This window comes from Pandoraea sp. NE5, from assembly GCF_024363545.1.
Taxonomy (GTDB): Bacteria; Pseudomonadota; Gammaproteobacteria; order Burkholderiales; family Burkholderiaceae; genus Pandoraea; species Pandoraea cepalis.
The window spans coordinates 3,256,211-3,310,415 of record NZ_AP025517.1; the positions used below are offsets into that span (position 1 = coordinate 3,256,211).

At 62.3% G+C, this 54,205-nt stretch carries 63 protein-coding genes and 1 tRNA gene (2 of these 64 cut by a window edge); 41 read left to right on the forward strand and 23 right to left on the reverse strand.

The genetic code is table 11. The features are described from left to right. The 4 genes from pstB to phoR all read left to right on the forward strand — a co-directional run. On the forward strand, positions 1–290 hold the 3' portion of the coding sequence (gene pstB, locus PanNE5_RS14820) for a phosphate ABC transporter ATP-binding protein PstB (RefSeq protein WP_017231897.1). Its footprint begins 493 nt before the window's first position; 290 of the gene's 783 nt are visible here — the last part of the coding sequence; its start codon lies off the left edge, out of view; its stop codon occupies positions 288–290. Positions 291–310: 20 nt separating this feature from the next. Then, positions 311–1,018, forward strand: coding sequence for a phosphate signaling complex protein PhoU (gene phoU / locus PanNE5_RS14825; RefSeq protein ID WP_017231896.1), 708 nt, complete (start codon positions 311–313; stop codon positions 1,016–1,018). A 36-nt stretch (positions 1,019–1,054) separates the two neighbouring features. Beyond that, positions 1,055–1,756 carry a phosphate regulon transcriptional regulator PhoB gene (phoB, locus tag PanNE5_RS14830; RefSeq protein ID WP_017231895.1) on the forward strand — a complete coding sequence of 234 codons (702 nt, stop codon included), beginning with the start codon at positions 1,055–1,057 and terminating at the stop codon, positions 1,754–1,756. Positions 1,757–1,847: 91 nt separating this feature from the next. After that, on the forward strand, positions 1,848–3,191 hold the full coding sequence (gene phoR, locus PanNE5_RS14835; RefSeq protein ID WP_017231894.1) for a phosphate regulon sensor histidine kinase PhoR: 1,344 nt from the start codon (positions 1,848–1,850) through the stop codon (positions 3,189–3,191). Between the two features lie 64 nt (positions 3,192–3,255). On the opposite strand, the gene ppk1 is transcribed toward phoR, so the two are convergent. Beyond that, positions 3,256–5,376 carry a polyphosphate kinase 1 gene (gene ppk1, locus PanNE5_RS14840; RefSeq protein ID WP_261938235.1) on the reverse strand — a complete coding sequence of 707 codons (2,121 nt, stop codon included), beginning with the start codon at positions 5,374–5,376 and terminating at the stop codon, positions 3,256–3,258. 152 nt (positions 5,377–5,528) lie between these two features. Between ppk1 and ppx the strand changes: the two genes are divergently transcribed. Beyond that, positions 5,529–7,073, forward strand: coding sequence for an exopolyphosphatase (gene ppx, locus PanNE5_RS14845; RefSeq protein WP_261938236.1), 1,545 nt, complete (start codon positions 5,529–5,531; stop codon positions 7,071–7,073). A gap of 120 nt (positions 7,074–7,193) precedes the next feature. Here the strand turns inward: ppx and PanNE5_RS14850 are convergent, their stop codons facing one another. Both PanNE5_RS14850 and PanNE5_RS14855 read right to left on the reverse strand, forming a co-directional pair. Next, entirely contained in the window at positions 7,194–8,021 is an 828-nt protein-coding gene (locus PanNE5_RS14850; RefSeq protein ID WP_261938237.1) for a GNAT family N-acetyltransferase, read from the reverse strand. 186 nt (positions 8,022–8,207) lie between these two features. Next, entirely contained in the window at positions 8,208–8,684 is a 477-nt protein-coding gene (locus tag PanNE5_RS14855; RefSeq protein ID WP_026131589.1) for a SixA phosphatase family protein, read from the reverse strand. Between the two features lie 177 nt (positions 8,685–8,861). Here PanNE5_RS14855 and PanNE5_RS14860 point away from each other — a divergent pair. From PanNE5_RS14860 to PanNE5_RS14880, 5 genes are all read left to right on the forward strand, one after another. After that, a tRNA-Pro gene (locus tag PanNE5_RS14860) sits at positions 8,862–8,938 on the forward strand. Positions 8,939–9,431: 493 nt separating this feature from the next. After that, positions 9,432–11,261, forward strand: a complete 1,830-nt coding sequence (locus PanNE5_RS14865; RefSeq protein ID WP_261938238.1) for a DEAD/DEAH box helicase — start codon at positions 9,432–9,434, stop codon at positions 11,259–11,261. Between the two features lie 197 nt (positions 11,262–11,458). Next, a complete protein-coding gene (locus tag PanNE5_RS14870; RefSeq protein WP_017231888.1) occupies positions 11,459–11,815 on the forward strand; it encodes a hypothetical protein in 357 nt (118 codons plus the stop codon). Positions 11,816–12,182: 367 nt separating this feature from the next. After that, the gene (rpsU, locus tag PanNE5_RS14875; protein WP_017231887.1) at positions 12,183–12,395 is read left to right on the forward strand and encodes a 30S ribosomal protein S21; all 213 of its coding nucleotides are present in this window, start codon (positions 12,183–12,185) and stop codon (positions 12,393–12,395) included. A gap of 161 nt (positions 12,396–12,556) precedes the next feature. Further along, positions 12,557–13,030, forward strand: a complete 474-nt coding sequence (locus PanNE5_RS14880) for a WbuC family cupin fold metalloprotein (RefSeq protein ID WP_261938239.1) — start codon at positions 12,557–12,559, stop codon at positions 13,028–13,030. A gap of 48 nt (positions 13,031–13,078) precedes the next feature. On the opposite strand, the gene PanNE5_RS14885 is transcribed toward PanNE5_RS14880, so the two are convergent. From PanNE5_RS14885 to PanNE5_RS14900, 4 genes are all read right to left on the reverse strand, one after another. After that, positions 13,079–14,080 carry a hypothetical protein gene (locus PanNE5_RS14885; protein ID WP_017231885.1) on the reverse strand — a complete coding sequence of 334 codons (1,002 nt, stop codon included), beginning with the start codon at positions 14,078–14,080 and terminating at the stop codon, positions 13,079–13,081. A 505-nt stretch (positions 14,081–14,585) separates the two neighbouring features. After that, positions 14,586–15,755 (reverse strand): site-specific integrase, encoded by a 1,170-nt coding sequence (locus PanNE5_RS14890; protein WP_261938240.1) that lies wholly within the window; start codon positions 15,753–15,755, stop codon positions 14,586–14,588. Between the two features lie 420 nt (positions 15,756–16,175). Continuing rightward, the gene (locus tag PanNE5_RS14895) at positions 16,176–17,267 is read right to left on the reverse strand and encodes a DNA-methyltransferase (protein ID WP_261938241.1); all 1,092 of its coding nucleotides are present in this window, start codon (positions 17,265–17,267) and stop codon (positions 16,176–16,178) included. Positions 17,268–17,311: 44 nt separating this feature from the next. Beyond that, the gene (locus tag PanNE5_RS14900) at positions 17,312–19,123 is read right to left on the reverse strand and encodes a DNA cytosine methyltransferase (protein ID WP_261938242.1); all 1,812 of its coding nucleotides are present in this window, start codon (positions 19,121–19,123) and stop codon (positions 17,312–17,314) included. A 23-nt stretch (positions 19,124–19,146) separates the two neighbouring features. On the opposite strand from PanNE5_RS14900, the gene PanNE5_RS14905 reads away from it, so the two are divergent. Next, positions 19,147–19,527 carry a hypothetical protein gene (locus PanNE5_RS14905; protein WP_261938243.1) on the forward strand — a complete coding sequence of 127 codons (381 nt, stop codon included), beginning with the start codon at positions 19,147–19,149 and terminating at the stop codon, positions 19,525–19,527. Between the two features lie 2 nt (positions 19,528–19,529). On the opposite strand, the gene PanNE5_RS14910 is transcribed toward PanNE5_RS14905, so the two are convergent. The 14 genes from PanNE5_RS14910 to PanNE5_RS14970 form a co-directional block, all read right to left on the reverse strand. Then, entirely contained in the window at positions 19,530–20,216 is a 687-nt protein-coding gene (locus tag PanNE5_RS14910) for a hypothetical protein (RefSeq protein ID WP_261938244.1), read from the reverse strand. Next, positions 20,213–21,952 carry an AAA family ATPase gene (locus tag PanNE5_RS14915; RefSeq protein ID WP_261938245.1) on the reverse strand — a complete coding sequence of 580 codons (1,740 nt, stop codon included), beginning with the start codon at positions 21,950–21,952 and terminating at the stop codon, positions 20,213–20,215. Before PanNE5_RS14915 ends, PanNE5_RS14910 begins: the two co-directional genes overlap by 4 nt. Before the next feature lie 4 nt (positions 21,953–21,956). Next, a complete protein-coding gene (locus PanNE5_RS14920) occupies positions 21,957–22,817 on the reverse strand; it encodes an Rmf/CrpP family protein (protein ID WP_261938246.1) in 861 nt (286 codons plus the stop codon). A 115-nt stretch (positions 22,818–22,932) separates the two neighbouring features. Further along, positions 22,933–24,093: a hypothetical protein gene (locus PanNE5_RS14925; RefSeq protein WP_261938247.1), complete on the reverse strand. Its 1,161-nt coding sequence runs from the start codon at positions 24,091–24,093 to the stop codon at positions 22,933–22,935. A gap of 5 nt (positions 24,094–24,098) precedes the next feature. Next, on the reverse strand, positions 24,099–24,305 hold the full coding sequence (locus tag PanNE5_RS14930) for a hypothetical protein (RefSeq protein ID WP_261938248.1): 207 nt from the start codon (positions 24,303–24,305) through the stop codon (positions 24,099–24,101). A 9-nt stretch (positions 24,306–24,314) separates the two neighbouring features. After that, on the reverse strand, positions 24,315–25,121 hold the full coding sequence (locus PanNE5_RS14935; protein ID WP_261938249.1) for a RecB family exonuclease: 807 nt from the start codon (positions 25,119–25,121) through the stop codon (positions 24,315–24,317). A 117-nt stretch (positions 25,122–25,238) separates the two neighbouring features. Next, positions 25,239–25,391: a hypothetical protein gene (locus tag PanNE5_RS14940; protein ID WP_261938250.1), complete on the reverse strand. Its 153-nt coding sequence runs from the start codon at positions 25,389–25,391 to the stop codon at positions 25,239–25,241. Further along, positions 25,388–25,597, reverse strand: coding sequence for a hypothetical protein (locus tag PanNE5_RS14945; RefSeq protein WP_261938251.1), 210 nt, complete (start codon positions 25,595–25,597; stop codon positions 25,388–25,390). Before PanNE5_RS14945 ends, PanNE5_RS14940 begins: the two co-directional genes overlap by 4 nt. Before the next feature lie 17 nt (positions 25,598–25,614). Beyond that, a complete protein-coding gene (locus PanNE5_RS14950; protein WP_261938252.1) occupies positions 25,615–25,809 on the reverse strand; it encodes a hypothetical protein in 195 nt (64 codons plus the stop codon). Positions 25,810–26,136: 327 nt separating this feature from the next. After that, positions 26,137–26,526, reverse strand: a complete 390-nt coding sequence (locus PanNE5_RS14955) for a hypothetical protein (RefSeq protein WP_261938253.1) — start codon at positions 26,524–26,526, stop codon at positions 26,137–26,139. A 38-nt stretch (positions 26,527–26,564) separates the two neighbouring features. Beyond that, positions 26,565–27,068, reverse strand: coding sequence for a helix-turn-helix domain-containing protein (locus PanNE5_RS23070; RefSeq protein WP_410007532.1), 504 nt, complete (start codon positions 27,066–27,068; stop codon positions 26,565–26,567). After that, positions 26,995–27,438 carry a hypothetical protein gene (locus PanNE5_RS14960; RefSeq protein ID WP_261938254.1) on the reverse strand — a complete coding sequence of 148 codons (444 nt, stop codon included), beginning with the start codon at positions 27,436–27,438 and terminating at the stop codon, positions 26,995–26,997. Before PanNE5_RS14960 ends, PanNE5_RS23070 begins: the two co-directional genes overlap by 74 nt. Before the next feature lie 190 nt (positions 27,439–27,628). After that, positions 27,629–28,216, reverse strand: coding sequence for a hypothetical protein (locus PanNE5_RS14965; RefSeq protein WP_261938255.1), 588 nt, complete (start codon positions 28,214–28,216; stop codon positions 27,629–27,631). After that, a complete protein-coding gene (locus tag PanNE5_RS14970) occupies positions 28,188–29,375 on the reverse strand; it encodes a LexA family transcriptional regulator (RefSeq protein WP_261938256.1) in 1,188 nt (395 codons plus the stop codon). Before PanNE5_RS14970 ends, PanNE5_RS14965 begins: the two co-directional genes overlap by 29 nt. Positions 29,376–29,459: 84 nt before the next feature. Here PanNE5_RS14970 and PanNE5_RS14975 point away from each other — a divergent pair, with 84 nt between their 5' ends. Next, positions 29,460–29,774 (forward strand): transcriptional regulator, encoded by a 315-nt coding sequence (locus PanNE5_RS14975; protein WP_261938257.1) that lies wholly within the window; start codon positions 29,460–29,462, stop codon positions 29,772–29,774. A gap of 151 nt (positions 29,775–29,925) precedes the next feature. Here PanNE5_RS14975 and PanNE5_RS14980 read toward each other — a convergent pair whose 3' ends face one another. Next, positions 29,926–30,567: a hypothetical protein gene (locus PanNE5_RS14980; RefSeq protein WP_261938258.1), complete on the reverse strand. Its 642-nt coding sequence runs from the start codon at positions 30,565–30,567 to the stop codon at positions 29,926–29,928. Between the two features lie 22 nt (positions 30,568–30,589). On the opposite strand from PanNE5_RS14980, the gene PanNE5_RS14985 reads away from it, so the two are divergent. The 7 genes from PanNE5_RS14985 (at position 30,590) to PanNE5_RS15015 (ending at position 34,517) form a co-directional block, all read left to right on the forward strand. Next, positions 30,590–30,904 (forward strand): hypothetical protein, encoded by a 315-nt coding sequence (locus PanNE5_RS14985; RefSeq protein ID WP_261938259.1) that lies wholly within the window; start codon positions 30,590–30,592, stop codon positions 30,902–30,904. A gap of 67 nt (positions 30,905–30,971) precedes the next feature. Then, positions 30,972–31,481: a hypothetical protein gene (locus PanNE5_RS14990; RefSeq protein ID WP_261938260.1), complete on the forward strand. Its 510-nt coding sequence runs from the start codon at positions 30,972–30,974 to the stop codon at positions 31,479–31,481. A gap of 206 nt (positions 31,482–31,687) precedes the next feature. Then, positions 31,688–32,455 carry a hypothetical protein gene (locus tag PanNE5_RS14995; protein ID WP_261938261.1) on the forward strand — a complete coding sequence of 256 codons (768 nt, stop codon included), beginning with the start codon at positions 31,688–31,690 and terminating at the stop codon, positions 32,453–32,455. Continuing rightward, a complete protein-coding gene (locus PanNE5_RS15000; protein WP_261938262.1) occupies positions 32,406–33,182 on the forward strand; it encodes a hypothetical protein in 777 nt (258 codons plus the stop codon). The genes PanNE5_RS14995 and PanNE5_RS15000 overlap by 50 nt, the downstream gene beginning before the upstream one ends. Positions 33,183–33,184: 2 nt before the next feature. Further along, positions 33,185–33,388 carry a hypothetical protein gene (locus PanNE5_RS15005; protein WP_261938263.1) on the forward strand — a complete coding sequence of 68 codons (204 nt, stop codon included), beginning with the start codon at positions 33,185–33,187 and terminating at the stop codon, positions 33,386–33,388. Next, the gene (locus tag PanNE5_RS15010) at positions 33,385–33,858 is read left to right on the forward strand and encodes a RusA family crossover junction endodeoxyribonuclease (protein ID WP_261938264.1); all 474 of its coding nucleotides are present in this window, start codon (positions 33,385–33,387) and stop codon (positions 33,856–33,858) included. The genes PanNE5_RS15005 and PanNE5_RS15010 overlap by 4 nt, the downstream gene beginning before the upstream one ends. Positions 33,859–33,890: 32 nt before the next feature. After that, a complete protein-coding gene (locus PanNE5_RS15015) occupies positions 33,891–34,517 on the forward strand; it encodes a hypothetical protein (protein WP_261938265.1) in 627 nt (208 codons plus the stop codon). A gap of 394 nt (positions 34,518–34,911) precedes the next feature. On the opposite strand, the gene PanNE5_RS15020 is transcribed toward PanNE5_RS15015, so the two are convergent. Beyond that, the gene (locus PanNE5_RS15020) at positions 34,912–35,100 is read right to left on the reverse strand and encodes a hypothetical protein (protein ID WP_261938266.1); all 189 of its coding nucleotides are present in this window, start codon (positions 35,098–35,100) and stop codon (positions 34,912–34,914) included. A 55-nt stretch (positions 35,101–35,155) separates the two neighbouring features. On the opposite strand from PanNE5_RS15020, the gene PanNE5_RS15025 reads away from it, so the two are divergent. From PanNE5_RS15025 to PanNE5_RS15130, 22 genes are all read left to right on the forward strand, one after another. Continuing rightward, positions 35,156–36,559 (forward strand): site-specific DNA-methyltransferase, encoded by a 1,404-nt coding sequence (locus PanNE5_RS15025; protein ID WP_261938267.1) that lies wholly within the window; start codon positions 35,156–35,158, stop codon positions 36,557–36,559. 76 nt (positions 36,560–36,635) lie between these two features. Further along, positions 36,636–37,202, forward strand: a complete 567-nt coding sequence (locus tag PanNE5_RS15030; RefSeq protein ID WP_261938268.1) for an HGGxSTG domain-containing protein — start codon at positions 36,636–36,638, stop codon at positions 37,200–37,202. Then, on the forward strand, positions 37,189–38,475 hold the full coding sequence (locus PanNE5_RS15035; protein ID WP_261938269.1) for a terminase large subunit: 1,287 nt from the start codon (positions 37,189–37,191) through the stop codon (positions 38,473–38,475). Before PanNE5_RS15030 ends, PanNE5_RS15035 begins: the two co-directional genes overlap by 14 nt. A 13-nt stretch (positions 38,476–38,488) precedes the next feature. Further along, positions 38,489–39,877, forward strand: coding sequence for a DUF4055 domain-containing protein (locus PanNE5_RS15040; RefSeq protein WP_261938270.1), 1,389 nt, complete (start codon positions 38,489–38,491; stop codon positions 39,875–39,877). Between the two features lie 142 nt (positions 39,878–40,019). Continuing rightward, the gene (locus PanNE5_RS15045) at positions 40,020–40,793 is read left to right on the forward strand and encodes a DUF6651 domain-containing protein (RefSeq protein WP_261938271.1); all 774 of its coding nucleotides are present in this window, start codon (positions 40,020–40,022) and stop codon (positions 40,791–40,793) included. Positions 40,794–40,857: 64 nt separating this feature from the next. Continuing rightward, on the forward strand, positions 40,858–42,147 hold the full coding sequence (locus PanNE5_RS15050; RefSeq protein WP_261938272.1) for a P22 phage major capsid protein family protein: 1,290 nt from the start codon (positions 40,858–40,860) through the stop codon (positions 42,145–42,147). Between the two features lie 67 nt (positions 42,148–42,214). Further along, positions 42,215–42,505: a hypothetical protein gene (locus PanNE5_RS15055; RefSeq protein WP_261938273.1), complete on the forward strand. Its 291-nt coding sequence runs from the start codon at positions 42,215–42,217 to the stop codon at positions 42,503–42,505. After that, positions 42,506–42,907, forward strand: a complete 402-nt coding sequence (locus PanNE5_RS15060; protein ID WP_261938274.1) for a hypothetical protein — start codon at positions 42,506–42,508, stop codon at positions 42,905–42,907. Between the two features lie 91 nt (positions 42,908–42,998). Further along, complete coding sequence (locus PanNE5_RS15065) at positions 42,999–43,367, forward strand: hypothetical protein (protein ID WP_261938275.1); 369 nt, start codon at positions 42,999–43,001, stop codon at positions 43,365–43,367. Further along, positions 43,367–44,038 (forward strand): hypothetical protein, encoded by a 672-nt coding sequence (locus PanNE5_RS15070; RefSeq protein ID WP_261938276.1) that lies wholly within the window; start codon positions 43,367–43,369, stop codon positions 44,036–44,038. The genes PanNE5_RS15065 and PanNE5_RS15070 overlap by 1 nt, the downstream gene beginning before the upstream one ends. After that, positions 44,038–44,868, forward strand: a complete 831-nt coding sequence (locus tag PanNE5_RS15075) for a hypothetical protein (RefSeq protein ID WP_261938277.1) — start codon at positions 44,038–44,040, stop codon at positions 44,866–44,868. Before PanNE5_RS15070 ends, PanNE5_RS15075 begins: the two co-directional genes overlap by 1 nt. 7 nt (positions 44,869–44,875) lie before the next feature. After that, complete coding sequence (locus PanNE5_RS15080) at positions 44,876–45,040, forward strand: hypothetical protein (RefSeq protein WP_261938278.1); 165 nt, start codon at positions 44,876–44,878, stop codon at positions 45,038–45,040. Positions 45,041–45,102: 62 nt separating this feature from the next. Continuing rightward, on the forward strand, positions 45,103–46,644 hold the full coding sequence (locus PanNE5_RS15085; protein WP_261938279.1) for a phage tail protein: 1,542 nt from the start codon (positions 45,103–45,105) through the stop codon (positions 46,642–46,644). Positions 46,645–46,784: 140 nt separating this feature from the next. Continuing rightward, on the forward strand, positions 46,785–47,216 hold the full coding sequence (locus tag PanNE5_RS15090) for a hypothetical protein (protein ID WP_261938280.1): 432 nt from the start codon (positions 46,785–46,787) through the stop codon (positions 47,214–47,216). 1 nt (position 47,217) lies between these two features. Next, the gene (locus tag PanNE5_RS15095; RefSeq protein ID WP_261938281.1) at positions 47,218–47,589 is read left to right on the forward strand and encodes a hypothetical protein; all 372 of its coding nucleotides are present in this window, start codon (positions 47,218–47,220) and stop codon (positions 47,587–47,589) included. 172 nt (positions 47,590–47,761) lie between these two features. Then, positions 47,762–48,250, forward strand: a complete 489-nt coding sequence (locus PanNE5_RS15100; protein WP_261938282.1) for a hypothetical protein — start codon at positions 47,762–47,764, stop codon at positions 48,248–48,250. Between the two features lie 210 nt (positions 48,251–48,460). Beyond that, a complete protein-coding gene (locus PanNE5_RS15105; protein ID WP_261938283.1) occupies positions 48,461–50,392 on the forward strand; it encodes a hypothetical protein in 1,932 nt (643 codons plus the stop codon). Further along, entirely contained in the window at positions 50,389–51,348 is a 960-nt protein-coding gene (locus PanNE5_RS15110; protein WP_261938284.1) for a hypothetical protein, read from the forward strand. The genes PanNE5_RS15105 and PanNE5_RS15110 overlap by 4 nt, the downstream gene beginning before the upstream one ends. Beyond that, entirely contained in the window at positions 51,341–52,471 is a 1,131-nt protein-coding gene (locus tag PanNE5_RS15115; protein WP_261938285.1) for a hypothetical protein, read from the forward strand. Before PanNE5_RS15110 ends, PanNE5_RS15115 begins: the two co-directional genes overlap by 8 nt. Then, a complete protein-coding gene (locus PanNE5_RS15120) occupies positions 52,468–53,121 on the forward strand; it encodes a phage baseplate assembly protein V (RefSeq protein WP_261938286.1) in 654 nt (217 codons plus the stop codon). Before PanNE5_RS15115 ends, PanNE5_RS15120 begins: the two co-directional genes overlap by 4 nt. Beyond that, on the forward strand, positions 53,121–53,522 hold the full coding sequence (locus PanNE5_RS15125; RefSeq protein ID WP_261938287.1) for a phage tail protein: 402 nt from the start codon (positions 53,121–53,123) through the stop codon (positions 53,520–53,522). The genes PanNE5_RS15120 and PanNE5_RS15125 overlap by 1 nt, the downstream gene beginning before the upstream one ends. Continuing rightward, positions 53,519–54,205 carry the 5' portion of a baseplate J/gp47 family protein gene (locus tag PanNE5_RS15130; RefSeq protein ID WP_261938288.1) on the forward strand. It continues 438 nt past the right edge of the window, so the window shows 687 of its 1,125 coding nt (coding positions 1–687); the start codon lies at positions 53,519–53,521; its stop codon lies beyond the right edge, outside the window. Before PanNE5_RS15125 ends, PanNE5_RS15130 begins: the two co-directional genes overlap by 4 nt.

A 54,205-nucleotide genomic window follows, 5' to 3' on the forward strand; every position in this document is an offset into this window, starting at 1 on the left:
TGTGCATTGCGCGCGGCATTGCGATCCGCCCGGAAGTGCTGCTGCTCGACGAGCCGTGCTCGGCGCTCGACCCGATCTCCACGGGCCGTATCGAAGAGCTGATCGCCGAACTCAAGGACGACTACACCGTGGTGATCGTCACGCACAACATGCAGCAGGCGGCACGTTGCTCGGACTTCACCGCCTATATGTATCTGGGCGAATTGATCGAATTCGGGGAAACGGAGAAGATCTTCATCAAGCCGGACCGTAAAGAGACCGAAGACTACATCACCGGCCGTTTCGGTTGATGCCCACGAGGAATTTCGATATGAACGACAAACACCTTTCCAGCCAGTTCGACTCGGACCTGAATCAGCTTTGCTCGCGCGTTCTTGAAATGGGCGGCCTGGTCGAATCGCAGCTCGTGACGGCCATGCGGGGGCTCAACACGTTCGACCGTGCTCTGGTCGACGAAGTGATCGCCACCGAGCAGCGCCTGAACACCATGGAAGTCGAGATCGACGAAGAGTGCAGCAAGATCATTGCCCGTCGCCAGCCGACCGCGCGCGATCTTCGCCTGCTGCTCTCGATCTCGAAGTCGATCACCAACCTCGAGCGCGCAGGCGACGAGGCCGAGAAGATCGCCAAGCGTACCCGTCACCTCCTGGAAGACGGCGCGGCGCAAACCGTGAACTTCGCCGAGATCAAACTCTCGGGCGACATGGCCGCTCAGTTGCTGCGCCGCACGCTCGACGCGTTTGCGCGTCTCGACATCGTGGCCGCGGCCGAGATCGTGCGCGACGATAAGGCCATCGACAACGAATTCCGTGGCTTCGTGCGCAAACTGGTGACCTACATGATGGAAGATCCGCGCACCATCTCGGCGGGCCTGGAATTCCTGTTCATCGCCAAGGCGATCGAGCGCATCGGCGATCACGCGAAGAACATTGCGGAATTCATCATTTACATTGTCAAGGGCACCGACGTCCGGCACATTTCGCGCGAAGACCTGCAGCGCCAAGTGCAAGGCGAATGAACGGCCCGACATCATTGAAGGTTTGAGAGGAAACCGATGCCCAGCAGCATTCTGATCGTGGAAGACGAGCCAGCGATTTCCGAGCTGATCTCCGTTAATCTGCAACACGCGGGTCACTATCCGATTCGGGCCTACAACGCCGAGCAGGCACTCACGCTGATCAGTGACGTGCTGCCCGACCTGGTGCTGCTTGACTGGATGCTGCCAGGCAAGTCAGGCGTGACGTTCGCACGAGAGCTTCGGGCAAACGAGCGCACCAAGCACGTGCCGATCATCATGCTCACCGCCCGCAGCGAAGAGCAGGACAAGGTGATGGGCCTGGAGATCGGCGCGGACGATTACGTCACCAAGCCGTTCTCGCCGAAGGAACTGATGGCGCGGATCAAGGCCGTGCTGCGACGCCGTGCGCCGCAGTTGACCGAAGACGCGGTGAGCGTGAACGGCCTGAAGCTCGATCCGGCGACGCATCGCGTTACGAGCCATCAGTCGAGCGGCGACATCAAGGTGGATTTGGGACCGACGGAATTCCGCCTGCTGCACTTCTTCATGACGCATCCGGAGCGCGTGCACAGCCGCTCGCAGTTGCTCGACCAGGTGTGGGGCGATCACGTGTTCGTGGAAGAGCGCACGGTGGACGTGCACATCAAGCGTCTGCGCGCCGCGCTCAAGCCGGCCGGCCACGATGCTATGATCGAGACCGTACGCGGCAGCGGCTACCGTTTGACGAAGTCGGCTTGAGGCATCGCGCCTCGCCTTCGGGCGAGGCCTGCCGTGCCAATGCCGCCCTTGTCCCATGGGGCGTGGGCGGCAAAACCCCTGTGCATCGTCTATGAATATCATCTGGGCCCGTGCGCTGACGCTCCTGATCCTGCAAGCCTTCATCTCGACGGCCATCGGCTGGTTCTTTGGCGCGAGCGTGGGCTATATCGCGGCCATCTTTCTGCTGGTCACACAAGTCCTCTTCAACGTCTATCACGCCCAGCGCCTCTGGCGTTTGCTTGACGCCCCAGTCTATGGTGAGGTGCCGAGTGCACTCGGGTTGTGGGGGGAAATCTATTACCGGCTGCACAAGCTGGCCAAGCGCTGGCATAACCAGGTCAAGCAGGTGGAACAACAGCACGCTCGCTTCATCCAGGCGATCCAGGCATCGCCCAACGGCGTGATCATGCTCGACGAGCACAACCAGATCGAGTGGTGCAATGCGATTGCCGAGTCGCATTTCGGTATCGACGCCAAGCGCGATCTGCGTCAGCAAATCACGCATCTCCTGCGCACACCGGCCTTTGTGCACTACCTGTCGTCGGAGCGCTACGACGAGGCGCTGCTCATGCACCACATGGGCGAGAAGCGCAACAACGTGCTGTCCATGCAGGTGTTCCCGTATGGCGACCATCGCAAGCTCATGATTTCGCTCGACGTCACCGATCTCGAACGCACCGACTCGATGCGCCGTGACTTCGTGGCCAACGTCTCGCATGAACTCAAGACGCCACTGACCGTGCTCTCCGGATTTCTGGAGACGGTCGGCGAGCTGCCGCTCTCGCCCGAGGAGATCCAGCGCTATGTCGAGATCATGCGCCAGCAGGCCTCGCGTATGCAGAACATTGTGAACGATCTGCTCACGCTGGCGAAGCTCGAAGGCAGCGGCAAGCCGCCGCCGGACGAGCGCATCGATATGGGCATGCAGATGCGCTCGCTACGCAGCGACGCCGAAGGGCTCTCGCAGGGGCAACATGTGATCGAAGTCACGCAGGCCGACGGACTCGATTTGCGTGGCGCCGAAGGCGAGCTGCACAGCGCGTTCAGCAATCTGGTGAGCAATGCGGTGCGCTACACGCCGCCGGGCGGCAAAATCCGCATCGAGTGGGGGCCGACGGACGACGGCGGTGCCCGCTTCGCGGTGACCGACTCCGGGCTGGGGATTCCGGCGGAACATATTCCTCGGCTCACAGAACGCTTCTACCGTATCGACCGCAGCCGATCGCGCGATACGGGCGGTACCGGCCTCGGCCTCGCGATCGTCAAGCACGTGCTGACGCGCCATCAGGCCGATCTGAAGGTGACGAGCGAGGTGGGGCGCGGCAGCACGTTCGCCATTCAGTTTCCGCCCACGCGCGTGACGCAGCGCGCGCCGGTCGACGCCGCTGCGCCACGTTTGACCGTAGACGGCTAAACCTGGGCGACTTGGCGCGCACGGTACACGCGCACGGCTGACCGATGACCGATGACCGGTCAGGTCAGCCGCGCGTACCGGTCTGCACGTGCTGGGCGAGTTCCTGCATCAAAGCCATCTGGCTGTTGAACGGCCTTTTGCCCGGCTTGCGACGCACGTAGGTGCCGTCCGGACGCATCAGCCACGCGGCGGTGTTGTCACGCAGGGGCACCATCAGACCCTCGCGAATCACGCGGGCCTTCAGGCGCTTGTCTCGTACCGGAAAGGCCACCTCCACGCGACGGAAGAAGTTGCGCTCCATCCAGTCGGCGCTTGAAAGCATGACTTTCTCGTCGCCGTTCGCGTAGAAGTAATAGATGCGATGGTGTTCGAGAAAGCGCCCGACGATCGAGCGCACGGTAATGTTCTCGGAAAGGCCCGGTACACCGGCGCGCAGCGAGCACACGCCGCGCACGATCAAATCGATTTTCACCCCCGCGCGCGCCGCTTTGTACAGTTCGGCAATGATCGTCGGTTCGAGCAGCGCATTCATTTTCGCGATGATGCGGGCTTTCTTGCCGGCCGCGGCCGCTTCCGTCTCGTGCCGGATCGCCTCGAGCAGATGCGTGTGCATCGTGAACGGCGATTGCCACAGGCCCTGCAACTGGGTCTGCCGGCCGATGCCTGTCAGTTGCTGGAAGACGATGTGGACGTCGGCGCACAGCGCCTCGTCGGCGGTCATCAGGCCGAAGTCCGTGTACAAACGGGCCGTGCGCGGGTGATAGTTGCCGGTGCCGAGGTGGACGTAGCGTTTGAGGAACGTCTTCTTGCCCTGACGCGTGCGGCGCACGACGAGCAGCATCTTCGCGTGACACTTATGACCGACCACGCCGTAGACCACGTGAGCGCCGACCGCTTCGAGCTGTGCTGCCCAGTTGATGTTGGTCTCTTCGTCGAAGCGCGCAAGCAGCTCCACCACGACCGTGACTTCCTTGCCGTTGCGGGCCGCCTCCATCAGGGCATCCATCAGCGCGGATTCGTTGCCGGTACGGTAGATCGTTTGCTTGATGGCCACCACGTCAGGGTCGCGAGCGGCTTGCAGCAGCAGCTCCAGCACCGGCTGGAAGCTGTCATACGGGTGATGCAGCAGCAGGTCGCCCTGGTCGATGAGGTCGAATATCGCGGGCGACGCGCTCATGCGTTTGGGCAGCGCCGGCACGAACGGCGCGAACTTGAGGTCCGGGCGGTCGACCATCTCGGGCAGCGGCATCAGGCGCACGAGGTTGACGGGGCCCTTGACGCGGTAGCAGTCCGAGTCAGTCAGGCCGCATTCCGTTTGGAGGCGTCGCACGAGGCGCGACGGCGTGCCGGCATCGACTTCGAGACGTACGGCGTCGCCGAGATGGCGGGCCGGGAGTTCGCCTTGCAGCGCGGTGCGCAGGTTGGTGATTTCGTCCTCGTCGACGAACAGATCGCTGTTGCGCGTGACGCGGAACTGATGGCAGCCTTTGGCCGTGAGTCCTGGGAACAGTTCACTGGCGAAGCGCAGCATGAGCGAGCTGAGCAGCACGAAGCTGTTCGGCAAGGGGGCGAGCCCTGGCGGCATGGGAACCAGCCGGGGCAGGGCGCGCGGGGCCTGGACGATGGCGAGTTCGGCGTCGCGTCCGAAGGCGTCTTTGCCTTCGAGTTCGACGGCGAAGTTCAGGCTCTTGTTGAGCACGCGTGGGAACGGGTGTGCGGGATCGAGCCCGATCGGCGTGAGGACCGGCACGAGTTCGCGCAGGAAGTAGTCGCGGGCCCATTCGACCTGGGCGTCGTTCCACTGGCCGGACGGGTGAAACGCGATGCCTTCGGCTTCGAGGCAGGGCAGCAGGCTATCGAACATCGCGTACTGCTTTTCCACCAGCGCTTGCGCCCGGGCGCAAACTTGCGTGTAAACTTGCTGGAACGTCATGCCGTCGGGTGTGAGCATGCCCGGATTTTCGCGCATCTGCTCCTTCAGCCCGGCGACGCGGATTTCGAAGAACTCATCCAGATTGCTACTCACGATACAGACGAAGCGAAGGCGTTCCAGCAGCGGCGTTGCGGGGTCGGCTGCCTGGGCGAGTACGCGTTCATTGAACGCCAGAATGCCCAGCTCGCGGTTGAGCAGCGGATAATTCATGGTGACCGTGCGAAAGACATGGGATTGGCGTGAATTCTTCATCCGTATTGTTACAGTTATATGACGTTCACATTTGTCAACGACGTGTCATATTCGATTTGTAGCGTATTCGTCATTTATTTGTCGAGTGCGCGTCATGCTTTTCGTGTGATACGTCCTCCACTCCGGCACCCTTCGCTCAGGCGCATCCCGACATGAGTACTCCCTCGCCCTTGTTAGCGGCCGTCGATCTCGGCTCGAACAGTTTTCGCCTGATCATCGGCCGCGTGGAGGAAACGTCCGCCGGCACGCAGATCTATCAGGTCGATGCGCTGCGCGAGCCGGTTCGGCTGGCGGCGGGCCTGAACGACGAGAAGTACCTCGATCATCCGTCGCAGCAACGCGGCTGGGACGTCCTCAAGCGCTTTGGCGAGCGGCTGCGGGGCTTTCATCCCGACAAGGTCCGCGCGGTGGCCACGAACACGCTGCGTGTCGCCAAGAACGCCGACGATTTTCTTGGTGAGGCACAGCACGCGCTCGGGTTTCCCATCGAAGTCATTGCCGGGCGGGAAGAGGCGCGCCTGATCTATGCGGGTGCCGCACACTCGGTGCCGACGTGCCAGGGTAACCGACTTGTCGTGGATATTGGGGGGGGCTCCACCGAATTCATTATCGGGCAGGATTACGAGCCGCTCATCATGGAGAGCCTGTATATCGGCTGCGTGAGTCATAGCCGGCAGTTCTTTCCCAGCGGCAACGTCGACGAATACGCGATGAAGCAGGCCGAACTGGCCGCTCGTCGCGAGATTCAGATCATTGCGGCGACTTATCGTGACGCCGCCTGGTCGCAGGCGATCGGCTCGTCGGGAACGGCACGTGCGCTGGCCGAATTGCTCGAAGCCAATGGGTTCAACGACGGCGGTTTGCACGGCCTCACGCGCGGTGGGCTCGAGCGCCTCAAGCGCGCGCTTATCAAGGCGGAGAACGCCAACCGCCTAAAGCTGGCGGGGCTCAAGCAAGATCGAATTCCGGTGCTGCCGGGCGGCCTGTCCATCATGTTGTCCGTCTTCAATGAACTCGAGGTCGAGCATATGGAGACGACCGACGCCGCGCTGCGGCTCGGCGTGATGTACGACTTGCTGGGGCGTACCCAGCATCAGGATATGCGGGCGGTGACCGTCGAGCAGTTCGTGCGTCGGTATGGCGTGGACCGTGCACAGGCCGAGCGTGTAGGACGCCTGGCGATTCGGCTGTATCGCCAGTTGCCGGTCGAGGCGGTCGAGGTGCTCGAGGACGACGGCGCGGCGGGGGAACTGGACGACGGTCGCGGGGAAGGCGAGGCGTTGCTCAACTGGGCGTCGTCGTTGCACGAGATGGGATTGTCGATCTCGCACAGCGCGTACCACAAGCATTCGGCGTATATCGGCAGCAATGCGGATATGCCGGGCTTTTCGCGCCCCGATCAGGCGCGATTGGCCGAGCTGTTGCTGGGGCATGTCGGCAAGCTGGGCAAGTTGGCCTCACAGGCGCAGCAGGTCGATTGGCAACTGTTGTTCTGTCTGCGCCTGGCGGTATTGTTCTGTCGCCGCCGCACGGATGCGTTGCCGGACGCCATCGAGGTCAAACGGCTTGGCGATGGCTTCATGGTGTCGGTGGCACGCGCGTGGATCGACGCCAATCCGCTGACCGACTATAGCCTGCAGCGTGAGGCGCAGGAGTGGGAGAAGATCGGCATGCGCTACAAGGTCGTGTACGCCTGACGCATGAGGGCCAGCCCGCCTGTTGAGGGCGAGGGGGGGGCAAACGACGAAGCCCGGCATCTGCCGGGCTTTTTTGTGTCCGTTGGCGGGACGGACGACTTGGGCGGAGGCGGCAGGCGTTCAGGCCTGTTTGAGCTTGTTCAGCAGTTCCGCGCCAAGAAAATGGCGTGCGTAGCGCGGGTTGATGTCGGACAGGCGGAACAACGTGAGGAAGTCGGCGGTGTTGAAATCGGGGTCCCAGGCCGGGGCGCCGCAAATACGGGCGCCTAGGCGCAGGTATCCCTTGACCAGGGCGGGCGGCTCGACCTCCAGCGTCGATTGCAGCTCGCTCACCGGCAGCGCGATGCGCGGCACGGCCTGGTACTCGGCCGGCGCCATGGCGGTGTCCTGCAGCTTGCGATAGAGGCTGGCGGCGTAGTGGCCGCCGTCGGCCATCGGCACGCTGGCGCAACCGAGCATCGTCTCCAGGCCGTTGCGCAGCATATACTCGGCCAGACCGCTCCAGAGCGCCATGATGACGGCGCCGTTGCGGTATTCGGCATGCACGCACGAGCGGCCGGTTTCGAGCATCTTCGGGCGCAGATGGTCCAGCCGGGAGAGATCGAATTCCCCTTCGGAGTACAAACGGCCAAGGCGCTTGGCCTGACCCGGGGGCAGTACGCGGTAGGTGCCGACCACCTTGAGCGAGTCCTGATCGCGTACGATCAAGTGGTCGCAGTATTGGTCGTACTCGTCGACATCCAGGCCTGCGGGGCCCTTGACCGACGCGCCCATTTCTTCGGCAAAGACGTGGTATCTCAGGCGTTGGGCTTCCCGAAGCTCGCTTTCGTCGCGTGCCCACGCCACACCCAGATTCGGCTTGAGAGGCGTTTCAGGGCGAGGAAGACGCCTCCGCGAGTTGGGGGTCAACGAAGAGAGCGGCATGGTGGGGTTCGGCAGGTCGCGCATAAAGGCCCTTTGTTTGACGGTCGCGTTGCGACGTACTTTAAAAAGCATCAATGTCGATTCCGTGAACGGTAGGTGACAATTCTATGGCAAAACTTCCGGTGTCATGATGTCAGGGCGCGTTTTGGGCGCCTTGCGCCAGCCAATTCACGGGGGGAAGGAGAGGGAGGCGCCGCCGTCGCCTTCGGTTTAGAGCAGGTCGGGATTGACGACGGCGCGCACGACCACCTGGCTCTCGTCTTCGCGGCGGCGTGAGGAGAGCCACCAGATGCCGGCCTTCTTGATCGTCCAGTAGGCTTCCTGGCCGGTCAGCAGCAGGGCGGCGAGTTGGCCGAGGGCGGGTTGGTGGCCGACGAGCACGACCGTCTGGACATTGCCGGGCCAGCCGATCGTCCCCAGCAGCGTCATGGCGTTCGCGCCGGGGGCGAGATCGTGCACGATGCGTGGTTTGGGGGTAAGCGCCTGAGCGGTCTGGACCGCCCGCAACGCAGGGCTGGAGAGGATAAGGGCGTCTTCTGGGAGACGCGGGCGCAGCCATTGGGCGGCCTTTTCGGCCTGTTTGCGGCCACGGTCGGTGAGCTCGCGGGCCAGATCGGCCTGGGCACTGAGGGCGAGGGAGGCAGGCAGGTTTTCGGCGTCGGCGTGACGCCAGAGAATCAGGTTCATCGACACAGGTTCGGACATGGTGAACCTCCCACTATGACGGGGTTTCGTGGCGACGGCATGACCGTCGGCGAGCCGCTGCGAGACGACTATTGTGCCAGCGGTGGATGGAAAAATGCCGACGCGGCGCACATTGATTTGACGCGGTGCGCCGAACCCACTAGAATGCGTGCTCTTCGTCGGAGCGTAGCGCAGCCTGGTAGCGCATCTGATTTGGGATCAGAGGGTCGTAGGTTCGAATCCTATCGCTCCGACCACTAAATTCAAGGGGTTGGGACAGGCAACATCTATTGTCCCTATTCTCTGCCCTTGCAATTTCCCAACGGCATTAACGACAACGTCTTGCGCGTGTGCATGCGCCGCGTGGTTCGTTATGCGTGTCCCTGCCGCGCGCTGGGCATGCCATTTGCGCGCCATGACGGTCTCTTGCCTCCATGTTGATTAGTAATCCAATGTAAATTCACGCGACGGTCGTGGACGCGCATCGCGTATCTCGCATTGTCGAATGACTTAACCGCCGAGCGAGGCTTCCGGTTGGGATGTATCCGATATTCATACGAGCGGGCTAATTGGCTCGGGGCGACTGCGCTAGCCGCGCAGCGGCCTTGAGCCGCCCCGTGACGTCGGTGTGCATACGTTCTGGCGGTTTGACGAAACGTGCTGGCCTTGCAAACGATAACGAAAGCTGGATAACTTCAAAGACGATACATCGATACTTTGACGGCCAATTTCGTTAAATCTTGGAGGCGCATGGCAACGATCATTCCCTCTCTGTCCTCGTGCGCGGGCAGAATGCAGCCCGGCGAACGCAGACTCGCCGAGCGGCTGGAGCAGAAACTCGAAAACGACTATCTGATCTGGTATGACGTTCCCGTCGCCACGATGCAGTCGTATCCGGACTTTGTGGTGCTTCACCCTCAGCGTGGGTTGCTCATCCTCGAAGTCAAGGACTGGAAGGTTTCGACCGTCCTGCGTGCCGATCGCGGCGACTGGCGAATTTTGGGGAGCAACGGCCCCAAAACCGTCATCAGTCCGCTTGAGCAGGCGCGTCGATATACGCTCGACATCGTCAATGCGCTTGAGCGGGATCCGCAACTGGTGAATCCTGCGGGGCATCCCTACGCGGGGAAATTGCGACTGCCCTGGACGTTCGGCGTCGTGTTGCCGAACATGACGCGCAAGCAGTTCACGGATGGCGGTTTGGGGCATGCGCTCGAGCCTTCGAGAGTCATTTGCGCCGACGAAATGACGGAGTCTGTCGACGCGGAAGCGTTTCAGACCCGGTTGTGGCAAATGTTCAAGTTCCAGTTCCGCGAAAAACTGACGCTGCCGCAGATCGATCGATTTCGATGGATTCTTTTCCCGGAAGTGCGCGTGCAGGCGACTCAGCTCGACCTGCTGTCGGATCAGATCGAACTGCCCGACATCATGGCCGTCATGGACGTGCAGCAGGAGCAGTTGGCACGAAGCCTGGGCGATGGTCACCGCGTCATTCACGGCGTGGCAGGGTCGGGAAAGACGATGATCCTCGGTTATCGCGCCGAATACCTGGCCACGCAATCGGACAAGCCCGTGTTGGTGCTTTGTTTCAGCGAGCCACTTTCCCGAAAGATCCAATCGGTCATGGAGGCCAAGGGCTTGTCGGCCAAGGTCATCGTCCGACATTTTCACGGTTGGTGTTCGGATCAATTGAATGCCTATCACGTCACGCGCCCGAAAGGGGCGGGTGAACGGTTTTTTGCGGAACTGGTTCAGTGCGTGATCAACGCCGTTGATCGAGGCAGTATTCCTGCGGCGCAGTACGCCGCCGTGCTGATCGACGAGGGCCACGACTTCGAGCCGTCCTGGTTCAAGCTTGTCGTACAAATGGTTTCGCCGGAATGCCGTCATTTGCTCGTGCTGTATGACGATGCGCAATCGATCTTCAATCGTTCCGAGCGGCAGGGATTCAGCTTCAAGAGCGTTGGCGTGCAGGCGCAGGGACGCACGACGATTCTCAAGATCAACTATCGGAATACGCGGCAAATACTCGCGCTTGCCGCGAGCGTGGCCGAGGACATTCTGGACGCGAAGGCCACTGACGACGATGGGGTGCCTTTGATTCGTCCGATCGGCTGTGGGCGAGAGGGGCCGCAACCCATGCTGATCAAACTTCCGTCGATTGCCGATGAGGCCGAAGCCATTTCGAAGCAAATGGGACAGGCACATCAGCAAGGCACGGCGTGGCAGGACATGGCGATCGTTTATCGGACATGGAGTGTCGGCCAGGCGTGCGTTGACGCGCTGGCGAAGGCGCGAATCCCCTACCAGTGGCAGCAGCGAGATCGCAAGCGGTTTTCCCCCAGTGCGGACGCGGTCACCGTATTGACCATGCACGCCAGCAAAGGCCTGGAGTATCCGTTTGTAGCCGTGCCCGGCGTCGGAGCGATGTCGCTGGATGAAGCCGATCTGAAGCAAGAGGCTCGCCTCTTTTACATTGCGGCGACACGCGCGACTCATCGGCTCCTTGTCACCGGTAGCGGGGATTCTTTATTCATGCGCAAACTGTTTCCGGAGGATTCATTGCACGTTGCCTCCTGAGCGAGGGGCGGGCGTGTAGTGAATGGGCGGCGGGGCGAGGTCCGTCGCCGCCGTCGCCCGCGCGAACTTCCCGCATCGATCGCCTGCCTGCGCGCACGCAGATTGCGTCGTGGTACGATCAGATTCATCCACGTCACTCAGATCGTGGCTTCGATCCGGTCCATGCCCGTCGCGAGGCGGGTACATCAGGGGGCAATATGTCTGCCGAGCAAAAGACGCCTTATCGCGGGTTCATCATCGTTACCGTTCTCGAACGTCTGCCCAAAGGGCGCGCGCGACTCTCGGCCAAGGTGCTTGCCGACGATGCGGATCACAAGCGGCGTCTTGGCGGAAAGAAGCTCCTGCAGGCCAAGCGTTGGTTCGATCATTTTGCCGACGATCTGGCCGCGCCCATCATCGAAGGGCTCAAGCGCACGATCGACCTCGAATTGGCGACGGCGGCGAAGGCGGCCAAGTCTCTCAAACCTGCAAAGGCGGCGATGGGTGTGAAGTCCGTCAGGACGGCAAAGCCCAGGGCCGTGAAAGTGCCGGCGGTCGCGGCTGTCGATCGCTGACAATCCAGTCATGTACATTTTCCGCGATTTGTGTGTATAATCCCGACCTTGTCCAAAATCTGGGCATCGAGGGAGGCGGTTCTCATTGACGAACGATGAGCGTGCCGCTTTGCCATCAATCAACCGTTCAGCCAGTCTGGAAGGCGCGATGCAGGGTTCGCGGTAAGCGAGCCGGGCGTTGAAAGCCAATCGGGAGATCGCAGAGGAGGTGATTCGCGGTCCCGCCGGATGTGGTGTAGTGCAGTCCGTGGCAAATCCGTTCGTCGTGCCTGGCAGGAGAGGTCTCTTGCAGGGCGGGGAAGGGTGTTTTTGCCCGGTAAGTTAAATTTGCGGCTCTCGCGAGCCAATTCACTATACGAGCTATTGCATGACCAAGATTCTGATTAAAGACGGTGAACCCGTTGAAGTCGCACTGCGTCGTTTCCGCCGCGCCATCGATGGCACGGGCCTGATCAAGGAAGTCAAGGCACGTGCGGCTTACGAAAAGCCGACGGCCGAGCGCAAGCGCAAGAAGGCTGCTGCCGTGGCCCGTCTGCGTAAGCGTCTGCGCAGCCAGACCCTGAAAAAGAAGATGTACTAAGCACGGCGTTGCACCCTTCGGGTGCAGTGAAGTGCGAAGTGAGAAACCCGCCGCGAGGCGGGTTTTTTTATGGACGGGCGGCGGCCATCGATTTGCTACACTCGTGGCCGTCGCCGCGATGCCGCGAAGGCTTCATCCCCCAGACTCCCCACGATTCCCCTATGAAAACGTTGACTTTTGCTGCGCTCGACGCGCTGACCCAGCAAGCCGAGCAATCGCCGCGTGCGCGCATGAACCAGAACCTGCATGAATCGCTGGGCGATCCGATTCAGCGCCTGGCCATTGCGATGGAGCCGGCGACGTACATTCGCCCGCACTTGCATCGTGACACGTGGGAACTGCTCACGGCGCTGCGCGGACGCTTTGTCGTGCTGACATTCGACGAGGCAGGCGTGGTGACGGACCGCAAGCTGCTGGGCGAGGACACGAGCGTAACGGAGACGGCGCAGGGCGTCTTCCACACGGTGCTTTCGCTGGACCCGGGGGCCGTGATTTTCGAGGTAAAGCACGGCCCTTATCGGCCGTTCGTCGAATCAGACTACGCGAGTTGGTCGGCGCCGGCAGATACGCCCGAGGCGGCAGCGTTCATGGCGTGGGTCAAGACGGCACAGGTGGGCGACCGCTGGGCCGCCTGACGCACGGAGGTGCCGCTGCGGCGGACTTTCGGCGGTAGCGCGCGGCGGTTAGCGCGTCCAGCCTTGAAACCCGGTGGCCATGGCGAGCAGTGCCTGGGTCGCCGCGTCGATGACGCTGTGCCAATCATCCCCGACGAAGCGTGGGTGAGGGGCGCGCGCATCGGCGACGCCCTCGGGGCTGTCCGATGGCTCGCGTCGGGCTTCGTTGCCGCAGGACATGGTCGCCGCGGCATGCAACCGCCAGACCGGCACGCCCAATCCTGTGGCCAAGTCCGCGTGTGTGGCGTCTAAAGAAATCACCAGATCCAGGTTGTCGATGAGCGAGGCCTCGTCGGCGAGATCATCACAGTCGGCGCGCCAGTCGATCCAGTCGACGGTTTCGGGCGGAATGGCGTGGGACGTGTCACCGGCGGGGCGACCCAGTGGTACCCAGGAAACGCCCGGTACGCAGAGCAGCGGTGCAAGCGCAGTGAATCGGGCGGTGCCACATGCCACGGGCGCTTGGGCTTCGGCGTCGAAGACATGCAATCCCGCGAGGCCGACGCAGAGTCCGTGCTGTGCGGCCGCTGCAAGCCGATCGCGCCAGTGCCGTGCCGGGGTAGCGGGAACGCGTAGAAAGGGCCGTCCGGCGTGTGCCGAGGCGGCCTGCGGCCCCAGCACGCGCGCAAGCGTGCCAAGCGGGCAGCGCAAATCCCAGTCCGATACATCGCGCGGCATTCGTGAGAGCACAACCACGCGCTCCCCGATCGACCATTCCACCAGTCGGCGCAAACTCGCGGGGCCGACAAATCCGACCTTGCCAAAGCGAGCGGCGGCGATTTCCAGATGGCGGAGCTGACTGAGCAGTTCTGCGTCGTCTCCCGCGCCGACGATCAAGAGATGTTGATGCAACGTTTGGCCACCGCCGGTCCAGGCGGGAAGCGGGCAATTCGGATGCGGGCTGAGTGCCGCGCCGACCTGGGCCCAGGCATGGGCGATGGCATTGGCGGCAGGGGTGTCCCCGGCGTAAGGGGTTGGGGAGTGAGCGGCGCGCTGCGAAGGCTTCGTCATGCGAATCTTGGCATCGAAAAGGGGGCAAGGACAGGCGAAATCACGGCGCCGGGCAGATGGCGCGGCAACGCAGCGCCTACGACATCTGCGACATACTAGGGAGCTGGCACGCCGGACATGATAGAGGAGGCGGGCCATTGCATTTCGACGCCACTTTTGCCAACGGGGCAGATGCTTTTGCCGGACGGCAAAATATTTGAAGTGCCCGATGCTGGCGCGGTGTGAGAAGGGGGGGGAGGCGGTCTGCAGTGAGTCGCTGCGAAGCGCGGCGCCATAGCGGAACGCCGGCACGGTCATCGCATTGGGCGGAGGCAACAAAAATGCCCCGTCGAGCCCCGCTACGCGGGGCATTTCGGCCATTCTTGCGATGCGCCAAATGCGTATTTGGTCCCCCCGACAGGAATCGAATCTGTTGCAGGGGTAATTAGCCTGAATTCTTTACGGTCTTATAAGGGTTTCGGGCCGGTAAACTCAGGCTAATTCAGTATGTTTGTCACAAAATTTGTCACATAGCATCCCGCTTGCCTGTGGCGAAAAGTGCATCCAACTTCGCCTTCTCGCGTTCGCTGGCGTCGCCGTCTATCCACTTCGAGTAGACCTCAAAAAACATGCGCGGGTTGGTATGACCCATCTGGCGAGCGATGTAGGCCGGGTTCATACCTGCATGCAGACACATCGTGGCGAAGCTATGGCGCGTCTGGCGGGCGTCTCGGTCGCGGATCCCTACCGCCTTGAGCGTAGGGCGCCAGACGATACGGACCGGGGGCGCTGTATCGTGGAACCGTTCCCCCGAGTTCGGATTGATGAACACCTGCTCGCCCGCGAGATATGTGTGCTTCTTTTGCCGGGTCAGTGCCTGGAAGGCTCGCGTCTGCAAGTCGATATCCCGCCCCTTATGCGTCTTGGTGCCTTTGTCCAATGCTCGCACGCGTGATTCTTCGATGCGCACTTGCTGACGCCTGAAGTCGACGGACGGCCAGCGTAGCGCAATCAGTTCTGACGGCCGCAGCCCGGTAAAGAATGCGAACTCGAAATAGTTGAGCCAGACATCGCCGTATTTTTTCCCGATGTGCGCGAGGGCAGCATCGATCTCAGATACGTCCAAAGGGTCCGGCGCCGCCTTCTGGTTCTTGCGGCTCTTGATATCCCGCGTGATGTCGTGTTCGATCTTCCGAGCAGTAAGCGCGAAGGAGAAGACGCGTCGAACCGGCGTCATGACGTTGTTGAAGGTCTTCGCGCTCTTGAACGGCAGCCCGGCAACGTAGGTCGCGAGGTCTTCATACGTGATCGAACTGATCGGACGCATCCCGAACACGGGGCGAAAATACCGGTTCAAAGCGTTTTCATACTCGCGCACCGTCGTTTCTTCCAACTCAGCCCGCGCCAAGTCAAGCCACGAGTCAGCGACGGCGCTGAAATGACTGGCGACCGAATGAGCCGACTTGTCGAGCAGCCATTTCGATTTCGGGAAGTATCGAGCGAAGTCCTCGATCGTGAACTTCCCGATACGAATGGCCGATGTGATTTCGTCTCTCAGGCGTGCAGCGGCGCGAAGGTTGGCGGCTGTCGGGGCGAGTTCGAGTCGTTCTCGGAACCGTCTCTTTTCCCACTGGAAGCTGACGAGGATGGACGCCTCCCGCGCGTAGATCCCTTCGAATTGCTCGTTGCGACCCATTCGTCGTATGCCTCAAGGTTGATATGTTGGCGATTGTCAGGCGACCACTTCCAGTGCGTCCCTTCCACAAGCCTGCCGTCCTGAATCAGCCCGCGAAGGGATGGCACCGAACGGCCGGTGTACTCCGACGCCTTTTCCAGCGTCACCCAGACAACCGGTCGGAAATTGAGCTGCATATCTTACTCCCCAAAACTTCGCGGTCACCCGCAGAATCTCTTTCAGTGCTTCGGCCGTGGCCGGTGGTGCTTGCTGTATCACTCTTTCCTCAAACGCCTGTTTGGTTTGGCCGGGTATTCCTTAGTCATGGCCATTAAAAAGGTGCGTAGCCTGAATTAACCGCTAGCCAATCGTGCCCCCGGCGACCCGGATTCAAGCTCACGCAATGCCGTGGGCTTCTTTTTGCCGTGGCCGGGTGGGTGGTCATGCTGTTTCCAGTTGCAGCCCCGGCTGTCGCGTGCGATCACGTTGCAGGGCGAAGTACTCAGGATTCAGTTCGCAGCCGAGGTAATGCCGCCCCAGACGGCTGGCCACCTGCGCGACGGTACCGCTGCCCATGAATGGGTCGAAGACGATATCGCCGACTCGAGATCCAGCCAGTACGCATGGCTCGACCAACGTCTCCGGAAAGGTGGCGAAGTGCGCGCCTTTGTATGGGGTCGTGGCAATCGTCCAGACGCTTCTCTTGTTGCGCATTTCGGTGATGGCGCGGAAAGCTTCCCGGCCTTCCAGAGCATTCGTCTTGCCGTCGAAATCTCCACGCTTCACCGAATCGCGAACCTTATGCGCGTAGGCCTGAAGGCCTGCCTTCGTGCGGTGTCGATCATCGCCCGCTTCGTATGCGGCTTGCCCCTTCGGAGGGTTCACGTTGCCGGGGACTCGAATACGCCCGCGCTGCTCAACGCGCTCGTCGCTGTCGTACCCATGACCGAAGCCAACTCCGCTCGGTGTCGGACCGTATGTCGCTGGCTCTTTGATCGCATCCGCGTCGAAGTAATAGCGCTCGCTCTTCGCCAGCAGGAACAGGTATTCGTGCGCCTTCGTGCAGCGATCGCGGATGCTCTCAGGCATTGGATTCGGCTTGTGCCAGATGATGTCCTGACGAAGCCACCAGCCGGCGTCTTGCAATGCAAACGCGAGGCGCCACGGCAGGCCCATCAGGTCTTTCGCCTTCAGGCCCAACTCCCGGCCGCGCGTGCCCGTACCGGAACCGAAGCGGGGGCTGGCGCCGATCTGGCGCGCGCTGGTTACACTGCGGCCGGTCATGTCGCCGTTGCCTTGAGGCCTGCCCTGGGCGCCCCACGAGCCAGCATAGGCATCCCCCATGTTCAGCCATAGCGTGCCATCGTCCGCGAGCAACTGGCGGCACAGATCGAACACCTCGACCATGTTCGCGAGGAACTCGGTCAACGTCGGCTCAAGCCCAAGCTGGCCAGCAACCCCGTAGTCGCGTAGACCCCAGTAGGGCGGGGACGTCACGATGCACTGCACCTTCACGCCTTCGGCGATCAGCATGCGCATGGTCGCGCGGCAGTCGCCCAGAATGATTTCGTTCTGTCTCACGCTGCCACCCCCACACGGCGTTCCTTAGCTGTCCAGGCCGCCATTTCCGGCACGTTCGCGCGCACGAGCGCGGCGGCCATTGGCGGGCTGACGCTGTTGCCGCACATGCGCACCTGGGCGTGCTTTGGCATGCGCTTCCCGTTGAACACGGGCGCGATGACGTAGGACGCGGGGAAGCCCTGCGCCGCGTACAACTCGTGCGGCTCGAGCATGCGCATGCCGATGTCGGCGATCTGGTATTGCTCGCCAGCGACGGTGACCAGGCCGAGACGATCTTTGGTCGGGATAGTGTGCATCGGGTCTCGGCAGTCCTGATCCTGACCGCCTTCGCTGTAGTACTTCACCAGGAAGGCGCGAACCTCGCCGATATGGTTGCCCTGCGCCGAGATCGTCGGCACGGGCTCTGCGGTAGCGCTTCCCGTGCACTCGCCGCGCAGCTTTACCATGTTCGATGACACCAGCGCGTGATGGTCGGTGGTCGTGACTGTGCTTGCCGGCTCATCGAGGTCGACGCCGGGTCCGTCGTAGTTCCCGCCGTAGTGCTTGGCAAGGAAAGCCGACACCAGCGCGTGCTTCGCGCCGCCGGCCACAACCGTACCGAGCGGCTTGTCGAGACCAGGTGCGCGCGGCGCCTGGCCGGCGATGAGCACCGGATCTTCAAGGGAACCGCACTTCACACACCCGCACACAGGGAGGTCCGCGCGATCGTAGATCGTCGCACACGCCGTGCATCGCCAGCGAGCGGGACGCTCGCCGTAGCCGGTCTGCACCAGCGTTGCGGACGCGAGCGCGAAGTGACCGCCCTTGACCTCGGCGCACTGGGTGCGCAGCGGCTCGTCTGCCGCCCACGATCGTTGCGCCGATGCGTTGGCGCACTCGGTCAGAATGGGCGTCACCACGGCATACGAACTGTTGGCCGTAACCGTCTGGAAGGGAGCATCGATACTGCGCGCGCCCGAACCCCAGCGCTTCGCGGCCCCGGGTTTGCCCTCGCCGTGCGAGAGCGTCACGATGTACGGTTTGGCCGACTCGATCACGTAGCGGCGGATGCCGCGCGCGATTCGACGCATGGTGGCCTCGGCAAGCGGCTTGGTGCGCTCGAAGATCGACGAGCACTTGATCGACCAGTCGATGCACTCGGCGGCCGTGCGCCACGGTTTGCGCAGACCTGCGAGCACAGCGGCGCTGTCCGGCGCCCCGTGCGTCGGCTCGGGCCAGACGACCGGCTTCCCATCGCAGCGGGCAATCAGGAACAGGCGCTTGCGGATCGTCGGCGCGCCGTAGTCGCACGCGCGCAGTTCGCGGTGCTCGACCGCGTATCCCATCGCCTCAAGCTGACGGACGAAGGAACGGAACGTGTCGCCCTTGCGGCGCGGGCACGGCGAACCATCTTCCAGCACCGGGCCCCACGTCCGGAATTCCTCGACGTTCTCCAGCATGATGACGCGCGGGCGCACCAGCGCGGCCCAGCGCATCGCCACCCATGCCAGGCCGCGAATCTTCTTGTCGCGCGGCTTGCCACCCTTGGCCTTGCTGAAGTGCTTGCAGTCCGGCGAGAACCAGGCGAGGCCGACGGTGCGACCTTGCGTCAGCGCGAGCGGATCGACGTCCCACACCGATTCGCAGTGGTGTTCCGTCTGCGGGTGGTTCATCGCGTGCATTGCCACGGCCTCGGGGTCGTGGTTGATGGCGTGGTCGACGTGACGGCCAAGCGCCAGCTCAATGCCGCAACTTGCGCCCCCGCCGCCGGCGAAGTTGTCGATGATCAGCTCGGGGGAGATGTCCAGCAGGAATTGGTCTCTTATCATGCTAGGATTCCTTTCCCACATTCATGTCGGAAATCGAAATGGTCACGGACGCACGTTGCGCTGCCCTCAAGTCGCTTGCAGAGTCCACTCTGAGTTTGTTTCCTGAAGGGGCGACGTTTCACGTAGCTCCAGGCGCCTACCGAAATTTTTTCGTCATCTGGCCGCTTCGCGATCAACCTGTAGGTCATGTGCAGCACTCCCGGCCATTTTCGGTCTACTTCGGCGAGTCGTTTCTCACGTTCTACGAGGGTCTTGAGGATGGTTTCCGATCGCCTTATAAGACGCTTCTTCGCGGCATCGTCAGTGGCAATTTGTCCGAATATGACGACTGGCGTGATGCCAAGGTCGGGGTGATTAGGAAGGAGTTCTTGCTCGATACGAGCGGTGTTTTGGTAATGCCTTAGCATCACGCCCCCTTAGCGCCGTCGACGCGTTCGAATCCGCCTACCCACACCCACGGGTTTTCGCTCCACGAACCGGTGCCGTAGATGCTTTCCCACAGGTCGCGGTACATCGCGCGCGGCAGGCTTTCCGGTAGATCGCCAGACAACAGCACGCCCTCCGCAGCGCCGTTTAGGCCGATCCCTTCCGCAATGCAGTCTTTGTCGCTGATGTCCTGAAGACGCTCGACGCGCACGCCGGTGACTTCGAGTGTGATGCGTGAGGCCCAGCGGGGCATGTGGATCGATGGCCGCCAGCGCATACGTTCCCATCCCCAATCGGATGTGTTCACGGCATATGCCGGATCGAAGTTATGCGCAGCCAAATTGGCTCGATAAGCGATAGTCCGCGGCGGTTCAGTGACGCATTCGTGTAACCATTCGTCAGCTACTCCCCACGTCTCGCGTACCCACAGGCGATCGCTGGGCATGCCAAACGGGCATAGCGCCAGATCGCCGATGGATTCGAAGTGCCAGCGGTGACGATCGGTCATGACGCGCCGCGTCTGAGTCTTCGAGCCGTCGAGGATTGCGCGCACCATCGGCGCGCTGAAAAGGATAGGGCGTTCACGTTTTGAGCGCGCTGCCTCCACCACAGACGGCGGCGCTGGCGTGGAATTCAGTCCTTCGGGGCGCGGATCCATGTAACTCATGCTGCCGCCTTCGATCCACCGACGCAGTGGTCGGCGATCCAGAACGTGGTGATAGATTCCGGCATCTGGCCGGGCGCTGCCTTCATGCTCATGAAGACCAGGGCGGTATCGATGTCGCCCGCGTGCGCCAAGTCATCGAGCCAATACAGCAGGTTGTCGCGCTCGGCGCCGACCAGCACGTCCGCACGATCGAGCATCAGCACGCGCACGCCGGACAGGTGGGCGATGGCCTCGGCGATCAGGGCGTCAGTGCGCCACTTCTCGGATTCGGACAGCAGGGCGTAATCGCGGCCCGCGGCCGTGATCGACATATCGGCACGGATGGCCACGCGCGACCAGCCTGCGGCATTCGATTGTTCCGCGGCCCGCGCATTGATCGGGCCAAGGGCTTCGGCCAGCAGGTCGGCCGGGATGCCGTCGGGGCCCAGCGCGCCGGCAAGCGCTTCCCAAGCGGCGACGTCGGTATGGTGCTGAGCGGCGCGCTTCGTCTTTTCGTCGGCCTCGGCGACGGCACGTTGCGAGGCTTCGATGCCGGCGATGATCTTGCGCGCCTGCTCGGCCTTGTCCTTCACTTCGGCGAGTGCCTCTTCCACGTCCTTTTGCGACGCGGCGTCGTCTGCGGCGTCGGTAGCGGATTCCTTTGCGATCAGATCCAGCTGCGCGACGGCATCACGCGCGCGGTCGAATTCCGCCTCACGGCTCTTCATCGCGTTCTGCAGCACGCCGAGGCTCTTCTCGTACTCGGGCAGGCTGGCGACTGCATCCTCGTTGCGCTCGACAGGGGCGTCGGCCGCCAGCTTTCCGGCAAGGTAGCGCAGCAGGGCGCCGCATTCGGGGCAGGTGCAAGGCATACCGTCGATCTTCCCGCCGGCGGCGGCGCGCAGCGCTTCGACCTTCGGCAGGAAGTCGGCCAACTCGGCGCGGGCGCGCTCGAGCGATTCCTCGGCCTTCGGCAGTTTGGCGGCAGACTCGCGCAGTTGCGTGGCGCGCGCGTCGCGCTGCTGGCGCTGGCGGTCTGCCGCGTCGATGGCGCCGAGCTGCTGCTGAAGGTCGGCGCACTCGCGGTCGAAGTTCTCGATCGTCTCGCGGCCTTCGGCCAGCGCGGCGGCGAGTTCGTCGGGATCCTCGCTACCTTCCGGCGCTGCCGCGCGCCAGTTGTTCGCCTTCACGCTGCCATACGTCTCGCCGGTGACTGCGCGCCACGCGCCCTTGGCAGCCGTGGCCTTCGTCTGCGCCTCGCTGGCGGCCGCGTCGAAGCCGGCGCGCACCAGCGGCAGGACCGCTTCGACCTTGTCGCCAGTGATGCTGCGGGCGGCGAGGCGCTTGCGCACGTCATCAGTGCCCACGGTCACGCCCATCAGGTCGAACAGGAACGTGCGACGTGCCTTGGCGTCGAGACTGGCGAAGCGCTGCGCATCGAGCACGAACGGCGTGCGCGGGTCGGCCGGGATTGTCTGGGTGATCTTGCCGCCGGGCAGCGCGACGTTGTTCGCGCGCCCGCCGTCGGCCACGACGACGATGGATCCGGACTCGGCGCCGTCGTGCACCAGGCGGCCATATTCCTTCTTCAGAGAGACGCGCACGCTTTCGCCGGCCAGTGCCAGGCGCACGGCGTCCTGAATGCTCGACTTCCCGGCGCCGTTCGGGCCGCAGAAGAGGGCGACCGGCGTGCGCAACTCGACGTCGGCCGTACGGATGCCGAGGAAGTTGGTGGCGTGGATGTGGGTGATCCGCATGGCGTTATCCCTCCTGTTCCTCGGTCGTGCGCAGAACCGTGCGCTCGCCGGTTTCATCAGGGGCGCTCACGATGCCCTCGACTTCCATGCGCTCGATGAGGCGATTCGCGCGGTTGTAGCCGATTTTGAGGTGGCGCTGCAGGGTTGTGATCGTTGCACGGTTGGTCGCGATGACATGTTCCACGGCCGCGTCGTAGAGGTCGTCAGCGCCGTCTGCCTGCTCGTCGTGCCACGCCTTCCAGCCCTTGACCCATGCGATGCATAGCGCGCCACTCTGCACCGGGCAGGCTGATTCCGGTTCGCCAGCCTGGGCTGCGCTATAACCGGCCTCGAGCGCGGCATCGAGTTCTTCCTGAAGCGGTTGGTGCTCGATCGTCTTGATCTCGGCATCGACGATGTCGTCGTCCATACCGTCACCGTCGGCGTCCGTGTATTCGCGGCCCATGTCGAACGAGCGTTGATCAGCTTCGCCAGAGACCTCGTCCATGCCAGACGTGAACGACTCATGGTTGCCAGACAAGACGAGCAGCACGGCCTGCCCCTGCGCCTCAGCAAGATCGTGCAGCGCGGTGACGGACTTGCCGATTTTCACGACCGCCTTCGCGCCATCCTTGATGGTGATCTGGTCCAGATCGCCGACGACGACCACGCGGCCTTGGCTGGCAATCAAGTGCACGGCCATCTTCACGGCGGCGTCCACGCGGGTGCGCAGGCGGTCGATCACGTCGTTTTGCTTGTGCTCAGCGAGCTTTACCCAGACGTCGGGCAGCAGCCGAATTTCCTGCACCAGCGCGCCGAGCAGATCCTTGCCGAGCGTCGTGGCGGTCATGTTCATCGTGTCTTTCATTTCGGGCGAATGGCTCATGGCGATGCGTTCTCCTGTGGTTTGTTTGCCCGCCGCGCCAGGGTGATACCGGCAGCGCGGCGACGCTCTTCCTCCCGCGATAGCCGTCTACGCGGGCCGTACCGGGGCGAGGTATTCAGTCGGCGTTGAGTGGGGCGCGCGCACGGCGGCCAGCCGGCGCGGCGGTGCCCGGCTCTTCAGCGGCTTGCGTCAGTTCGCGCATGCGGCGCGTGGCGACCTGGTGCAGCGTGGCCTGTTCCTTCTCGTCGGGGATTTCCGCGATCAGGCTGCGGGCGAAGTCCAGTGCCTCGACGCTCTTCGCGCCGAGCAGCTCGCGGTTAATGTCCTTGAACATTGGGGCGTCGGCATCGCGATCGGCATCATCGTTGTCGTCGATGTCGAGACCGGGCTGCTGGCCATCGTCTGCAGCGGGCGTTTGTTGGGTGGGCTGTTCGCCTACGACGTCGGCGGCCTCGGCGCGCGTGGTGCGCTGGGCTGGGCTGGAACGCATCTCGCCCACGGTGGTTGACTGGACGGTGTAGCTGCCGTCTGGATTTATATCGATGATGTCGGCGCTTTCCTCGGCAGTTTGCAAGCCCATCAACAACTCAGGTGCGTAAATCTTTCCGAAGAACGCGGCCGCCCGGTACCGAAGCATCACCTCTGGCATCGTTTGCCACTTGCTGCCGTTCTTCGTAAGCCAGCCCTCGTCGATGGCCATCTGAATGCTGATGGTCGGGGACTCCAAGCGCTCCCCGGTTTCCTTCTCGATGGCCCAGGCGTAGCAGGACTGGTGGCGAACGGTGACGGTCTTTTCGACGATAACCTTTTTTGCTTTGCCGCCATTGGGTGAGTCCTGCCACTCGGTTGCCTTGTAAGGCACGACGGTCGGCTCAGTCGGATCGGTTAGGACGAACCGCAACGCGCTGTAGCGACCACACGAGTTGATTGCCGCGATGATGAATTGCGACGACCAGGACGGCCGACCTTCGACCACATAGAGGTTTTGCATGACCATCAAAGGATCTGCGCCCATGCGCTGCGCCATGTTCAGGGCGACAACGCAGTTCGGCAGACCATTCGGATTGTCATCGTAGCCCGTGACCTTGCCGTACTCCTTGATCTCCGTCTTGGCTCGATAGGCGACAGGGACGAGCGTGGAGTGCGAGAGCATTTTGGCAGCGCGCTGCATCAGTTCGAACGATTGCAGGCTGCTGAAGCCCGGCGCGACGGCCGGAAGACTGGCTTCGCGTGGGGCCGGCGAGCGCAGGTTGTCGAGGGTGGTCGGTGCGTTCATGGTGATCAGGCTCCTTTGCGGGTGGCCGTGTAGGCGTCGCGATCCACGACGGTCACGGTGCGGCGGTCTTCGACGCTCTTCGCGCCCTCGCCGAATTGGTGCTGCATGCTGCGAATGAAGCGATCCCGGTCCCACACGCGGTGTTGCGTCACGATTGGGCTGTGCTTGCCTGCCGGGTCAGTCAGGCGGATGAAAAGGTCTTGTGCAGTCATGGCGGTGGCTCAGTCGTGGAACTGGCAAGTGGCGTAGCGGGGGCAGTACTTCTCCGAACACAGCAGCGATTTCGGGTTGGGGTAGAAGCGGCCGGTCTTGAACATGTCGGCCGCGAACTCGATCAGTCCGGGCGTCGACTCGGTGCCGAGCATGGCGCGCTTGGCGTTCTTGATCGTGCCGGTGGCGATTTCGAGCGTGCCCTTCGTCTTGAGGCCGATGATTTCGGCGTCATCGCCGATCACGTCGCCAGTGGAGTGCTCGTAGAGAATCTCGTACGTGCCCACCTGCGGGCCGTGGCCCTTCGTTACGGCCGCGCCTTTCTGCACGGCTGCCGAACCGCTCTTCAAGTCAGCGATGCCAACGCCTTCGGCAGTACGGCGCACGCGAGCACGGTCCATCGTGCCGGTGAGGCGGACGATGATCCCGTTGCCGCAGTCGATATCGAGCGGCTTCGTTTCCATTTCCACGGCCACGAATTCGAACTGCGGCGAGATCTCACGGCAGTACTTCGTCAGCAGCGTGATGCCGATGCGCTCGGCTTCGGACATCGTCAGATCATCCTGCGACGCGTCGAACTCGTTTTCGGGGTCGCGCAGCTTATCGATGAACGCGCCGGCGGCGTCATCCGCCGTAAGGCCCGCGCCGTCGAGGCGGCTCTGATCGAATACGGCGGTGCCCGCATGGATGGCGGTACCGAGCGCGGCTCGCAGGCCGACGACGTTGCGCAGCTTCAGCAGGTGGATGCCCTCCCACCTGTACGAACAGTCGAAAAGTGCACCCCAGCTCGAGGCGCGAACGGTGTAGATGCTTTGCATGGCGGTTCTCTCAGTGGATTCGGACAAACTCGGGTCCGGTGGCGAGCCAGCGGCCGGTGAGGCGGAAGCCGGCGGCGCGCTGCAGGCGCACGTACTCGGCCCAGGTGATTTCGGGGTTCATGCGGACCTCCCGTAGGTCGGGACGTCGGCTGCATACGAGTCGGCGCTGTACTTGAAGATGCCGATCAGCAGGAACAGGAAGGCGAGCACAGCCGCCATGCGCAAGCAGAACGCACCAAAGTCGCGGGCGAGAAGGGCGAGGCGGATCATGCGGCACCTCGTGCGTTGACGAGCGCACCGTGAAGCATGCGGAACGTCTCATTGCGCGCCTGGGTAGGTTCCAGTTCGCTGATGCATTGAATCGCCGCGTCGGCGGCGTTGATCAGGCCGATGACCTGGTCGGCCCAAGCCGGATAGACCGGCTCACCGCCTTCAGCCGTTTCGGCGTTGTATTGCGCAATGGCGTCGAGCGCCATCTGCTTGATCCCCGTCTTCACAAAGCCCCCTGTGCACGTCGCACGAGCAGGCGGCGCACGTCACCGCTGATCGACTCGGGGTCGCGCAGTTCGTCGCGCGCTTCCTCGATCGTCAGGTCGTACCGTTCCGCGTAGGCAGCCAGATCGTCGGCCACGTCGAGCGAGGTCTGATACCGCTGTTCCTCGAAGTCCTCGACGTAGCTGACGTTCATCTCGCTGGCCCCTTCGTGCTTTCACTTCCGAATGCGCTTTCGCGCGCCTGACGCAGCTGCCGGTTCCCGGCCCGGTGACCCCGCGTCATGACTCGTCAGTCAGCGGAATGGGGTGGGTTGTGTGCTGCGTTGGAGTGAAATATAGCAATGTGCTAAAGTACACGCAAGCAATTTATTCGCATTTTGCTAAATTAATTTAGCGGTGCGTTCGTGGGGTGCTTCTGTCATGGGATATGTGGACGAAAAAAAGCCCGCGCGGGGCGGGCTCTCGGTCGGACAGGCAACAAAAAACCCGCCGAAGCGGGCTGAATGTAGAGAGGACTGGGCTTACTGAGCGGTCGCTCCAATGCGTAGGCGTAGGGCGCCTGCCTCAAGAGTTTCTCCATCCGCTTTAAAGACGAGGCGTAGGGTGTCCTCTTTTGGGATGTTGAAAGGTGCGAGAGTTAGATTGACTATCAAGGAAGTGCGGGTATACGGTTCGAGCGCGTCTTCATTAATTTGTGTGGTGAGCTTCGTCAAAACGTCCCCGGGAAACTCGTGAGATTGAAGTATCTCTTCACCAAGGCGAAGTTCAAAGGCTAGGCTTTTAAATGGTGTATCACGTGAGGTGACACATTGCGCATGAATACAAAGCTTTGGAAGTGTCGCAGGCATCTCCGGGATTTGCAGTATGGCCATGTAAATCCCCATCAGGGAAATCTTCTGGCCAACTTCCATTCGGATGTCGTCACAAAATGTGGCGTGTGCATACCGGCTCATAGCGCAACTACCTCGGGTTTGATGTGTTCTCGCTCAATCAGATGTCGCAATTCATCTAAAGTTACTCCGAGTGCATCTGCGAGTCGGATGCCGGTGTCCCAATATATCTTCACGGAACCCGCTTCAATTTTTGCGATATGTGATTGGCTTGTGCCAGTCATTTTTGCAAGTTCGTGCTGTGAAAACCCGCGCGAGAGCCTCAGCCGAGCCAACGAGTCAGGACCCTCGTCATTCAAGAATGTGCCAGCGATATAACGGCGAGCAGCAGCTTTTTGGCGCCTATAGTGTGGATCCTGAGATTCCTTGAGCGCGGACGCAACGCTTCGCGGAAGGCGCCCCGTTAAGGGCGACTTCCTGTGCTCGGAGATCTGAAACGTAAAATTACAGATGGGTGGTTTAACAGTCGCAGTTGCGACATTCGACACGTTATCGAATCCGAGGGATAGGGATATCGTCGTATTCGTTGAGGATCCGGGCCGTGGTGGGGTGATCACGTTCATAATCGTAGAAGTCTCTTAGATCGACATCGGGAGGCGTGACCAGAGGTCTCTTTTTTACGACCGCCAACAGATAGAAATGATCATTCTTGGGAGCGTAGCCGAATAACACGCGATACTGGCTGAGCCCGCGCAAAAATCGAATCCTGGAAACGTTATACCCGTCGTCAAGCATCCATTGGATGGCTTTTACCGAAAAAAGGGGGTTCGGGTGCTCCTCATTTCGCTGCGTTAGAGCCCATTTGGCTTGGGCGCTTTCGTCGATCTGATCTAGCAGCGCCTCGAGCCTATACGCGTCGCGCGCACTCGTCGGATCCTGGAGCATGTGAGCTATGTCTTCCTCGAACCCGTTTCCATTGTAGAGGGTGCTCATTATATCACGCAAGATATAATTTAGATCGACCGCTCATGGTCGCTGCTTCCGATGCAAGTACGTCGCATGCCCACAGGACAACAGCCAAGATGACGCTCGGTATCGTTTTCATATTCTTCGGTGGAGGGTATGTCACTTAACGGTGCCACTATCGCCGGGGGATCGATCGCGCGGACGGCGGCGCCGAAAATCATCGCTTCTTGACCGGCTCAGCCACCCAAGACACGGTCCACGCGCCACTCTTCGATATGGTTTTCTCGCCGACGATTTCGAGAAGGCCCATGTCGGGCGAGTCAGGGATGTTGTACTCGGCCGAAATCACCTTGTAGCGCTTCTTGGGGTCGAGCATGGTGCACTGACCATCAGGATTTGATTCGGAAATGACCATTGCGAGCATTTTGGTCTGTTCGCCCTTCGCGCCGTAGTCGAGCGCCTCCCCCAAGGCATCCTTCGTCAAGCAGGCCAGCGACGACTGAGGGAAGCGAACGATGGTTTCTGCCTCGATCTGCTTAGCGCGCGCCGCGGCAAGCTCCTTCTCGTGTTCCGGATCAACTTGGGCCGTTGCCGAGGCCGGTGCGGATGGCTCGACGGCTGCCGACGCAGGTGCGTCTGGCTTCTTCTGTTCGTCAACATCACTGCCGCATGCCGCTAATATGCAGATGCTCAGTGCTGCAACGGCAAATCCCCATTTCTTCATTTCTTGTTTTCCCCTGGTCGTTTGTGACGCCCACTCTCGCCGGGTGGCGCGATTACCGTCGGCGATATCGTCGATGCTCAACCATCACTGCAATTACGTGCGCCGGCTCGCGCGCGCTGTTGATTGTTGGATAGTCCGGGTTTAGCGGCACCAGTTCGAACACCTCGACGCCATTCTCATCGATGCCGCGCGGCCGATATTTCTTGAACGTCGCTTCCTCGTGACCATTCTTGGCGACCACGAAATCGCCAGGGATTGGCTTGATTGCTGGGTCAACGATGACGCGATCGCCTTCCTTGAACTCGGGCTCCATCGAGCGGCCTTCCACTTCAAGCGCGAAGGCACTTTCGGACAGGTCCAAGTCTGTCAAAAGGTACTCGAAGGCCGAGCCCGGCGGGAACGGTGTGACAGCCTCATGCATCAGACCGGCTTGGACGCTGCTGATGAGCGGGATGCGTCGCATGCCGATCTCGGCAGCTCGTACGTTCGCGTCGCCCTCCATTGGACCCGTTCCGTCTTTCAGCCAGTCAACTTGAACGCGCAAGAACTTCGCGAGCGCAAGGATGCTGCCAGCCTTCAGCGATTTCGTATCGCCTCTGAACCACTGGCTGACCGCGGATGCGCTGACGCCTGCTGCTTTCGCCACATCAGCTTTCAGCCGGACGTTGCGAAGGTTCATCGCATGCTGAAGTCGCGCGGGAAAACCCTCGGGAGCGCTTTCGTCAAGCAACTTCGGTGTAACAGGCACGACTTTCTGATCTGGCCTACGGTATGAAGGAATTCGCTCTTCACCTTGGCCAGTGACCAGCCAGACCATATTGAATCCATATGCCTCCTGGATCCGTGCCGCCTGCACGTGAGGGATTTCGCTCACGTGACCGGAAAGCCATTTGGACGCCGTCCCATGCGGGGCTCCTGCGGCCGCGTCGAGTTCCTCGAGCGTGACGTTTGATTCGGAAAAGACTTTGGCGATGCGATCTGCCAGAGCATCGGCGCACCTGGTGATGCCGTGCGGTGTATCCATCCATCCGGTTGGCTCGCCCAGCGCCTTGTCGATTCTGCGCGCAGCGTCATCGCCCAAATTCCGCTGCTTCCCACCTTTGCTTTCAGGCGCTCGCGTTTTTACCTGGCTGATGTAGGCAGGTGCAAGTCCCGTCGCGTCGGCGAGCTTCTTTGCACTACCGAGCCGTTCGATGGCGAGTAGCAGGTTCGTGCGGCGGATTTCGTCGATTGTTCTCATAGGCTGCATTTCATAGCAAATCGCTAACAACTGGAATGTGCAATTTGCTATTGTTTTGCATTAGCAAATTGCTATACTGCGAACATGGACCTGAAAACCTACCTTTCGCTCGGTCGTGGCCGTCTCAGCCTTCTCAGCAAGACGATTGGTGCACACGCACCCGACGTCAGCCGGTGGGCGTCCGGAGAGCGGCCAATTCCTGTGCATTTCGGCGCGCCCATCGAGACCGCTACCGGCGGCCTGGTGTCCCGGGAGGAAATGTTTCCCGATACCTGGGCCACGATCTGGCCCGAACTCGTTCTGAGGAACATGCCGCCGGACCCTTGCGGAAGCCCTCCCGCCCAAAGAGGCGGTGAGGGCGCAACGGCTGACGGGGAAACCGCGGGGGCGATCGCATGACGCGGGTCGTCCCAATCCGTCGCCGCCCCGGCTTGTTGCGCACCGTCGCCGCGCTCTTCAGCGCGTGGCGGCTGCATCGTGCTGATCGCCGTCCGCCCAGTCCCTATTACGACCCGAAGCAGTTCCGGGGGCGTCGCTGATGCGATTTCCGCTAGTACAGCCTCGGCATCTTTATCTGGTACGTCTTGCCGGTGAAGAAGCTCGAGTTGCATGCGTTGCAGTGGAGGTTTATCCGTCCGTGGTTTTGGCGCGTCTGGAGTACTTCCTTCTTCGACGCGTTGTCCATGCAGGACTGGCAAAGGTAGTGCGCGGGATCGGTCATTTCATCCAGCGTACTTCCGCCGTTGTAGGCGAGAACGAAAACACCTTCCGACAGCTCATGAAGGCGGTACTTCGCGCGCTCCGACTGCCCTTGTTCAAGCTCAGCGACGTGTGCACTGATCTTTCGCTTGTCGTCTTTGAGCGCATCAATCTCGTCGCGTGCCGCCGACAGTTTCTCTTGCAATTGGAGCGCGGCATTTGTGACATCGAAGATCCGTTCATCCAGTACTTGCTTCGCCTCGGCGAGCTTCGATTGATCCCGTGCTGCGACGGCTGCCTTCGTCAACTCGAATGCGCCTTTCAGGCCGCTCAACGCGGCGCTGATGGATCCAATGTCCATGAGGGTTCCCCTTGTTGTGGTGTCGTAGGCGTAGGAACCAATGATTCTACGGCAGGTGGGAATCCTCACCATTTCTGTCCGGCGCAGTTGCGCCGCCTCGTTTGCTTTGTTGGAACCAATCGTATGGATCACGAACCGCACGTGGGAGCAACACATGAAGGTTGCTGAGAAAAACGAAAATGTGGTAGTAGGTCTGATCGCGAAGCGCACCCAGATCGCCGTCGCGAACGCTCTCGGCATTGACCGAACGAACTTCAATCGCTTCCACAACAGCCGCGGTCACGGCCTGTCTCTCAAGAAGTTCTGCGAAATGCTCGAGCTTCTCGGCCTTGATCTGTCTCGGCTGGAAGGCGCGCCGGAAATTCCCGAAGACGTCGACACGGTAACGATGCCGCGCGCAGAGTACGAGGCCATGCTCGAGCGTCAGGATGCGATGCGCACGCTTCTGAAGCACTCGCTGGGGGACTGACATGGCATGCCGAAAAGCCTGGCCCCCTGCGGAAGATGCCTTGCTCGTGCAGCTCTGGGCGACGGACATGTCCATCAAGCAGATAGCTGCGCGATTCCCCGAGCGAACGCCTATCGCTGTGCAGAAGCACGCTCGCTATGGCCTCAGGTTGCCGGACCGCATCAACATGCGGCGCCCGAATCAGTCCGTCGCGTGGGAAGCGATCCAACGCGAATTGAGCAAGGTGCCGATGGCTGATTCGAAGTTTCTGGCCGTCGTGACGGGTTTCTCGCGCCGCCAGATACTTCTTCAACTGCGCACCCGTTACGACGCCGGCGAGCTTCACATCGCCGGGTGGGCACGCTATGCCCCTGCGGGCGTATGGGCTGCCCGCTACGCGCTCGGTACCGGTGTCGACGCCCTTAAACCAGATCCGATACCGCCCGAAGTGGTGGACCGGCGCTACAAGCAGCGGGCCAGTAAGGATCCTGCGTACACGGCCGCGCGTAACGCGCGTGCTCGCGCACGCTATGCGATCAAGACAGGGCGGCTTGTTCGTCGTGATCCTCTCGTTGCGGCGCTGTATGGCACCGCGTAGGCGGGGAAAAAATGGCAAGAATTCGCTCAGTAAAGCCCGAATTTTGGACGTCCGAGCAGGTGATGGACGTGTCTCGTGATGCCCGCATTCTGTTCATCGGGATGTGGAATTTCTGCGACGACGCTGGGATTCATTCGGCCAACGAGAAGCGCCTCAAGGCCGAGGTATTCCCGGCGGACGACCTAACTTCGGCGGATGTTCGCCGAATGGTCGACGAACTGCTTCGTGTCGGGCTGCTCGATGAATACGAAGTCGCCGGTCAACGCTTCTGGATCGTCACGGGTTGGCATCACCAGAAGATCGATCAGCCGACGTTCAAGCATCCGGGGCCGGACGGCACCGTTCCCTCTGGCGCGCCGAAGCGCCGTCAAACCCGCATGAAATCGCAAGATTCGACGAATGATCGCGGGGCGGACGGCGAACGTTCGGCCGATGATCGTGGAATGTTCGGCGAACAGTCGGCGAACGAACGGGGAGCGTTCGGGGAGTGTTCACCCCCGGAGAGGAGTGGAGTGGAAGGGAGTGGAGTATCTAACGATAGTGGTACTTCAATCGTCCTAGGCGATGACGAAAATTCGGACGATTGCGACGACCCGGCATCGGACGGCTGCGTGCCGGTGAACCCGGCTGAATGGGCGACGTACTTTGGCGATGAGCACGGCATCAGCATCGATCCGGGCAGCGCTCACGAGCGCAAGCGGTTCGTGCCGCTCGCGACTGCGTGGTGCAACGCCCGCGTATCGATCGGACGGATGCGTGCCGCGATCAAGAAGGCCCAGGTCGAGGCGACTGAGGCGATTGTGTTCCTGCCCGCTTACGTCGACCGCGTGCTGGCGAACCAGGGGGCGCCGCGCGCCTCGCCGCGCGGTGCCGAGAACGCAGCAATCCTCGCCGGCCTCGCCGGTAACCCAACGGGATACGACCATGAACACGACCCCGGCACCATCGACGTCGACGCGCGTTTCGTCGGCTGACTGGCCGCACGACGCGGCACCGCAACGGCTCATCGAGCGCCTGTTCGCCGTGCTTGGGCAGCGCTATGGCGCCCGGCTGGCAGACATGTGGCGTGGCGGCGACCCATCGAAGCCCGAGACCGTGCGCAAGCACCTCGAAGGCGTGAAGCGTCAATGGGCGTTGGACCTCGCCGACTTGACTGCGTCCGAGTGGCAGCGAGGCATCGCGGCGTTGCGTGACCGACCATACGTGCCTACGTGCCCGGAATTCCGGCAGCTCTGCCGTCCGCGCCAGCACGTCAACGAGCTGCTCGAGTACGCCGTCGCGCAGTTGCATCGACGGGACACCGACGGCAGCGACGTCTGGCCCGATCCCGCGGTGTACTGGGCGGCGCAGCGCGTCGGCGGGTACGAGATGCGCACGCTCGGTCGCGACGTGCTCGTGAAGTGGTTCGCTGCCGCGCTCGACGCCGTGCGCGACGAGGGCAACCTGCAGCACGTGCCGCCCGCCATGGCTGCGCTGCCCGCACCCGGCAAAGCCACGACAGACAAGGCGACCGGCCGCGCGCATCTGGCCGCGATTCTGACCGGCCGCCCGGGGCGTTCGGAACGCTCGCTCTCGCGTACGCGCGAGGCGTTGCTCCCGATTGCAGATCGACCCGACGCCGTGGCGAAGTTGCTCCCGGATTCGGTCCTCGCGTACGCGCGAGGGGCAGAGAAGGGCGCGCAGCGCTCACCGCGTGGCTGAGCATGGAAACGTGCCCGCTGTGCCGCGCCAACGCCGGACGCCTCGACTTCACGAAGCCGTGCTGTCGCGTCCGGCACCTGCTGGCGCTGCCGAAGGTCGAAATGCGCCGCGCGACGCTCGACCGGTGGCGCCGGCAGTTGGGCGACACGGCTGTGAACCAGATCGAAACCGAAGTGAAGGCCCGATGGGCAGCGAGGAACGCATGACCGAAAACCGCCATCTGTTCGACGAGACCCGGCTTCTGCGCCGGGTTGTTTTCTCCGTGCCCGGCCAGCCTGTGGCGAAGGGCCGCCCGAAGTTCGCTCGCCAGGGCGGCTTCGTGCGCACGTACACGCCCGAGAAGACCGTGAACTACGAGACGCTCGTGAAGCTGGCCGCGGGCGAGGCGATGGCCGGCGCGGCGCCAATCGACGGCCCGGTCGAGCTGTGGCTCGACATCGAGCTTTCGATTCCGGCCAGTTGGTCGAAGAAGAAGCAAGCGGCAGCCGTGGCAGGGAGGGTGGGGGCGACGAAGAAGCCCGATGCCGACAATGTGCTTAAAGCGGTGAAGGACGGGATGAACGGCATCGTCTGGAACGACGACGCCCAAGCGGTCGAGTACCGCATCAGCAAGCGTTACAGCCTGACGCCTGGCGTGCGGGTACAGGTTGAGCAGTTGCCGCTCGAAGCGGCGTAATGGATTGGCACTTTTGACGGGGGAACAGGCCAATGAACGAAGCATTCCAAGACACTCGACAGGCGCTCCACGTGGCGTACCTCGTTCTGTCGCTGCCGCCGCGCCAGAAGGCGCCGTTCCGAAACATGCTGATCCGGATCCTCGAAGCCATCGACCGGCCGACGAAGGCGCAGGAAGCGTGGCTGGACGAGCTGCGCGGGCCGCAAGGTGAGTTCGATCCCGACCGGTTGACGCTTGAGGAATTCCGGGCCCAGTGCGCGATGATCACGGACGCGGCGCGCACCAGGTTGCCGGCGCCGGAATATGCCGCGGTGCTCGCGCGCTTTGCGCATGACAACGAGAAGGTAGCCGGCATAAACGCCCTGGCAGTCTGGTCGCGGAAGTCGAGCGGCATCACGGCGGTCGCGCTGCTTCGGGATCTGGCTGCGTGGAACTACCTGCCGCGCGCGAAGCGGGAAGGGGTGTCGATAGCTGACATCTCAGCGCGCCACAAGATGGCGAAGACGAGCGCATTCCGAGCAGCGAAGTGGATGGCGGCACGTTTCGCGGAACTGGAAAATATGGCCGTCGCGCGACTCGAAACTGGGTTCGTACTTCACGGCGTTGTCCCGCCAGCGAACCGTCCCACGTGCGAGTTTGCCCAATCCGTTGCAGCGTAAGGACTTCGAAGAAAAAAGTACTTGCGATTTTGGAACGCAGCACCTAAGATTCGCCCATACTCAGCACAAGTACGTTCAAAGCCCGCCTCGCGCGGGCTTTTTTGCGTCCGCGTGAATTCTGATCGAGGCCGCGTGCAGCCAAGAACTGTCGCGTGTGGCGTATGTAGGTGCGAACCGCAGTCTCAGCCTGACAATTTCGCGCAGCACGTATGCATTCCGGCCGCTTCGCCCGCCAGGGCACAGGCCACCGCGCCGCTGCCCGGGCCAGCCGGCCAGTGCCCGATCCTTTCCGAAACAACCCCGGCAGCGCGCCATATGTCGCTACCCGTACCTCCTGCGGGGGAATGGCGGTAGGGGCGCGTGCAGTAAAAAGCCCGCTTTCGCGGGCTTAGTTTTACTTGCCTTCGAGTTTGTCTGCCAACGTCTTAATGAGTGTCGCCAAATATTCCGCGTCGTGAGAACCGGCGTCGGCATATGTGGCTCCCGAGTTGGGGCCGCCAAGAGTTATCGACTTGCTTTCCAATGCGGTTTTTACGAGTGCGAGCGCGTTGGCGCGTGCGTCGATTTCGTTGTAATTGAACATCGTGTGTTCCTTATTCGTGTGGGACACTAAGTGTGCCATAGCGCGTACTCCACGTTTGATTTCAGACCTGATCTCCCCGCTGCCAATGAAAAAGCCCGCGCAACTCGCGATCGTCTACCGATCGACGGGCGAGCTGGCGGCCTACGAGAACAACGCCCGCACGCACAGCGCGGCGCAGATTGAGCAGATCCGCGAGTCGCTGCGCCAGTTTGGATGGACGAACCCAGTCCTGATCGCCGATGGCGGTATCCTCGCCGGACATGGCCGCATCGAGGCGGCTGTCGGGATGTGGGAAGCGGGCGAGAGCATCGAAATGTGCCCCCGACCGTTCTTCGTTCCGACGGTCGACCTGTCGCACCTCAACGCGGCGCAGCGCCGTGCATACATCCTCGCAGACAACAAGCTGGCAGAGAACGCCGGTTGGGACGCGGACCTGCTCGCGGCGGAACTGACCGACCTGAAGGACGATGGCTTTGACCTGTCGGTGATCGGCTTCAGCGATGCTGAGCTGCGCGAACTATTCGCGGAACCCGGCGAACCCGGGCCGGGCGGCGCAGGGTCGCTCGCCGAGCGATTCATGGTGCCGCCGTTTAGCACGCTCGATGCGCGCGCCGCGGCGTGGCAGGAACGTAAGGACGCCTGGCTGGCGCTGGGAATGCAGTCCGAAGTAGGGCGCGACGCGCCAGCATACGGCGACGCCAGCGAGACGCAGAAGGCAGCACGCGGCGCGACTGCGCAGCACCGCACCAGCGTGTTCGACCCGGTGCTGTGCGAATTGGTCTATCGCTGGTTCTGCCCAGACGGTGGCACGGTGCTCGACCCGTTCGCCGGCGGCAGCGTGCGCGGCATCGTCGCCGCGCGCCTCGGTCGGCAGTACGTCGGCATGGAACTGCGCGACGAACAGGTCGCGGCAAACCGCGAGCAGCTTCACATGATTGCGCCGGACGATCCGGCGCCCGCGTGGCACGTGGGTGATAGCCGCCACATCGGCAAAGCACTGAAGGACATCGCCGCCGACTTCCTGTTCTCGTGCCCGCCTTACGCCGATCTCGAACGTTACTCGGACAGGCCGGAAGACCTGTCCACGATGAAGTACCCAGAATTCCTTGCGGCGTACCGCGACGTTGTCGCGGGCGCCGCCGCGCTGCTGAAGCCTGACCGGTTCGCCTGCTTTGTTGTGGGTGACGTCCGGGCGCGCAGCGGCGCGTATCGAAATTTCGTGTCCGACACGATCACCGCCTTCCTCGACGCTGGGCTGACCCTCTACAACGAGGCGATCCTGCTCACGGCGCTTGGCAGCGCGCCTATCCGCGCGGGCAAGCAGTTCGCCGCCAGCCGGAAGCTCGGCAAGGTGCACCAGAACGTGCTGGTGTTCGTGAAGGGCGACTGGAAGAGGGCCGTTGCGGCCTGCGGCCAGGTCGACATGACGGACGTTCAATTTCCCGATCCTGACGAGTGATCGGCGACCGCTCGCTGCGGTTCTGCAAAAACACCCCATGCAAGACGGGCCGGGGGCTCGTCGATAGGAGGCCCCGATGGCTCGACTGTGCGGGGCGAAAACCCGCTCGGGCGAGACCTGTAAGAACGGGGCCATGGCCAACGGGCGGTGCCGGATGCACGGTGGGAAGACGCCCGAGACAAACCAGAACGCGGTGAAACCGGGTTCGCTGTACAGCAAGCACCTGACCGACGAGGAACAGGTCCTGTTCGACGCGATCGAGCTGGGCAGCCTCGACGACGAAATCCGCCTCACCAAGATTCGGCTTGCTCGCGCGCTGGCTCAAGAATGCGAGCGCGGCGGCAAGCTGGAAGTCGAATCGGCGGTGCGGCGCACAGGGGGCGGTCCGCAGGTCGCAAAAGCCGAGGTGCACACGAAGGCGCGGGATTACGTGTCGATCATCGATCGACTGACCGCGCGCGTCGCCTCGCTGGAAGCGCGGCGGGCCGCAATGCAGAACATGGCGCTCGACGCAGAGCTGAAGCGCCTCGACTTGAAGGAACGCGGCGATGAGCAGAATCCTGAGCCGCCCGCATCGCGCTCGTTCACCTTCGTGGTGAAAGACGCACGGCGCCGCCCTGATGACGCCAATGACGACGCCTAACCCGACACTCAACGTTCCACAGGCCGAGTTCCTGCAGATGCCGCACAAGTTCCGGGCCTACGTGGCCGGGTTTGGGTCCGGCAAGACGTGGGTGGGCTGCACCAGTATCTGCCAGCACTTCTGGCAGTGGCCGCGCATCAATCAGGGCTATTTCGCGCCGACGTACCCCCAGATTCGTGACATCTTCTATCCGACCATGGAAGAGGTCGCGGCAGTGATGGGCCTAGCGGTCAAGATCAACCAGACGAACCACGAAGTTCACGTCTACGAGGGGCGCAAGTATCGCGGCACCGTCATCTGCCGGTCGATGGAAAAGCCGGAAACGATCGTCGGTTTCAAGATCGGGCACGCGCTGATCGACGAGATGGACGTGATGCCGCTGAAGAAGGCCCAGACGGCCTGGCGCAAGATCATCGCGCGGATGCGGTACAACGTGCCCGGGCTGCTGAACGGCATTGACGTCACGACGACGCCGGAAGGCTTCAAGTTCGTCTATCAGCAGTTCGTCAAGGCGGTGCGCGAGAAGCCCGCTCTGGCTCAGATGTACGGCCTGATTCAGGCCAGCACGTATGACAACGAGCTGAACCTGCCGGATGACTACATTCCGTCGCTGTTCGAGTCGTACCCGGCTCAGTTGATCGCTGCGTACCTGCGCGGCCAGTTCGTGAACCTCGCCAGCGGCAGCATCTACGCTGACTTCGATCGGGTGAAGAACCACACGGACGCGGTGATTGCGCCGAAGGAAGCGCTGCACATCGGCATGGACTTCAACGTGCTGAACATGACGGCGACGATCAACGTGGTGCGCGATGGCCTGCCGTTGACCCTGCTCGAACGGGTCAAAGTGCGCGACACACCTACGATGGCCAGGATACTGAAAGAGGATTTCTATGATCTTGGGCACGGCATTGTTATCTACCCGGACGCGTCAGGGGGCAACACATCCTCGAAGAACGCGAGCGAGTCGGATCTGTCGATCCTCAAGCAAGCCGGTTTCAAGGTCGAGGTGAATTCAGCCAATCCGGCCGTCAAGGATCGCGTGAATGCGTACAACGCCATGATCCTGAACGCGGCTGGTGAACGGCGCTTCCGGATCAACACCCACGCGTGCCCGGTGACCACCGAGGCGCTCGAGCAACAGGTATGGGGTGAAGACGGACAGCCGGACAAGAAAACCGGCCATGACCACCCCAACGACGCCAATGGCTACTTCCTCGTGAAGAAGTGGCCCATCGTGAAGCGCACCGCAACGGTCAGCACGCTGGCCGCATAACGAGAATCTGAGCATGTCCAACGTTCGAACCCCGACTGCCGCTGTGGCTGAGGCGGCCGAGGATCTGGCCCTGATTGCGGCGCTGATGGGGGGTACCCGAGCAATGCGAGCTGCGGGGAAGGCCTATCTGCCGCAGTGGCCGAACGAGGCAGACAGCGCTTACGCCGCACGTCTGAGCACCGCGACGCTTTTCCCCGCGTTCCCTCGTACGGTCGAAGTGCTGGCCGCAAAGCCGTTTTCACGCCCGATCACGCTCGGCGACGACATCCCTTCGCGCATCAGGCAATGGTGCGAGGACATCGACCTTCAGGGCCGCAACCTGCACAGCTACGCCGCGTCGCTCGCCGACGCGGTCCTCGCCGAGGGCATGGCCGGCATCCTGGTTGATTACCCCACGAAGGAAAAGGGTGTGAAGACGGTCGCGGACGAGCGTCGAGCGGGGCTGCGGCCGTACTTCGTGCACATCCGAAAAGGCGACATCCTCGGGTGGCGCTCAGTGCGCATCAAGGGCGTCGAAGTGCTGACGCAACTGCGACTGCTTGAGCGGGTGACGGTCGAGAACGGTACATTCGGCGAGAAGCAGATCGAGCAGGTTCGCGTCCTGTACATCGGGAAGTGGGAAGTCTGGCGCGAGACCGAAAAGGTCGACGAGCACGGTGACAAGGTGTGGGCTGTCCACGCAACAGGCACCACGACTCTGAAGCGCATCCCTTTCGTGGTGGTGTATGGCAAGCGGACGGGCTTCATGACCGCCGTTCCGCCGCTGATGGAACTCGCGCATGCGAACGTCGAGCACTGGCAGTCGAAGAGCGATCAGCAGACCATTCTGCACGTCGCGCGCGTACCCATTCTTTTCGCCAAGAACCTCGGCGACGCCCAGATCGTCGTCGGAGCCTCGACGGCGATCAAGGCCGATTCGGCCGACGCCGATCTGAAGTTCGTCGAGCATACTGGGAAGGCCATAGAGGCCGGACGCCTATCGCTGCTGGATCTCGAAGACCGGATGCGCCAGGCCGGCGCCGAATTGCTGGTGATCAAGCCCGGTAACGTGACCGAGGTACAGACGCTCGCGGATAACGAGCAGGGCATGTGTGCCTTGCAGCGCATCGCGCATGACGAGGAAGACGCAATCGACGCGGCCCTTCAACTGATGGCCGAATGGGTCGATGAGCAGCAGGGCGGCCACGTCACAATCTACAAAGAGTTCGGTGCGGCGACGCTCGCGCAGGCTTCGCTCGAGCTGCTGCGCGACATGAACATCGACGGAACGTTTTCCGACGAGTCGCTGTTCCGGGAAGGACAGCGGCGCGGCGTGATCAGCCCCGAACTTGACTGGGAATCTGAAAAGGGCCGCATCGCTGCGAACCTCAAGCGTCCCGGCGCACCCGTGATCCAAGACTAAGCGGCCGCGTGTCGCACGATTTACCGAAGGCCCCAGGCATCGCGCCCGGGGCCTTTTTTCATTGCCTGTCCGGCGGACGCCGACGGGCGCAACGCGGCGGATGCCGCACTGAATTGAGGGCGGATGCCCGAGGAAAGCCACCATGCCATTCAAGTACGACGCTGAAGGGAACATCGTCACGCAGGACGTCAACGGCCAGAAGTTGCCGGTCTTCGTCAACGCCGGCGGCGGCGAAGCGCCGTTCGACGCTGACGCCACCGTCGGGAACATTTCCCGGCTCAACGGCGAGGCCAAAAGCCATCGCGAGCGAGCCGAGAAGGCGGAAGGCTCCCTGAAGGCGTTTGAGGGCATCGGTGATCCCGCTGCTGCCATCGCTGCGCTGGAAACGGTCAAGAACCTGAACGACAAGAGGCTGGTGGATGCCGGCGAAGTCCAGAAGGTGAAGGACCAGGCGATCGCATCCGTTCGTGCCGAGTTTGAACCTGTCGTCAAAGAGCGAGATTCGCTGAAGACGGCGCTTTTCGACGAGAAGATCGGGGGTGCTTTCGCGCGCTCGAAGTTTATCGGCGAGAAGATTGCCATCCCGGCGGACTTCGTTCAGGCGTCGTTCGGTAAGCACTTCGCCATCGAGGACGGGAAGATTGTGGCGAAGGACGCGAGCGGCAATCAGCTGTTCAGTCGCACCCGCCACGGTGAACCTGCCGATTTCGAAGAAGCGCTCTCGATCCTGATCGACGCCCATCCCCAGCGGGACAGCATCCTGAAGGGTTCGGGTGCAAGCGGCGGTGGTGCGAGTGGCAGCGGCAACGGTGGCGGCAGTGGCAAACGTACGATCACTCGTTCTGAGTTCGAGGGCATGGGGGCGGCCGAGAAGGCAGCAGCTGCGCGCGACGCGAACGTGACTATCAAGGACTGATCAGTCCGAATCCCAACTGAAGGCCGCCGAGCGCGGCCGTTTTCGTTTGAAGAGGCTCATACACATGAAGCGTTTCCTTTCCACCCTGCGCCGCACGGCGCTGGTCACGATCGCGATTGCAGTCGTGATCTACCCGATGGCGACCATGGCAAAGGTCGCTTCGAAGGCCATGCAATGGTTCCATGGCATGGTGCTGCGGCCGGCCAGCGGCGGCGTGATCCTTGGCGCTAACACGCTGACCAGCCTGGTGCCGGATTTGTACGAGGCGCTGGACGTGGTTTCGCGCGAACTGGCCGGCTTTATTCCGGCCGTGTCGCTCGATGCATCCGTCGCCCGTGCAGCACTGAACGAGACGGTCCGGTCGTTTGTCACGCCGGCTGCGGCGGCGGAAGACGTGACCCCGGGTCAACTTCCGCCGGACGACGGTGATCAGTCGATCGGTAACGTACCAATCGTCATCACGAAGTCACGAATGGTGCCGTTCCGCTGGAACGGCGAAGAGCAAAAGGGCGTGAACAACGGCCCGGGCTACGCAAACATTCGCCAGAACCAGGTCGCTCAAGCGATCCGAACGCTGGTGAACGAGATCGAAGTGGATCTCGGAAGTTTGGTCTATATGACTTCGCGCGCTTCTGGCACGGCAGGCACGACGCCCTTCGCATCCACTCTTGGCGATACTGCCCAGGCCCGAAAGATCCTCGCGGACAACGGCGCGCCGCTTTCGGACCTGCAGTGCGTGATTGATACAACCGCCGGCGCCAACTTGCGAACGCTCGCGCAGTTGACGAAGGCGAACGAAGCCGGGACGACCGAACTTCGTGCGCAAGGCACGCTGCTCGAGCTGCATGGCTTTATGGTGCGTGAGTCGGCCGGCGTAGCAATTCACACGCCGGGCACTGGCGCGAGCTACGTGACCAATGGCGCCCTGGCCAAGGGTGCGACCTCGATCCCGGTCCAGACTGGCACCGGCACGGTGCTCGCAGGTGATGTGGTCTCGTTCAATGGCGACGCCCGCAAGTATGTGGTTGCCAGCGCATTGTCGGGCGGCGCGTTCACGATCGCGGCGCCGGGCTTGATGCAGGCACTGAACACGGGGGCGGCGGTGACTGTGTCGCCGGCCTACACAGGCAACGCCGCGTTCGCGCGTAGCGCCATTGTGCTCGCGACGCGTGCGCCGGCGCTGCCGGAAGAAGGCGACATGGCAGAAGATCGCATGCTCATCACCGATCCGCGTACAGGTCTCACGTTCGAAGTCTCGATGTACAAGCAATACCGCCGCGTTCGCTATGAAATCGCGATTGCGTGGGGCAAGCAGAACATCAAACCCGAACACTCGTCCATCCTGATGGGCTGATCGCCCCGCATTTTCCCAACGAGCGGTCGGGGCGTCGCTCCGACCGCGCAACGCAGGAGAAACCGCCATGGCGGGTTTGACGAAAGAACAGAAAGCGGCCAAGGCCAAAGCCCAGCGGGCGAGCGCGCTCGAAGCCGCTGGATTGACCGAAGAACAGTTTGCAGCGCTGAGCGCGGGCGAGCAGGCCGCCGTGCTGGCGCCGAAAGCGCAAGGCACAGTTGCCCTCGAGGACGCTGAAGGGGAGGTCGAGTTCGTGCAGATGGTTCGCGATCACGAAATGTATCCCGAGCCCCACACGGCACAAGTGCACCCCGACGAGGTCGACAACTACCGTCCCGGCGGTTGGACGGAGGCGTAAATGCTGACGGCCCAGCAGCTTGCTGACGTCCGCCGGCACGCCGGATACCCGCTGCTGGCAGATACCGTCGCCGACGATTCCCGAGATTTTGCCTACGGCTGGGTTTCGCCGGGCGTCTGGCAGACGCTCAACCACCGGCTGACGCATCTGCGCCCCGAGGAAGAAACGGTCCTGGTCACGACATATCTGACCAATCTGGCCGTGCTTGAGACCGCTGTTACCGCGGCGAGCGACAACCTCGACACCGCGCAGGCTGCGGTTTGGAAGCACAATCCGAACGAAGTGCGCGATCGGCTGGCGCTGTTCGACACATGGCGCCGGCGCATGTGCGCCTTCATCGGCATTGCGCCGGGGCCGATGCTAGGGCCGGGTGGTTCGACGATCTCGCTCGGCCGTGCCTGACGGACCTGCCTCAAACATGACAACTATTGCTTGGGATGGCTCGACGCTGGCAGCTGACCGCTGCTCGTGGAGTGGCGGAACGCGCCGCGCAGTGCGCAAGGTGTTCAAGATTCGCCGTGTCGACGGGAGCCTCGCGCTCGTGGCCTTCTGCGGAAGTGGTGAGTTCGCGCATGCGGTGCTGGCGTGGCTTCAGACCGGTGGCGACAAGCCGAACTGCGCCGACTTTGGTGTCGATCCCGAGCTCGCGTGCGCGCTCGTCATCGATGACCGTCATCGCATCTGGTCGCTCGGTGGCCGCCTGGTTTACCAGCGCATGCGTGATCGGATGTTTGCCGCCGGCGCTGGACAGGAATTTGCCTGGGGCGCGTTGGAGGCGGGCGCGGACGCGAAGCGAGCAATCCAGATAACGGCAAAGCGGAGCGATTTCGCTGCACTCGGCGTCGATACGGTGAAATTCTGATGGACGCAACGACGCTTCAAAGCCGCATCTACGCCGGCTACGCTCAGGCCGCCAAGCGCCTGGGGCTGACATATGCGCAGTATCGGCCGGCTTCCGCGGCGAACCCGCTGGCGGCGCAACAGAGCACTCTGCCTGCTGCGCTCAACGCCGAAGACATGACCTACGGCAAGCCGAATCGGTACGGTAACCCGGTCTGGTACGGTTTGTTCGACGGCAGGCTCACCCAGACCGGCGACTACCTCGTCGGCCCGGGCGGGACATTCTTCATCGCCAGTCAGCAATTGCACCTGCCCATTCAGTGCGTCGAGTGCAACGTTAGGGTGCGCGTGTCCCGCGTGGCGACACCTGCGGGTGTGGGGGCGGTCGGCTACGGCGGTCCCTGCGGCGAGCCGGGTGCCGCCGGTGACAATTACCTGATCGGGGACGCGACAGGCGCGGGCTGGCCAGCGTCAATCCTGCTGTTCGGGCAGCGCGAAAAGTCCATCAGCGGCTTGCCTTCGTCGTCCCAGCAAATCGGCTGGCGCATCCTTCTGCCGAAGTCGGTACCGCAGTCGGTCGTCATTCAGGCGTCCGACACCGTCTCGTGCAGCCTCGGTCGACGGTACGTCGTGCAGGGCGCTGAGTTAACGGACATGGGCTGGCGCCTGACAACCACGGAACTTCACGCGTAATGGCCGACCTTTCAGACGTCAGCAACCTGCTTGTTGCGCAGGTCGCGGCCTACCTGTACCCGAACGGGACGGCGAATCCGATCTCGCCCATCGCCGGGTGCGCGGTCAAGGTCTTTGCCGGGTGGCCGCAGCCCGAGGCGATGCGCGAAGACTTCGCCAACAACATCGGGTATGTGTCCGTCTACCCGCTGCCGACCGAAACCGTTTTGCGCTCGACCGTTCGCGAGTGGGAGGCTCAGTCCGTCGCGGCGCCGACCGTCACCGTCGCGGTGAGCGACGTCACCGTGACTCTGGGCGGCACGGTGACGGCATCGCAGAACGTCGCGGCAGTTGTCGACGGCAAGCCGTATGTCTACGGCGTGCAGGCGACCGACACGTTGTCGGGGATCGCGACCGCTCTCGCCACGATGATCAGCGCAGACCAACCGGCAACGTCGTCAGGTACCGGATTTACCGTGCCCGGCGCACACTTTATCGAGGGACGTGTCGGCACCGCTGGCACGATCATTCGCGAGCTGCGCCGCCAGCGGAAGGGCTTTCAGATCACTGCCTGGGGCAATTGCTTCGATGTCCGCGACCGGCTAGGTATGGCAATCGATCAGGCGCTCGGGCCGCTCGTGCGCGCGACGCTGCCCGACGGCTCGCAGGCGATCTTTCATTACCAGAGCAGTCGGCAGGACGACTCGCAGCAGAAGCAGCTCATTTACCGCCGCGACGTGATCTACGGCATCGACTATTCCACCACCCAGATTGACAGCGCCTTCGGCGTCGTCGCCCCGCAGGCGTTCATCGTCGGGGCAATCGACGCGCTAGGCATTCCCACTTCGTGAGGCACTCATGAACCTCGTTGTTTTGCACGCCTTCGGCGACTACCAGAAGGGCGACCGGATCACCGACGCCGCAAAGGTCGCGGCCATTCTCGACTCGGAACAGGCCGCGTATGTGGTGAAGGTCGCCGCACCTGACGAATCGAGCGGCGCCAAGCCGAAGACCCGAAAGTAACACCTCGATCACCAGACTTTACAGACCGCCTCCGGGCGGTTTTTTCATTTCCGGAGGCACAAATGCCGGTTTCTCAAGAAGGCGCGCTGAATACCACCGCGCTGATCGTCCCAGACGTCTACGTCCAGATCCTGTCGCCGCGCAACACGCTGATTAACGGCCTGCCGACCAACATCCTCGGCATCGTTGGAACGGCGCAGTGGGGCCCGGTTAACTCGCCGACCATTGTCGGCGATATGGCGAGCTACGCGCAGAATTTCGGCGCCGTGATGGCCCGGAAATACGACATGGGCACGCAGGTTGCACTCGCCGTACTGCAGGGCGCCAACAACTTCCGCTGCGTACGCGTGACCGATGGCACGGACGTTGCCGCCAGTGCGGCGCTTGGCACGTCCCCGACAAACATCACGTTCACGGCCAAGTACACCGGCACGTTGGGCAACAGCCTCGTTGTGACGCTGGGCACTGGATCGGCAGCGAACTCGTGGCGGGCTGTGGTGGCGATGCCTGGCCAAGTACCGGAAGTGTTCGACAACATCTCGGGCACCGGTGCGGTGCTGTGGGCCAATATCGCGGCGGCCATCAATTCGGGGCAGTCAGGCCTGCGTGGGCCTTCGCAGTTCATCGTGGCAACGGCGGGCACCGGCGCGACCGCACCGACGGCGGGATCGACCACCCTCGCGGGCGGTACTGATGGCGCCACCACGATCACGAGCGCGACGCTGCTCGGTGTGGATACAACGCCGCGTAAGGGTATGTACGCGCTTCGCAATACGTTTACCAGCGTGGCGCTGCTGGCAGACTGCGACGACACGACCAGTTGGACCACTCAAGTCGCATTCGGCCTGTCCGAGGGCATCTACATGATCGCCGTCGGCCCGGCCGGCGACACGATTTCGAACGCTGTGTCGACGAAAGCGTCTGCTGGCATCGACTCGTACGCGATCAAGCCACTCTTCGGCGACTGGATCTACTGGCAGGACACGGCCAACAACGTCACGCGTCTGGTATCCCCGCAAGGCTTGAGCGCGGGGCGACTTGCCAACCTGTCGCCCGAACAGTCGAGCCTGAACAAGCCGGTGTACGGCATCGTCGGCACGCAGAAGTCGATGCAGAACCAGGTCTATTCGAGCCCTGAACTACAAGCGCTCGCGCAGGCCGGTATCGACGTCATAACCAATCCCATTCCGGCCGGCAACTCGTTCGGCGCGCGGATCGGTCACAACGCGAGCAGCAACCCGGTCGTCAACGGCGACAACTACACGCGGATGACGAACTATCTTGCCTACACGCTGAACAGCGCCATGGGCATTTTCGTCGGTAAGTTGCAGTCGACTCGCGATAACGACCCTCTGAAGCGCCAAGCCGGATCGACCATCAGTTCGTGGCTTGAAAGCATGAAGGGCGACGGCGACAAAATCGGGATGATCGACGACTACTCGGTGCAGTGCGACAGCAAGAACAACACGCCGAATCGCATCGCGCTGGGGTACGTGCAGGCCGACGTGAAGGTCCGATACCTGGGCGTCGTCGAGAAATTCATCGTCAACCTTGAAGGCGGCCAATCGGTCACCGTAACGCGCCAGAGCACGCAGCCGGCGTAATCGTTCGAGGATCGCGGCCCCTTCGCCGAATTGAGCCACGTGGATTTCAGATCCGAGGTGGTGACAACTAAACCGGCGCCCGCCTGGTTTTCTCATTTAAGGCCCGCCGCGCGCGGGCCGCTTTCATTTCGGAGCATGCCATGCCTGTGAATGGCTTCAACGTCGGCCGCGACGTGTCGGTGGACATCAACACGTCCACCGGCCCGCTGAGTTTCGGCCTGATCACCAAATTTACCGCCAAACAGGACATCACCGACAAGAAGGTGAAAGGCCTGGATGGCATCACGCGCCACGTGCGCTTCCCGGACGGCTGGTCCGGCACGCTCGACGTCGAGCGCCAGGGCCCCGAACTCGACGACTTCTTCGCCCAGGCCGAAGACAACTACTACGGGGGCGTCGACGAGCAGGGCGGCACGATCACGGAAACCGTTACCGAGGTGTCGGGCGCTGTGTCGCAGTATCGCTTCCTCGGGGTGCTGCTGAAGTACGACGATGCTGGTGACTGGTCGGGCGACGACACGGTGAAACAGAAGGTCTCGTTCGTGGCGTCGCGCCGCGTAAAGGTGTCTTGATATGACGAAGCTCACTGTGAATACGGGTACCCCGAGCGACGAGGTCGTGCGGGCAGCTGTTGCCGAGCATTCGGTGCAGGACGCGACGGGGCGCACGCTGCTGCTTCGCAAGCCCGGAATCCTTGCGCAGTATCGGCTCATCGAGGCTCTCGGGGACTCGGCGAAGAACGAGGCCTACATGGGCATGGTCATGCCGCTGCTATTCGTCGGTGCGATCAATGGCGACGCGGTGCCGCCATTGCGCACGAAGGGTGAGGTGGAGGCGCTGATTCAACGCTTGGATGATGCCGGCGTCGAAGCCGTCATGCTTGGCGTACAGGCACAGTTCGCGCGCCAGGATCCGGAGGCGGACCGCGAAGCGCTAAAAAAATAGTCAGGGCCACGCCGATCCGCGAGGCACTCTGGCTCGTTAAGAACGGCGTGCCCTTCGACGTCGCGTTTAGCGTCGACGACGCCACACGCGCTGGCTGGTCCATCATCTTCAGCGAGATGGAAGGGCACGTTTTCAACTTTCGGACGATGGAATTCGAGCAGCCGAGGTCGTGATGAAGGAATTCGGTGATCTGGCGTCGTTCGCGGCCCATCTCGGTGCGATGGCCACCGTCGTCGACCGCAGTCTGCATCAAGGGCTGAAGACGGTCGCGGTCGTTATCGAAAAGCGTGCTGAAGCCAAGTTCGGTAACTATCAGCTTGACGTCGGGCCGTTTCCTGCATGGACGCCCCTTGCGGAGTCGACGAAGGCGGACCGGGTCGCGGGCGGGTTCACCCCCGACGACCCGCTGCTGCGCACGGGCAGCCTGAGAGATTCAATCGAGCATCAGGTTTCGCATCTGGAAGCCGTCATCGGATCGCCCGACGAGCGAATGGCCTGGCAGGAACTCGGCACGGATAAGATCCCGCCGCGGCCGGTGCTTGGCCCTGCGGCCGTTGAATCGAGAAAGCAAATCGAGCGAATTGTCGCCGGCGCCGCTGTGAGCGGGCTGCTGGGCGGCGACGTAATGGCGGGCGTGCTGGCGAAGACCTACGAGGGTTGATTGCCGAGGCTTGCGAGCACGAAGAAGGCCACGACCAGCAGAACTGGCGCCCAAAGCCACCACATCAGAATCGCTAAGACAAGCCACTTCAACAGCGACCCCGCCCACGAGCCCGAAACTCGGTCCGCGCGTGCACGGCGGACCTTTGGGTATTGGACGAAGCTGAACCGATCAGCGGCCCATTCCTGCATCCGATAGAGAATCTTTCCCATGTTTGAAGCCTATTCGATTGGCATCCGCGTTCGGCTGGTCAATCTGGCCACGCAGGGGCTGGCGTTGCTGGGTAAGGACATCCTCAAGACGCACGGCCAAGCGGTCCAACTAGAAAAGCAACTCAACGCGCTGAAGCTTGCGGGGGCGGGTTTTGCCGCGATGAAAATCGGCGACGGCATGCTCGGCTCGCTCGGAAAAACTCTTGAGGTGTCCAAGGAGTATACGCGACAGCTTTCCCTGATGGGAGCATCGGGGATGTCGCAGAAGGAAATCGCGGAGGCGACCGGAGCGGCATGGAAGACGTCCAAGGACGTACTCACGAGCAGTGCGGCCGAAAACCTGTCGGCCATCCGCGAGCTGCGGTCCGTCTTTGGTACCGATCACATGCACGAGGCCTACGGCATTCTGCCCGTGGTGCAGCGCACGCGCGCGGTGATGGAAGCCCTGAGCGGCAAACCGCAAGAGCACGTCGCCTTCGATATGGTCAAGGCGATCGAGCTGCGCAATACGGGCGCGATGAGCATGGAAACCATGCAGCGCAATGCCGACATGATGGCCAGGACGCTGATGGCATTTGGCGGCACGCTGAATGTGCACGACTACCACATGGCACTCAAGACGGCGAAGACGTCCGGGATGCGTCTGGACGACGATTTCGTCTACAAGTACCTGCCGACGCTGATGCAGGAGGTCAAGACGGGCAGCGGCGGCGCGCAGTCCGCCGGTACGATTCTTGAGACCATGCGACGCGCGATCGCGGGCGGCCGGATCCCCGAGAAGATGATCGGCAACTGGCTCGATGCTGGGCTGGTCAATGCGAATGGCATCGGGCGGGGTGGGGCGGGCAATCGCCATATCAAGCCGGGGTCGATCGTCGGTACGGAAATGTTTCTGTCGAACCCGTTCGAGTGGGCGAACACGATTGCACGCCCGGCGATCGAGAAGCTGATGAAGACCCGCAACGTCGGCTTCGATACGGCCACGGCGATGCTCTTTGGCGATCGGAACGCAGAGTTCGGCGTTTCGACGTTGATCAAGAAGGCCGCTCAATTCGAGCGTGACCGCAAGCTGGTCGAGTCCGAAGGCAACAGCATGGACACGTACCAGAAGCTGCTGAAAACGAACCCTCAGTTGGCATCCGGCGCGATGCATAAGCAGTGGGAAAACGTCCAGGCACGGCTTGGATATGAAGTGCTGCCGCGCCTGATCCCCTACATGATCAAGTTTGCGGATTCGCTCGACGGCATTTCCCAGTGGATGCAGCGCAACGGCGCGGCAACGAAGACGATTGTCCTCGGCTTTGCCGGTGTTGCCGTTGCGCTTTCCGTGCTTGGGCGTGTGCTGATGACTGCTGGAATCATCAAGTTCCTTGGCCTCGGACCGATCATCGGGCGATTTTTGGGTTTCATCGGTTCCGGCATAGCAATACTGGGCCGCGTTCTGCTTATCGCCGGCCGCGCGCTACTTCTCAACCCCATCGGCCTTGTGGTTACGGCGATCGCTGCGGCCGCCTACCTGCTATGGCGGAACTGGGATGAAGTAGGGCCGAAGTTGACCGCTGCTTGGGAGATGGTGAAGTCGTCCCTTGGCGCCGTGGCCGATTGGATTGTCTCGAAATGGAAATGGGTGAAGTCGCTATTGCCATTTGGTGGTGACGACAAGGAATCGACGTCGCCCGCAACGCCTGGGACGCCATCCGTTTCCTGGCAGACCGATACCGCCGTCCGTTACGAAAGTCGCCATATCGCGACTCGGGACCAGTCGCAACGGCCGTTCAAGGCAAGCTTGTATCTGACCGAAAGCGGCCGACGTGAGATCGCATCGAGCACTTCCGCCATTCAGGCTCGGGAAGTTTCCCGGCCGCTCGGCTCGGGCATGTACGACGTCGGCCTCGGTCTGCCCCCGGTAGGCATGAACTACGCAAAATGACCCCAGACACTGTTCTCATGCTCGGCGATTTCGCGTTTGCGCGCACCGAAATCCCCGAGCACATATCCTTCGGCGGCCAGCAGGCGCTTGTCGTCCACAAGATGGTCGGCGGCGTGCGGCACGTGCAGGCGATGGGCGACGACCCGATGCCCCTTTCGTGGTCGGGCCTGTTCTTCGGTTCCAATGCGCTCGAGCGCGCGCTGTACCTGAAGACGTTGAAAGAGTCCGGCCAGGAAATCGAACTGATCTGGTCCGAGCTGTACTACCTGGTTGTCATCCGCGAATTCACGGCGGATTTCGAGCGCTGGCATCAGTTGCCGTACCGGATCACGTGTGAGGTCGTGGAAGACCTGACGCGCTCGGTGCGCGACGTGCCGGACGCGGGCATCGACGCTCTCGTGAGTGACGACATGCTGTCGATCGGCGGCCTGTCTGATCTTGTCGGCGATGGTCCGCTGTCCACGCTGGTGGGTGGCCTCAACACGGCAATCGGTCAGGTGTCGAGCTTCGCCAAGGCTGCGCAAAGCACCATCAACGGGGTGCTACAGCCGCTCAATGCGGTGCGCTCGCGGGTTCAGACGTTGATTGCGTCGACGAACAACACGCTGCTCAACGTCACGACACTGGGCGGCATTCTGCCGAACAACCCGATTTCTCAGAATATCGCGCGCTTGACGCAGCAAGTGACCGCTGCGACACAACTGCCGGTGTTGGCTCAGCTCAACACGGTGGTCGGGCGCCTCGGCAAGAACCTCGGCACGATCAACGCGGGCACGAAGAGCCTGACGCTCGCCGGCAGCAATCTCTATCGCGTGGCCGCCAACGAGTATGGCGACGCAATGGGGTGGACGACGATCGCCGCGGCAAACGGCATCACCGATCCGGTGCTGAACGGCGTGAACTCGGTGAAGATCCCGCCGTACAACGTGCCCACGGGGGGCGTGTTCAATGCGTAGCCTCAATCAGGTGCCGATGGCAGCTTCTGCCACCCGCGCGCGAGGGGCCGTAAAGCTGAATGACACGCTGATCACGGGCTGGGTGAGCTGGGAAGCTGAGTCGAACAGTTTCTACTCGGCGGACACTTTTCGGGTGACGTTCATCGCCGACATGTTGCCGAGCGACCGCGACGCGCGCTGGTTTTCCAAGCAGCCCGATATGTTCGTCGAGCTCTTCGGGGGCTATCCAGATGATCCCGACAGGTATGAGTTGACGGACCTGGTCAGCGAACTGTACGGCCGGGTCGACGATATCGACTTCGACATCGTGGCCGGCACGATCGAGCTGGTCGGGCGTGATCTCACGTCGGTATTCATCGACGCAAAGACAACCGAGAAGTGGCCGAACCTGACCGCGTCGCAGATCGCCACCCAGCTCGCGCAGCGTCATGGCATTACGCCGGTGGTCACTGCGACGAGCGCCAAGGCTGGCAAGTACTACGAGATCGATCACGTCAACCTGACCGATCAGCGTAGCGAGTGGGACTTGCTGGCGTATCTCGCGCATATCGAGGGGTTCGTCGTGTATGTCAAGGGAAAGGAACTGCACTTCGAGCCGAAGACGGATCCCGATTCGACGCCCTATCTGATTCAGTGGGTACCACCGGACGACACGAAGGGCTATCCCGAGGCGAATGTCGTGGACATGAAATTCAGCCGTGCGCTGACAGTGTCCCGTGGCATCCAGGTCGTGGTGCGGACGTGGAACGCCAAGCAGAAGAAGGGCTTCACGGTGTCGTACCCGAACAAGGCCAAGACGACACAGGCGGGCAAGGCGAAGCCATTCGGCGGTGCACAGATCTACAGCTACACAATTCCGGGCCTGACGCAAGAGCAAGCGCTGGAACGTGCCCAGAAGATTTATACGGAGCTGATCGCGCATGAGATGAAGCTTCAGATTCCCCGCATGCCCGCCGACTCGATCCTCGGGGTCACAACGATGGTCGAGGTTGCAGGTACGGATACGGCCTGGGACCAGAAGTATTTTCCGGACAGTGTCGTTCGCCGAATGAGCATGGCCGATGGCTACGTGATGTCGCTGAACGCCAAAAACCATGCCCCCGATTCGACGGTGACCCTATGAACCCTCATGCGCTTGCGAACGCGATGCGCGGGCTGGCGCAGATGAATGCCGGCACGCGCTCGGAATCGCGCGACGGGACGATCAGCAGTTATGACCCGGAAGCTCACGCGGTCAAAGTGCTACTGCAGCCCGAGGGGACGGAAACGGGCTGGATCCAGCTCGCGGCGGCAGCCGTCGGGGTAGGGTGGGGCGTGGTGTTTGCCCCGTCCATTGGAGACGCGGTCAAGGTCGATTTCGTCCTCGGCAACGCCGAGATGCCTGTAGCGGTAGCGCGATTCTTCAATGACGTCGACCAGGCGATGCCGGTGCCATCCGGCGAGTACTGGATGGTGCACAAATCCGGCGCGTTCATGAAGATGACGAACGACGGGAAGGTCGCGATCAACAGTCTGGTCGAAATCGATGCCACGGCGCCGACGATCATGATCCAGGCCACCGGGAACGTGAACGTGCAAGCCGGTGGCCAGGCAAACATCACCGCGCCGGCCATCAACCTTGGCGCGGCGGGTCAATCGCTGCTTTCCATCATCACCTCGGCGTTCATGGCCCTGTTCAACGGCCACACCCATAACGAGACGGGGACGGTCACGGCTGCGCCGAATCAACAAATGGGGGCGGCGCACATGACGTCTACCGTCAAGGCATCCTGATGAGCGATTTGAATCACATGTGGGGCTCGGACCTTACAGTCTCGGCTTCGGGCGATTTGCAGCTCGTCGGCGGTGCCGACCAGACGCAACAGCGTATTTTGCGGCGCCTGATGACCAACCCGCGCGGCCCGGCCGTTGGCGGCACGCCGCCGGAACCCGGCGATTACATCTTCCACCTGGATTACGGGGCAGGCTTGCCGCGCGAAGTTGGGCGCACGCTCGATGCCGGACGCATCCGCGCCAAAATTCGCGGCCAGATTCTGCGTGAAGCCTCAGTTGCTCGCCGGCCGGCCCCTGTGATCAATGTTCAAGCCATCGCGAGCGGTGTCAGCGTGTCGATTCGCTATACGGACGCGGCCACCGGCCAGCCCGCCACCCTCAGTTTCAACGTGAATCAATGACCATTTCCACGAAAGACTTCGTGACGCTGGTGCGCGAGCAGGTGACGGCCATTCAAGGCGCTGCTGCGGGGCTCGTAGACCTCACCATCGGATCGACGCTGCGCGCGGTCGTCGAGGCTACCGCGGCCGTAGCCTTGTGGCTGCAATCGCTGATTCTGCAGTTGCTGGTCATCACGCGGGCGTCGACGTCGAGCGGTGCCGACCTTGACTCTTGGATGGCCGATTTCGGGGTGACCCGAATTCCTGCTGCCCCGGCCAGCGGGCTCGTGACGTTCGCTCGGTTCACGCCGACGCGCATCGCCATCGTGCCGATCGGCGATGGCGTGCAGACAGGGGACGGCACGCAGACGTTCACGGTCACGCTGGATGCAACGAACCCGGTGTACGACGCGACGCAGAACGCCTATGTTCTGGCCGCCGGCACGCCTTCAGTAAGCGTTCCGGTGCTTGCTCAAGCCGCCGGCGCCGCCGGCAATGTCGTTGCTGGGGCGGTAAACACGATCGTGCAGGGCATGCCGGGCATCGACACCGTGACTAACCCCGCTGCCTTTGCCAACGGTGTCGATGCCGAGAGCGATACCGCGCTGCGTGCCCGCTTCGTCGCCTTCATTGGCAGCCTGTCCAAGGCCACGAAGGCGGCCGTTCTGTATGCCGTGCTGTCGCTGCAGCAGAACGTCAGCGCC

What these genes read in the sequence shown, in the direction of transcription:
- phoU (WP_017231896.1), top strand. Translation starts at nt 311, where the DNA reads ATGAACGACAAACACCTTTCCAGCCAGTTCGACTCGGACCTGAATCAG.
- phoB (WP_017231895.1), top strand. Translation starts at nt 1,055, where the DNA reads ATGCCCAGCAGCATTCTGATCGTGGAAGACGAGCCAGCGATTTCCGAG.
- phoR (WP_017231894.1), top strand. Translation starts at nt 1,848, where the DNA reads ATGAATATCATCTGGGCCCGTGCGCTGACGCTCCTGATCCTGCAAGCC.
- ppk1 (WP_261938235.1), bottom strand. Translation starts at nt 5,376, where the DNA reads ATGAAGAATTCACGCCAATCCCATGTCTTTCGCACGGTCACCATGAAT.
- ppx (WP_261938236.1), top strand. Translation starts at nt 5,529, where the DNA reads ATGAGTACTCCCTCGCCCTTGTTAGCGGCCGTCGATCTCGGCTCGAAC.
- PanNE5_RS14850 (WP_261938237.1), bottom strand. Translation starts at nt 8,021, where the DNA reads ATGCGCGACCTGCCGAACCCCACCATGCCGCTCTCTTCGTTGACCCCC.
- PanNE5_RS14855 (WP_026131589.1), bottom strand. Translation starts at nt 8,684, where the DNA reads ATGAACCTGATTCTCTGGCGTCACGCCGACGCCGAAAACCTGCCTGCC.
- PanNE5_RS14865 (WP_261938238.1), top strand. Translation starts at nt 9,432, where the DNA reads ATGGCAACGATCATTCCCTCTCTGTCCTCGTGCGCGGGCAGAATGCAG.
- PanNE5_RS14870 (WP_017231888.1), top strand. Translation starts at nt 11,459, where the DNA reads ATGTCTGCCGAGCAAAAGACGCCTTATCGCGGGTTCATCATCGTTACC.
- rpsU (WP_017231887.1), top strand. Translation starts at nt 12,183, where the DNA reads ATGACCAAGATTCTGATTAAAGACGGTGAACCCGTTGAAGTCGCACTG.
- PanNE5_RS14880 (WP_261938239.1), top strand. Translation starts at nt 12,557, where the DNA reads ATGAAAACGTTGACTTTTGCTGCGCTCGACGCGCTGACCCAGCAAGCC.
- PanNE5_RS14885 (WP_017231885.1), bottom strand. Translation starts at nt 14,080, where the DNA reads ATGACGAAGCCTTCGCAGCGCGCCGCTCACTCCCCAACCCCTTACGCC.
- PanNE5_RS14890 (WP_261938240.1), bottom strand. Translation starts at nt 15,755, where the DNA reads ATGGGTCGCAACGAGCAATTCGAAGGGATCTACGCGCGGGAGGCGTCC.
- PanNE5_RS14895 (WP_261938241.1), bottom strand. Translation starts at nt 17,267, where the DNA reads ATGCTGATCGCCGAAGGCGTGAAGGTGCAGTGCATCGTGACGTCCCCG.
- PanNE5_RS14900 (WP_261938242.1), bottom strand. Translation starts at nt 19,123, where the DNA reads ATGATAAGAGACCAATTCCTGCTGGACATCTCCCCCGAGCTGATCATC.
- PanNE5_RS14905 (WP_261938243.1), top strand. Translation starts at nt 19,147, where the DNA reads ATGTCGGAAATCGAAATGGTCACGGACGCACGTTGCGCTGCCCTCAAG.
- PanNE5_RS14910 (WP_261938244.1), bottom strand. Translation starts at nt 20,216, where the DNA reads ATGAGTTACATGGATCCGCGCCCCGAAGGACTGAATTCCACGCCAGCG.
- PanNE5_RS14915 (WP_261938245.1), bottom strand. Translation starts at nt 21,952, where the DNA reads ATGCGGATCACCCACATCCACGCCACCAACTTCCTCGGCATCCGTACG.
- PanNE5_RS14920 (WP_261938246.1), bottom strand. Translation starts at nt 22,817, where the DNA reads ATGAGCCATTCGCCCGAAATGAAAGACACGATGAACATGACCGCCACG.
- PanNE5_RS14925 (WP_261938247.1), bottom strand. Translation starts at nt 24,093, where the DNA reads ATGAACGCACCGACCACCCTCGACAACCTGCGCTCGCCGGCCCCACGC.
- PanNE5_RS14930 (WP_261938248.1), bottom strand. Translation starts at nt 24,305, where the DNA reads ATGACTGCACAAGACCTTTTCATCCGCCTGACTGACCCGGCAGGCAAG.
- PanNE5_RS14935 (WP_261938249.1), bottom strand. Translation starts at nt 25,121, where the DNA reads ATGCAAAGCATCTACACCGTTCGCGCCTCGAGCTGGGGTGCACTTTTC.
- PanNE5_RS14940 (WP_261938250.1), bottom strand. Translation starts at nt 25,391, where the DNA reads ATGATCCGCCTCGCCCTTCTCGCCCGCGACTTTGGTGCGTTCTGCTTG.
- PanNE5_RS14945 (WP_261938251.1), bottom strand. Translation starts at nt 25,597, where the DNA reads ATGGCGCTCGACGCCATTGCGCAATACAACGCCGAAACGGCTGAAGGC.
- PanNE5_RS14950 (WP_261938252.1), bottom strand. Translation starts at nt 25,809, where the DNA reads ATGAACGTCAGCTACGTCGAGGACTTCGAGGAACAGCGGTATCAGACC.
- PanNE5_RS14955 (WP_261938253.1), bottom strand. Translation starts at nt 26,526, where the DNA reads ATGGAAGTTGGCCAGAAGATTTCCCTGATGGGGATTTACATGGCCATA.
- PanNE5_RS23070 (WP_410007532.1), bottom strand. Translation starts at nt 27,068, where the DNA reads ATGAACGTGATCACCCCACCACGGCCCGGATCCTCAACGAATACGACG.
- PanNE5_RS14960 (WP_261938254.1), bottom strand. Translation starts at nt 27,438, where the DNA reads ATGAGCACCCTCTACAATGGAAACGGGTTCGAGGAAGACATAGCTCAC.
- PanNE5_RS14970 (WP_261938256.1), bottom strand. Translation starts at nt 29,375, where the DNA reads ATGAGAACAATCGACGAAATCCGCCGCACGAACCTGCTACTCGCCATC.
- PanNE5_RS14975 (WP_261938257.1), top strand. Translation starts at nt 29,460, where the DNA reads ATGGACCTGAAAACCTACCTTTCGCTCGGTCGTGGCCGTCTCAGCCTT.
- PanNE5_RS14985 (WP_261938259.1), top strand. Translation starts at nt 30,590, where the DNA reads ATGAAGGTTGCTGAGAAAAACGAAAATGTGGTAGTAGGTCTGATCGCG.
- PanNE5_RS14990 (WP_261938260.1), top strand. Translation starts at nt 30,972, where the DNA reads ATGTCCATCAAGCAGATAGCTGCGCGATTCCCCGAGCGAACGCCTATC.
- PanNE5_RS14995 (WP_261938261.1), top strand. Translation starts at nt 31,688, where the DNA reads ATGGTCGACGAACTGCTTCGTGTCGGGCTGCTCGATGAATACGAAGTC.
- PanNE5_RS15000 (WP_261938262.1), top strand. Translation starts at nt 32,406, where the DNA reads ATGAACACGACCCCGGCACCATCGACGTCGACGCGCGTTTCGTCGGCT.
- PanNE5_RS15005 (WP_261938263.1), top strand. Translation starts at nt 33,185, where the DNA reads ATGGAAACGTGCCCGCTGTGCCGCGCCAACGCCGGACGCCTCGACTTC.
- PanNE5_RS15010 (WP_261938264.1), top strand. Translation starts at nt 33,385, where the DNA reads ATGACCGAAAACCGCCATCTGTTCGACGAGACCCGGCTTCTGCGCCGG.
- PanNE5_RS15015 (WP_261938265.1), top strand. Translation starts at nt 33,891, where the DNA reads ATGAACGAAGCATTCCAAGACACTCGACAGGCGCTCCACGTGGCGTAC.
- PanNE5_RS15020 (WP_261938266.1), bottom strand. Translation starts at nt 35,100, where the DNA reads ATGTTCAATTACAACGAAATCGACGCACGCGCCAACGCGCTCGCACTC.
- PanNE5_RS15030 (WP_261938268.1), top strand. Translation starts at nt 36,636, where the DNA reads ATGGCTCGACTGTGCGGGGCGAAAACCCGCTCGGGCGAGACCTGTAAG.
- PanNE5_RS15035 (WP_261938269.1), top strand. Translation starts at nt 37,189, where the DNA reads ATGACGACGCCTAACCCGACACTCAACGTTCCACAGGCCGAGTTCCTG.
- PanNE5_RS15040 (WP_261938270.1), top strand. Translation starts at nt 38,489, where the DNA reads ATGTCCAACGTTCGAACCCCGACTGCCGCTGTGGCTGAGGCGGCCGAG.
- PanNE5_RS15045 (WP_261938271.1), top strand. Translation starts at nt 40,020, where the DNA reads ATGCCATTCAAGTACGACGCTGAAGGGAACATCGTCACGCAGGACGTC.
- PanNE5_RS15050 (WP_261938272.1), top strand. Translation starts at nt 40,858, where the DNA reads ATGAAGCGTTTCCTTTCCACCCTGCGCCGCACGGCGCTGGTCACGATC.
- PanNE5_RS15055 (WP_261938273.1), top strand. Translation starts at nt 42,215, where the DNA reads ATGGCGGGTTTGACGAAAGAACAGAAAGCGGCCAAGGCCAAAGCCCAG.
- PanNE5_RS15060 (WP_261938274.1), top strand. Translation starts at nt 42,506, where the DNA reads ATGCTGACGGCCCAGCAGCTTGCTGACGTCCGCCGGCACGCCGGATAC.
- PanNE5_RS15070 (WP_261938276.1), top strand. Translation starts at nt 43,367, where the DNA reads ATGGACGCAACGACGCTTCAAAGCCGCATCTACGCCGGCTACGCTCAG.
- PanNE5_RS15075 (WP_261938277.1), top strand. Translation starts at nt 44,038, where the DNA reads ATGGCCGACCTTTCAGACGTCAGCAACCTGCTTGTTGCGCAGGTCGCG.
- PanNE5_RS15080 (WP_261938278.1), top strand. Translation starts at nt 44,876, where the DNA reads ATGAACCTCGTTGTTTTGCACGCCTTCGGCGACTACCAGAAGGGCGAC.
- PanNE5_RS15085 (WP_261938279.1), top strand. Translation starts at nt 45,103, where the DNA reads ATGCCGGTTTCTCAAGAAGGCGCGCTGAATACCACCGCGCTGATCGTC.
- PanNE5_RS15090 (WP_261938280.1), top strand. Translation starts at nt 46,785, where the DNA reads ATGCCTGTGAATGGCTTCAACGTCGGCCGCGACGTGTCGGTGGACATC.
- PanNE5_RS15095 (WP_261938281.1), top strand. Translation starts at nt 47,218, where the DNA reads ATGACGAAGCTCACTGTGAATACGGGTACCCCGAGCGACGAGGTCGTG.
- PanNE5_RS15100 (WP_261938282.1), top strand. Translation starts at nt 47,762, where the DNA reads ATGAAGGAATTCGGTGATCTGGCGTCGTTCGCGGCCCATCTCGGTGCG.
- PanNE5_RS15105 (WP_261938283.1), top strand. Translation starts at nt 48,461, where the DNA reads ATGTTTGAAGCCTATTCGATTGGCATCCGCGTTCGGCTGGTCAATCTG.
- PanNE5_RS15110 (WP_261938284.1), top strand. Translation starts at nt 50,389, where the DNA reads ATGACCCCAGACACTGTTCTCATGCTCGGCGATTTCGCGTTTGCGCGC.
- PanNE5_RS15115 (WP_261938285.1), top strand. Translation starts at nt 51,341, where the DNA reads ATGCGTAGCCTCAATCAGGTGCCGATGGCAGCTTCTGCCACCCGCGCG.
- PanNE5_RS15120 (WP_261938286.1), top strand. Translation starts at nt 52,468, where the DNA reads ATGAACCCTCATGCGCTTGCGAACGCGATGCGCGGGCTGGCGCAGATG.
- PanNE5_RS15125 (WP_261938287.1), top strand. Translation starts at nt 53,121, where the DNA reads ATGAGCGATTTGAATCACATGTGGGGCTCGGACCTTACAGTCTCGGCT.